The sequence below is a fragment of the Pseudoalteromonas sp. DSM 26666 genome (genome assembly GCF_900116475.1).
GTDB classification, from domain to species: domain Bacteria; phylum Pseudomonadota; class Gammaproteobacteria; order Enterobacterales; family Alteromonadaceae; genus Pseudoalteromonas; species Pseudoalteromonas tetraodonis.
This window is the reverse complement of sequence record NZ_FPAR01000005.1, coordinates 44,274-101,944: the sequence shown is the minus strand read 5'-3', so window position 1 is coordinate 101,944 and position 57,671 is coordinate 44,274. Positions and strand designations below refer to the sequence as shown.

The window sequence follows — 57,671 nt, the reverse complement described above, 5'->3', positions numbered from 1 at the left end:
TCGCTAATATCTTTTGCCTTAGCGTGTAACGATTTAGGGATTTCACCATGTTCAAAGCGATAGGTATCGTCTTTTGAATATTCAAAATCGGCGTTGTCGAGTATATCCCGCACCACTTTTAAATCTTTGTTAGCATCGTTAACGCTATCGCATAACTTAAAGTTTTGCCCAATACCTTTTTGACCCACTAACACTTTGGCCATTTTGCCACTGAATTTAGTAAGTTTGTCGAGCCAATCTATCGTGCCTTTTATTGTGGCGGCGGCAGATGAAAAGTCGCGAGTAATATGTGCAAGGTGGTGCGCTTCATCGATTACATAAATGGTGTTGTCGGGCTCGGGTAAAATTTTTCCGCCCCCTAAATCTAAATCGGCTAACAGTAACGAATGGTTTATAACCAATACGTCCATTTGCATTAACTGTTGGCGAGCCAGTTGAAACGGGCATGTTTGATGTGCTTTCATCTGACGTTGGCAGGCATGCTTATCACAAGCAATGAGCCCCCATACTCTATCAGGAATGGTATCGGCCCAGCTGTCTCTATCACCTTGCCACTTTTTATTGATATAGGCATCGTAAAGTTGCTTTAAGCACTTAGTTTCCATATCGCTTAATGGCGATGTAAGGGTAGGCATAAACTCCATTTGAGTTTGGCTATCGCTGTTTAGTGCATTATGAAGTTTGTGGGCACAAATATAACGTTGACGACCTTTGACTAAATCAAATTTAAAATCGAGTCCTGAGTGCTTTTTAAAAAACGGCAGTTCTTTAGCGATTAACTGCTCTTGCAAAGCCACAGTAGCCGTAGAAATAACCAGTTTCTTTTTTTGTGCTAATGCCAGAGGCAGAGCGCCTAGGCAGTAAGCTAATGACTTTCCGGTGCCTGTGCCTGCTTCAATAACACAAATACGTTGTTTTTTATGGTATTCACCGGCTAATGTTTTGGCGATTTCAGCAACTAAATAGTTTTGACTACTGCGAGGGCGGTAATCGGTTAGGTTATTTGCAACATGCTGGTGTACTTGTCTAATTGTTTTTTTAAGTGAGCTCGATAGCATGTGATGATTAACCTAAAATATGTATATAATTACAGTGTATATATTAAGTGGGATCGAACATTGACACAAGCAATCTATCAGGGCTTTATTTTATCAAGGCAACAATACAGCGCTAAAAATACGCAAGGTATTACTTTGTGTTATTGGCTAAGCTCTGATCATGGCCCACTTAAAGTTATTATTGAAAACCAGCAGGCAGTGTTTTTCATCCCATTGTCAGCGCAACATACTGCAAATACTTTACTCGCACAGGCAAATATAAAAGCGCAGTTTAATAAGGTTGAGTTGTGTCATTTTAGTGGCAACGAATGTGTTGCCTGTTACTTTAACGATATAAAAAGTTTATATACTGCACGCGCTCTTTTAGAGCAAGCAATGCCTATTTACGAAGCCGATGTACGCCACAGTGACCGCTTTTTAATGGAGCGCTTTATTAAAGGAGGTGTGTGGGTAACGGGTAACGCCACAACTAAAAATGGCTTTATTGAAATTAGTGACGCAAAGTTAAAAGCAAACAAAGATTACACGCCAACGCTTACGTCTGTTTCTTTGGATATAGAATGTAATGGCGATGGGGTGTTATTTAGTGTAGCACTTGTGGGAAATGGCTTAGATTGTGTATTGATGATAGGGGAGCCGCAGCAAAGTGATTCCACATTTGAAATAGACTGGTGCTATGACGAAATTAACCTGCTTACCAAGTTGCAGCAGTACATTATAAATAACGATCCTGATGTTATTATTGGTTGGAATGTTATTGATTTTGACTTTAGTTTATTGCAAGAACGCGCAGAGGCGTTAGGACTTACCCTTAACTTTGGCCGAGATAATCAACCTTTGTATATTAATAAAGGCCATTACACCCGATTAACGCTTCCTGGGCGGTGCGTCATTGATGGCATTGATACATTAAAAAATGCCACTTACCGATTTGACAGCTTTTCATTAGCCAATGTTGCAGAGCGTGTGCTTAACGAATCGAAATTAATAAAAACCGACAACCGACTAACTGAAATTGTTCGTCAATTTAACGAAGATAAGCTTTCTCTAGCGGCTTATAATCGTCAAGATTGTATTTTGGTTAATCAAATTTTCGAAAAATTAAAGCTATTTGAATTTGCCATTGTCAGAACCCAAATAACAGGGCTCGAACTTGAGCGCATGGGGGGCTCGGTTGCCGCATTTACAAACTTATATTTACCGTTATTGCATCGCAGTGGTTATGTTGCACCCAATTTAGGCGATCATGGGCTCTCATTTGAGAGCCCTGGTGGCTATGTGATGGAGTCGACTCCAGGGCTGTATAAAAACGTTTTGGTATTGGATTTTAAAAGCTTATACCCTTCAATTATGCGTACGTTTTGTATTGACCCGTTAGGTTTAATCGCAGGGTTAAACGCACCAGAGCATGCGGTTGAAGGATTTAATCAGGCGTTATTCTCAAGAACGCAGCACCATCTCCCCAAATTAATTGCACACCTCACCCAAACACGCCAAGAGGCAAAAGACACTAATCAACCTATGCTCTCACAAGCGATTAAAATTATTATGAATAGTTTATATGGCGTACTCGGCTCTAAAGGCTGTCGGTTTTACGACCCCCGTTTATCGAGTTCTATCACGTTACGTGGCCATGAAATAATGCAAACAACCCGTAAATGGATAGAAGCGCAAGGCTTTGAGGTGATATATGGTGATACCGACTCTACGTTTGTAAAACTTTGTGAAGATAAAAGCCCTGAGCAATGCAACGAAATTGGCTGCCAACTTGTTCATCATATTAATACCATGTGGCAAGCTGATTTAAAACAACGCTATGATTTACATAGTTATTTAGAAATTGAATTTGAAACTCATTACAGTCCGTTTTTTATGCCAACTATACGAGGTAAAAAAACAGGCTCTAAAAAGCGATACGTAGGGCAAGTAACCAAAAATAATGAAAAAAAACTGGTATTTAAAGGTATGGAAACGGTACGTAGTGACTGGACTGAATTTGCACAAGAGTTTCAAACACAATTATTTGAGACGTTATTTACTGACAACTTCGAAATACAGCAACTGCACAATATAATAAACAGCTACACGCAAAAATTATACAGCGGTGACTTTGACCACAAGCTCGTTTATAGAAAGCGTTTAGGGCAGCACCTGAGCGATTATATTAAAAATATCCCACCTCACGTTCAAGCAGTTAAAAAACACAAAGCGAGCCATCCTGAGTTTGAAATAAAACGCGGGCAAGTAATCGAATATGTTTACGCAATAACTGGCGCCGAACTTTATACCGGTAAAAACACCCTTAATTACCCACTGTACATTCAAAGACAGCTCGACCCTGTTGCGCAAATGATATTAAGCGCATTAAACACAGAATCTGAATCTACACAAGCCTCGTTGTTTTAGCTTAACTATGAGCTTAAAAAGTCTTTTATAGTTAATTATTCGCCTATCAACTTCAAAGGTGAATAAAAAATTTAAAGGTAAATTAACAATTGTGGCCTTGGTTACAATTTTATCTAAAAAGAATACAAAGCGTAATTTAAAAAATCATTTATTTAAACTCATAAAAATCAATTGGTTACCATGATGTTGTTTTTAATTCTCAAGTTTGTTTCTAAATCGTATCCATAAATTAATTTAAAAAACTAATAAAATACCGCCAAAAATGATAATGAAAAGTCATGCAAAGTGCTTTTAAAGTTAATTTAATGTTGACCACCTTGTGTTTGAAGTATTATCATCTGAAGCGTGATCACAAATTAATTAACAAGGTGTGATCAAAAAAATACAAAAACAAATAGTATTCTAGGGAGAATCAAATGTTAAATAACAAAGTTTCAAAAGCAGTTCGCTTAGCGATCGCTTTTGGTGCAGCTTCTACTGCTGCTTTCTCAGCAAGTTCATTTGCTGCAGAAGAAGGCGCAGAAAAAGTTGAACGTATTCAGGTTACAGGTTCACGCATCAAGCGTACTGATTTAGAAAGTGCTAGCCCGGTTTTAGTTCTTAGCCGTGATGATTTAAATGTTAGTGGTCAATTAAGCATCGGTGACATTCTTCAACAAATTCCAGCTGCGGGTGCTGCACTTAATACTGCCTTTAATAACGGTGGTACTGGCGCAACAAACATGGATTTACGTAACTTAGGCGCACAACGTCTTCTTGTATTAGTAAATGGTAAGCGCTGGGTTTCATCTTTAGGTTCTACAGTTGATTTAAACACAATCCCATCGTCAGCGATTGAACGTGTTGAAGTTGTTAAAGACGGCGCTTCTGCTATCTACGGTTCTGATGCTATTGCTGGTGTTGTAAATATCATCACTCGTAAAGATTTTGAAGGTGTTGAGGTTTCTGTATACGGTGGTGAAAACTTAAAGTACAACGATGGTCGCCAGTATTCTGCAGACATCACTGTTGGTACTACTTCAGACCGCGGTGGCTTAATGTTTAATGCTAGCCATGTAACTCAACAAGAAATTTGGGCAGGTGATCGCGATATTTCTTCTATGGGTAACAGCTCTACAACTGAAAAAGGCCGTTTACGTCTTACTTCAAGTGCAATCAGCCCTGATCTTCGTGATAGCTTACTTGCTCAAGGTTACACTGAAAACAACGCTGGTAAGTCAAACGCTGGTTTTGATTTAGTTCCTAATGGTGCAGGTTCAGCTGTAGGTTTAGATTCATTCCGTGACCGAGCTGGTGATGTTTACAACTACGCGCCTGAAAACTACCTTGCAACGCCACAAGAGCGTAACAGTTTTTATGTTCAAGCTTTTTATGACTTAAGTGATGACGTTCGTTTCGTATCAGATTTCATGATGACTAACCGTAAATCTTCACAGCTACTTGCAGCGATGCCATTAACAATTGGTGCATCTTTTGGTGCAGCAGCTAGCCGAGTAGACATCCACGAAAATAATATCTACAACCCATTTGGTGAAACACTGTATGGTGATGCTTCTCGCTCAGGTGTAGAAGGTTATATCCCATTTGCTGGTCAACGTCGTTTTGTAGAAGCTGGTAACCGTATTTACAGACAAAATGATACTACTTACCGTGCAATGGTTGGTTTAGAGGGCGGTATTGGTGATACATCTTGGGTTTGGGATGCTTCTTACATTTATGGTAAGAATAGCCAAGACGTTTTAACAACAGGTCTACTTAACCTTACTCGTATAAACCAAGCATTAGGTGACAACTGTAATGCATCTACTTCTTGTGTACCACTTAACCTATTTGGTGGTGCTGGCTCAATTACACAAGATATGGTTGATTTTGTAACATTTGACAGTGTTTCTCGTGAAGGTTTAGAACTTAAAGATTACACAGTAAACTTTGCTGGTGATGCATTTGAGTTACCTGCAGGTGTTGTAGGTATGGCCGTTGGCTTTGAACGTCGTGAAGAGTCAGGTTACGATACGCCTGATCCACTAACTCAAAGTGGTGAAACTTCAGGTAACCAACGTGATGCAACTTCAGGTGGTTTCCGCTTAGATGAAGCTTATGTAGAACTTTCAATTCCAGTATTTGATGGTTTAACTATTGCACCTGCAATTAGATTCTCTGACCACAGCGCATATGGTAGCAACTCTACAGCTAAAGTTGGTGTTGAATACCGTCCAATGGATGATTTACTTCTTCGTGGTACTTGGGCTGAAGGTTACCGAGCTCCTTCAATCTCTGACTTATATGCAGGTAATGCAGATGCATACCCTACATTAACAGACCCGTGTAACTCTGTAGAAGGTGTTGTTCCAAGCCTACCTGGTTGTGCTGGCGTACCAAATGGTTACACGCAAGCTAATACACAGATCCGTGAAACTCGCGTTTCTTCTCCAGATTTACAACCAGAAGAATCAGAATCTAAAACGTTTGGTATTGTTTATAACCCAAGCTATGTTGATGGTTTAGAATTCACAATCGATTACTACGATATCGAAGTTGAAAACTCAATTGGTCGTTACGGTTCTAATCGTATATTGAACGAATGTACTTCAGGAAGTAATGCATCTTCTTGTGATTACATTGACCGTGATGCTAACGGTAATATCGTTGATTTACGTAACTTCCTACAAAACTCAGGTACCTACAATGTTGAAGGTATAGATTTTTATACTGCATACAAGTTTGATACTGAGTACGGTAGCTTCAGAACATCTCTTGATTTGTCTTATGTAATGACTAACGAGTTCGATGGCGAAGATCAAGTAGGCGTACAGTATGGTGATGCTGGTTATCCTGAATATAAAGGCACATTTGCTCTAGATTGGTCTCAAGGTGACTTTGATGCGCATTGGCAAACACGTTATGTTGACCGTATGCAAAACTACTATGACATAGCTTACGGCGCAGAAAATTACCCAGGTATGGCTGATTACATTGGTTCTTACTTTGTACATGATGTATCTGTAGGTTATGCGCTAGACGCTTACAACACTAAAATTAGTGTAGGTATTGAGAACTTATTCGCGAAAGAACCTTCTCGTGAATACACTAACAATGACTTTGCAATCTCAACTAACAACTTCTCTGTTACAGAGTACGACGTTAATATGGATCGCTTTGTATATGTACGAGCTACAATTAAGTTCTAATAACTTAGAAACTTAAACTTTATTTAAAAGCCACTTTTTAGTGGCTTTTTTATTTTTGGAATATTTATGATTCAACTAAATAAAAATATTGATGTAGTTAATTTACATAGGGAATACTCTAAAAATAAGAGAATTATGGTTGATAGTGTTTTAGAGTTTGATGGTTTTTCTAAAATTACAGAAAAATTAAAACACAATATTCCTTATTTGAATGCATATTCTTTAAATGGCCAATACATTCAATCATCAGATGATGAATTAAAAAATATGTCTCCCAATAAAATGAGAGCGCTTCAGCAGACTATTTATGAAAATGCGAGTAAAGGGGTTGGCTTTTTTTATGGGCGATATGAAATAACTCAGAATGAAAAAGATGAGTTACTAAAGGAGCTATTTAATTATCTTAATGGCCAAGAAGTTTTAAAATTGATTAGTGATGTTACAGGTGTAAAGGGTTTAAAAAGTGCAAGTGTGCAATTAACACGCTATGTACCAGGAAATTTTTTGACACGACATAATGATGTACTCCCTACAAAGCAAAGAGCAATCGCTTTTGTTTTTGGTTTTACACCACAGTGGCACCCAGACTGGGGTGGTTTGTTACATTTTTATGAAATGGATGGAAAGCTGACAGAGACTTTTATGCCTAAAAGTAATGTTTTATCCCTTTTTGATGTGCAATTACCACATTCTGTTTCTTATGTAACTCCATTTGCTCGTGCTGCAAGATACTCAATTACTGGCTGGTTTAACTTAAAATAATATTATTTAAGCGGTGCTAAGTTAGTTTTATTAAGACTAATTAACATCTTTATTAATATGAGTAATAGGTAATCAGTAAAATTCTATTTAGACGAGGAGCCATGTAATTCTAAGAAATTGATAGATGAAAAAATTATTATTTGCTCTAAATAAAGCAAGTATTGTGATAATTAACTCATACAAAATAATTACTTAAGTCAAATTAAGTTATTTAGTATTTAAACCTTATAATTAGCCCAAGCTTTTGATATTAAATAATTAATTTTTTTAAAAGTATACTTTTAATTTAAATCGTTTATTTAACCTTTGAAAGAACTTGGTGATAATGTAAAAAAATAAAGTTAAAAATTGTGTTCTTGTAATTTATGTGTAAATGGGTTGTTGACCTTGTGCATAAATTAAGCTTAAGATGTTAAATAACAGACAGGTTTTAATGCTGATATTTGCCTGTTTAGTTAAATAAAAAATATAATAACACCTTAGGGAGAATTTAATGTTGAACAATAAAGTTTCAAAAGCTGTTCGTTTAGCGATAGCTTTTGGTGCAGCTTCTACAGCTGCTTTCTCAGCAAGTTCATTTGCTGCAGAAGAAAATGCTGAAAAAGTAGAACGCATTGAAGTAACAGGTTCACGTATATTACGTGAAGGCGCTATTTCACCATCGCCGGTAACCGTAATTACGGGCGAAGACTTAGTTAGCACTGGTGCTTTGAATATCGGTGAAGTACTAAACAAACTACCAGCCTTAGCAACTACCTATTCACTTGCAAACTCAGGCCGTTTTATCGGTACTGCTGGTATCAGTTTATTAGATTTACGTGGTATGGGCAGTGAACGTACATTAGTACTAGTTGACGGTAAACGTCATGTTTCTAGTGCCCCAGGAACATCTTCTGTTGATACGAATACCATTCCAAGCTCTTGGATTGAAAAAGTTGAGATTATTACTGGTGGTGCGTCTGCGGTATATGGTGCCGATGCGGTAACGGGTGTAGTTAACTTCATATTAAAGAAAGATATTACTGGTTTTAATGTATCTGCAACGAAAGGTTTTGCAGATAATAGTTCTTATCAAAATGAAAAATATACTTTTTCTTACGGTAAAGATTTTGCTGAAGGGCGTGGTAATGCTGCATTCTCTGTAGAATATAACACACAAAACTCATTGAATGCTTTAGACAACCCTTGGACTGCAACATCGTATGCATCCATGCCATATGACGTTGTGACAGGTCAATCTCGCCCAGAAGGTCAAATTGATAGCGAAGCTTATCCGGATAGAATAGTAGTCCCTAATGCTGGTTATTATTTAATTTCAAATCAAGGAACTGTTTGGAATCCAAATACAGGTGGTATTTTAGGTAAATTTAATGGTGATAGCTCATTAAACGATGTTTATACAGGTGCTATTGATGATGGCCAATTCTGTGGAAGCGCTGGTTGTGATTTCATTAACTTACGCCAATATTCAGAAATACAACCTAAGTTTGATCGCGTTAATTTTAACTTTAAAACGAATTATGACGTAACAGATGAATTAAACGCATATTTTCAAGCTAAATATTCTAAAACAGAAGGTGAAAATATAGGCCAACCTTTCTTCCGCTTCTTTAGTGGCGCAAATATGATACAGCGAGATAATGCATTTTTATCAGCTGACACTGCAGCATTGATGGATGAAGAAGGGCTGTCAATGATCGGTGTAAACAAAATGTACAACGATGTTGGTCGCCGTTTAGAAGAAAATACTCGTGAAACAACTCGGTTTGTAGCAGGTATCCAAGGCTATATTACTGATGACTGGTCTATGGATATCTCTTTAGTTCATGGTAAGTCAGAGATAGAACGTATTAATGGCGCAAATGTTATTTTGGCTAATTATGCTAACGCTATTGATGCTGTGTTTGATGACAGTGGCAATATCGTTTGTCGTAGTGAAACTGCTCGTGCAGATGGTTGTGTTGCAGCAAATATAATGGGTGACGGCGCAATTAGCCAAGAAGCAATTGACTATGTGACAACAACATCAATTGGTACATCAGAAATCAAGCAAACTGTATTCAATGCAACATTTAGTAATTCGGCAATTTATGAACTACCAGCGGGTATGGTTGGTTTTGCTGGTGGTGTTGAGTACCGTGATGAAACAAGTGTGACGATTGAAGATGCTTTTGCTAAAACAGGGGCTACATTCTTTAATGCACTTGGTGAAACGGATGGTGGTTATGATGTAACAGAAGCGTTTTTTGAACTATCAGTACCATTAATTGAAGATGTATTCTTAATCGATACTTTAGTGTTTGACACAGCTGTACGTTATGCTGATTATTCAACTATAGGTGATGCTACAAGCTGGAAATTAGGCTTAGATTGGACTATTACGCCTGAATTACGTGCTCGTTTTACAGTATCTGAAGCGATGCGTGCGCCAAACATTGATGAACTCTTTTCTGGACAAAGTCAGTCATTTGCCAATGTAGATGATAAATGTAAAGTATCTGAGCTTGATCAGTTGAGTGATGCAGGCCGAGCTATTCGTGCAGCTAACTGTGCAGCGCTTGGTGTACCTGCTGATTTTGACTCAAGTTATGATAGCGCAACGCTTGAGACTTTAGTTGGTGGTAATCCAGACCTACAGCCAGAAGAATCTAGATCAATTACGGCAGGTATTGTTTACCAGCCAGAATGGTTAGAAGGCTTTAGTGTAACAGCCGATTACTGGGAAATTGATATTGATGACACAATTAGTGGTATTGGGTTTCAAACTATCATAGACCGTTGTGTAGATTCACCAACTGGTATTGACAATCAATTCTGTGGTCTTATAACTCGTGATCCAAATACAAGTGAAATTACCTTATTAAAAGGTTTTGCACTTAATATCGCACGCAGTCTTAATTCTGGTGTAGATTTTGAGGTGGGTTATGATTTTGATGCTCTAGGTGGTAGTTTTGGTACTAGCTTTATTGGTACTTATTTGATTGAAGCAAAGGATTATCCTTTCTCAGCTGAGCCTGAAAATTACACAGACTATGAAGGTGTATTAGGTAATGAAACATGGCAGGGTAGTATTTCTGTTGATTATACTTATGAAAACCTGGTTGTAGATTTTAGCACACGCTTTATTAACGGTGTTGAGTTATACAATCCTACACAAATAGAAGCAAACCCTAACCCGTCAAATGAAATGCGTTACGGTTCATATTTTATAACTGATGCTTCAGTCGCTTATAACTTTGACAGTGGTGTTGGCTTTAAGTTAGGTGTTGATAACTTATTCAATCGTGGCTTACCAGGAAGTACGACTGGCACAGGTGCAGGCTCAGCGATTTACGATAATATTGGTCGATTTGCCTACCTACAAGCTACTTACAAATTTTAAAGCTATTACCTATTAATATAATATTTTTATACTAATAGAGTTTCTTAGAATTGCAGATAAGTTAAGTATGTAATTAAATACCCTTAATCATTTTGATTAAGGGTATTTTTTTATATTTATACATAATATAGTTCTCTAAATTTATAAACAGTTTGAATATTAGTTTATGAATATAAATTATTTAAACAAATGTGAAATAAAGCTGTCTTCCTAAAACATAACCATTAATTAGATTAAGAATTCTTACCTTTGATGACCTACACCCTTAGACCCTACCAGAGCGAGGCGGTTGAACGCACCGTTTTACACTTTAGAAAAACCAATGATCCTGCTGTCATTGTGCTGCCTACAGGTGCGGGTAAAAGTTTAGTGATAGCTGAGCTTGCGCGTATTGCTAAACAAAAAATATTGGTGTTGGCGCACGTAAAAGAATTAGTTGAGCAAAATGCTCAAAAGTATAAAAGCTTTGGTCTTGAGGCGAGTATATTTTCCGCAGGATTAAAAGAGAAGTCGTTAACCCATCAGGTCACTTTTGCGAGTGTGCAGTCGTTATCGCGTAATTTAGACAAACTTAATGAGCACTACTCACTACTTATTATTGATGAGTGTCACAGAGTAAATGGCGAAAAGAAAAGCCAATACGGTAAGGTTATTAATGCACTTAAATCTCACAACCCTGAATTAAAAGTATTAGGTTTAACCGCGACGCCTTACCGACTAGGGTTAGGCTGGATTTATCAGCATCATTACCATGGGTTTGTAAGAGGCAATAAAGAGAGTCCATTCAAACACTGTATTTTTGAATTACCTTTGCGCTATATGATTAAGCATAACTATTTAACGCCCCCTAAAGAGGTTGATGCTGCGATTAGCCATTATGACTTTTCATCTTTAACTAGCAATGCATTTGGGCAATATAGCAATGAGGATATGAATGCGCTGTTAAAAAAATCGACCCGTGCAACTCAAACAATTTTACAACAGGTTATACAATACAGTGAAAATCGTTACGGCGTGATGATTTTTGCAGCCACGGTTATGCATGCACAAGAGATAATGACTTATCTACCAGAGGATCACAGTGCGCTGATCACGGGGGATACGCCAAATAGCGAACGCGATAAAATAATTAAACAATTTAAAGCTAAAAAATTAAAGTATTTAGTGAATATATCGGTTCTTACTACCGGCTTTGATGCCCCCCATGTTGATTTTATTGCTATTTTACGGCCCACAGAGTCGGTAAGTTTATACCAGCAAATTGTCGGTAGAGGCTTGAGGTTGGCTGAGGGTAAAGATGATTGTTTAGTGATTGACTATGCGGGCAATGGCTTTGATTTATTCTACCCAGAGGTGGGAGATAAAAAAGGCGATAGCGATAATGAACCCGTGCAAGTGCTGTGTCCTGGGTGTGGCTTTGCCAATATATTTTGGGGCAAAACAGATGCTGATGGCAAAGTAATCGAGCACTTCGGCAGGCGTTGTAAAGGTTTGCTAGAAGATGATAACGGTTTAAGCGATCAATGCGATTATCGTTTTCGTTTTAAAGAGTGTGAGCAGTGCGGCGCACAAAATGATATTGCTGCTCGAAAATGCCATGATTGTGATGCTGTGATGGCCGACCCTGATGATAAGTTGCGCAATGCGTTAAACCTTAAAGATGCATTAGTCCTACGTTGTAGCGGCTTGAGTGTGGTAAAACTTAAAGAGCAATTGTTAAAAATTACTTATTTTGATGAAGACGGAGCCAGTTGTGATGAAATTTTTGATTTATCAAACAAAGGTGCTCGGTATTACTTTAATCAGCAGTTTGGTAAGCGTGTAAGTCTGGGCCAATCCCCCATTGAATTTACCAGTGCAGAGCAAGTTATAAAAGCGCAGTTTGATTTAATACCACCGGATTTTGTGATTGCGCGAAAAAGTAAAAAATATGGCTGGAAAGTAGCAGATAAACTTTTTGATTATAAAGGCAGCTTCAGAAAAGCAAACCAGCTAAGTCGATAGACTAAGCTGGATATCATTCATCATTTAAATTAGGGATTATGCCTCTTCTGCGTCTAATCCCCAACCATCACCATAGCCATTAAAGCTGTTAGCTATGCTTTCAATGTATTGTTCTGCTTGGCCTAACAGTGCATGTTCAGGCACCATTTGTACATGGGCAATTACTTCCCAAACGCCGGTATCTTTGCATTTTTCAACATCAGCAGTTTGCACTAATGCATCGTTTACAATCTCAGTTGCAAATTTTTCGGCATCAACCTGTTGTTCAAATAAAATGTAAAAATCAATTTGTTGCATTTTACTTAAATCTACACCAGCGGCGGAAATTTCAGCAAGTAGCTGGCCATTGTCATCATCAGGGAATTGCATTAAAAAACTCATTAATTTTATTTTGTACTCGTTATAGCTATTGTAACCAAAATAAACCGTTAACGCGTACTAAATTTTGACTGCATCTTTGAGTGTTAATTGCGATTAAGTTAATGTTAGGCTCATTGTGGCTATGGTAGTATATCTCTGTCTAGCGGTTTATTTTATGGATACCACAGTAAGGATATTTACTTGTTCAATCAGCTTTTAAAGTTTTTTTGTTTTTTTTGCTTATTAGTAAGCCTGTCTTCTATTGCCTCTGAAAATATAATTGAAGATTATGAAATTAAAGGGATCAGTGGCGACTTAGAAAATAACGTTGCACTTTATTTAAAACAACTTGTTGGTGAAAAACCAACCCGTACACTTCGTCGGTATGCAAAAACGCAAGTTGAGAACAGTATCAAAGCCTTAGGTTATTACAGTCCAGTAGTAAATATTGATTTTGATAAAGACGAGCGCGAACTTGTTGTAAATATAGAGCGAGGCCCAGCCACACGTATTGAGTCACTTAATATAACGGTTAATGGTGAAGCAAAACAGGATCCGTTCGTTCAAAAAACGATTGAAGATCTTAATTTAAAACAAGGTGATATTTTAAATCATGGGGTTTATAGCAGCGCGCATAAAAAAATAGAGTCAGTGTTGCTAGAGTATGGATATTTCGATGCAAAATGGCCTGTTAGAAAATTTGAAGTATCACTAAAAAAACACAGCGCAACCATTACTTTTACTATTGATAGCGGAGTTCGTTATCAATTTGGTGATATTTTAATTGCCAGAAATACTCCAGCCGAAAAATATATCCGCTCTTTGGCGCCATTTAAAATGGGTCAGTCGTACAAAGCATCCTATATTGCCGATTATAATCTTGATTTATCAAGTACCCCTTATTTTAAGAGCGTGCGTGTTTACGCCGATATTACAGCGAGAAAAAACAAGCAAGTTCCTATAAAAGTGGATGTGTTACATAAACCAGAAAATAGTTATGAAATTGGTGGTGGCTTTAGTACAGATTTAGGGCCGAAAGTACGTTTTAAATGGAGTAAACCATGGATCACCGATAACGGGCACTATCTTGAAAGCAATTTAAATGTTTCTCAAAAACAGCAAGATATTTCCATGGCTTACACCGTGCCGGTGAATGATCCGAACGATGATTTATGGCGCTTTTCTGTCGGTTATAAGTTGGAAGATGAATTAACCAATGAAACCTACAGTGAAATACTAACAGGTCAGTTACAGCGCCAGTGGTTAACTGAGCATAAATGGGTACGAACGGCTTTTTTAAGGCGTGAGCAAGAAACCTACCGCATAGGGGATGACGAAGAAAAAACAACTGAAATGTTAATGCCTGGGATAAGTTATGCGCGTAAACAATCAAAGGGTGGCACCACACCTTATTGGGGGGAGCAGTGGTCTATTTCAGCTGAGTTTGGACTCGATAGCGTACTCTCAAGTACCAATTTGGTTAGAGTTCAATTACAGCATGCTTGGTTACGTACTTACCTTGACCGCCATCTGATCTTTTTAAAAGCAAACGTGGGCGCAATGATTGTTAATGATATAAATAACGTGCCATTTTCTTTGCGATTTTATGCCGGTGGCGATCAAAGTGTCAGGGGTTTTGCTTATCAGTCGATTTCTCCGCAAAACGAGCAGGGTGAGCGTATTGGTGGTAAATATTTATTAGCGAGTACCGTTGAATACAACTACCAATTTGCTAAAAATTGGCGAGCTGCGCTGTTTGTTGATGGGGGGACCGCAACCAATGATTTTTCAGAACAATTTGAAGTAGGTGCAGGATTTGGTTTTCGTTATTTAACACCGGTTGGTCCGATAAGAGTTGATCACGCGTGGGGGCTCACAAAAGAAAGTAAAAGTACCCGTTTAAGTATTACCATAGGGCCTGAAATTTAATGTCAGTATTTAAAAAAGTAACGGCGATAGTTAGCGCCGTTTTAGCAACGCTGTTAGTTACACTGTTTTGCGTTTTGTTTACCGCCCCTGGTAATCAATTGCTTGCTTATACAGCGAATAAATTGGTTGATGGCTTAACAATTGAAATAAAAAATGGCCGATTTTTATACAATGACGCATTTAACTTACAGTTTGACCAAAATGGCGTAAGCGTTAATGCACAGCAACTAAAGATAGATTTATTTTGGTGGCAATGTGATGGTATTTGTATTGATAATTTAAGCGCTAAGTCGATTAAATTAACCTTGCCAAAAAGCGCTGAGAATAAAGACGATACGCCAACCGAAGCATTAAAAAAAATAACCTTACCCTTTAATATTGCATTAAAAAATCTAGCTATTGATGAATTTATTTTAAATCATTCAAGTGCAAATGTAACACTTAACACTCTGCAATTGTCGGCAAAGGCTGAAGGGTCTGATATTACAATTAAACGCTTAACCATTCCTCGTATTAATGTGGTATTAAAAGAGCAAACCGCAGCTCAACAAGCAGCGGCTAATCAACAAACAACAACGGCTATTAAGGAATTACCAGCTTTACCCAATATCGATTTTATCTCGCCACTTAACATCAATGTTGAGCAGTTCAATATCACCAACGTGACAATAAATCAGGGCGAGCAACACTATTCAATTGATGATATTGCCCTGCAAATGAGCGTAGAAGATGCCACTATTAAGGTACAGTCACTATCGGCAGGTTATCAGCAGTGGCAGTTAAATACTCAGCTTGATGCAACACTGGAAGGGGCTATGCCTATTAACGGCAACATTAGCTTAAAAGGGAATGAACACGGAGCTACTCTTGATATAAATGGTGATCTAGCCAAGCTTAACATTGCGCTTGATACCACAGGATTATTTCCTTTAAATTTGAGAGCAACAGCCAACCTCAAACAGAAAAACTATCCCTTTAGTGTTAATGGCAAAATTAATCAATGGCTTATTAATACACAAAATAATGAGCTAAAGGTTAAAAACATCAATTTAAGTGCCCAAGGTAATGCTAACGACTATCAATTAAGTTTAACGGGTAATACTCAGCTAGATGCTTATCCAAGTGTAGATTTAAATGCTCAGCTAAAAGGCACACTAACCAACGCGACGCTTGAAACGCTTGCTTTAAAAACTAACGATAGCGCTGCGAATATTCAAGCACAGCTTGATTGGCAACAGGGAATTAAAGCGGACTTTACCGGCGTTTTATCAAATTTAAAAGCGCAATACTTAACCGATGCCCTAACCAGTGATGTTTCAGGGACGTTTAAAGGCGTATTTAACGCTCAAGCCGATACCTGGCAGCTACAAATGAACAATACTAAGCTAGCTGGCTTTTTAAACAACGTTCCCTTAGAGTTTGCTGCAAACTTTAAGTTAGATAATCAATTAAAAGCGGATATCGATAGTTTTTATTTAAGTAGTGGTGCTAACAAGTTAACTTTGAATGGGCAGGTAGATGATACATGGCAAGTTGACGGTGATATCACGCTTAATAGTGATGAGCAGGCTAACCTTCCTTTTATTGCTAACGGTAAAGCGGACTTAAAAGTACGCGGCAACAGATTAACCCCTTCGGTTAACTTAGCCGTCATGCTAGAGCGTTTTATTTTTAATGAGATAAACATTAATAAACTTGCCATAAAATCTCAACTAGATACGGCTGCTGATTGGCAAACTGATCTCAGTGTTAATGTTGCATCTGCACTGGTCGCTGGGCAGCAAATTAATAATATAAACATAGCTGCCAGTGGTGATAAAACAGATCATCAACTTAGCGCGTCGATTGATGCCGAAAAAGGCGCGGTGGAACTTGAGCTTAATGGCAAAATGAAAAATGCCATTTGGAATGGTGAGCTAAGTGACATAACCCTTAGTGATAAAAAGCTGAGTTTTAATAATACTAAAAAAATATCCGTTATGGTGAATACACAAAACGGAGATTTTGATGTGAGCGCTCATTGTTGGCAATCAGCTCAAAGTAAGTTGTGTATAGATACCTTGTCGCAAACAAAAGCGCTAGGGCAGTTTAATGCAAAGCTTGCTAACCTCTCACTTGCAGAGCTTAAGCACTTATTACCAGATAATATTCGCACACGCGGAGACTTAACAGGTGATTTTGCTGCTAATTGGCAGTCAGGTGCACTTAAAACACTCAGAGCCAATGTAAATTCTAATGGATTAAATGCAGTGCTAACCTCAGAAGAGGATCGATTTAAACTCCCAATAGAAACACTCAGTATTCGTGCTTTTTCAGATTCGCAAGTTGGTAAAATTGAAGCTAACTTGGCATCCAGTGTGCTAGGTAAAATAGCTACCGATATAAATATTGACGACATTCAAAACACACAAACACTCTCTGGTAACGTTAATATAGATAAAATTTTACTCTCAGACATTCAGCCATTTTTAGATACGCTTGAGCAACTTAAAGGGGCAATCAGCGGACAGGTTACATTAGCAGGAACGCTCAAAGATCCTCAGTTAGATGGTGAGCTTAAGATAGCAGACATTAATTTAGAGGGAGAGCAATTACCTGTTGCACTTAAAGACTCTAATATACATATTTTATTTAATAAAACCACGGCAACAATTAAAGGTAACTTAAGTGATCCTCAAGGCGGGCAAGTTAAACTTACCGGTGATGTTGATTGGCAAGGTGAGCAACCCGCGGTTAATGTTGCAGTTGTTGGCAATGAGTTTTTTGTTAGAGCGCAGCAGGGTGTGATATTTAAAGTATCACCCGATCTAAAAATCGGCATAGCAGATAACGCGCTTAACCTTGTCGGTGAAGTGGTTGTGCCTTATGGACGTATAGAAATTGAAGAGCTACCCGAGGGCGCAGTGCAAGTAAGCGATGATGAAATAATTATTGATCAAAAAACACAAGCGGCTAAAAAAGTCCCTTTTGATTATGATGTAGACTTAAAAGTAACAGTAAAAAATGATGTAAAAGTCGAATCGTTTGGACTCAAGTCTAAAGTAACTGGTGATTTAGCGCTTAAAATGAGCCAAGGTACGCCAATTATTGCAACCGGAGAGCTTAATTTAATAGAAGGGACGTATTTAGCCTTCGGGCAAGACTTGATAATTAGAACAGGGCAAGTAGGTTTTAGTGGCGCAATCGACAAACCGTATCTCAACATTAAAGCGATTCGTAACCCAGATAATACCGCTGATGGTGTGATTGCCGGGGTGACTTTAACCGGCAGTGTTGAGCAACCTACGTTAAAAGTATTTTCTGAGCCTGCGATGGATCAAGCCCAAGCCTTAGCCTATTTACTCAATGGGCAACCATTAGGAGAGGGCGACAGCTCTACAGATGCTATGTTAACTCAATTATTACTTTCTCAAGGCGTGAGTCGCAGTGAGGGAGTGGTTTCTAAGGTGGGTGAAACCTTTGGTTTATCTGATGTAAGCTTAAGCTCTAAAGGCAGTGGTGAACAAACAAAAGTAGAGATATCGGGTTATATAGCCCCAAGCTTACAGGTTAAGTACAGTGTCGGGGTGTTCGACTCACTCAGTGAAGTGGCTGTGCGCTACCAGTTACTCTCTAAACTATACATAGAAATAACCAGTGGCTTATACCAAAACGTAGATATACTGTATAAGTTTGATTGGGACTAATAGATAACAATAAAAAAGGAAAGGTATGAAAAAGTGTGTAGTGACCCTTTTAGTGTCGGCCTTGTTAGGTGGGTGTGCCCAGCACAGTACTCAATCACCAGCCTCATCGGCTAAAGATGATGAATGGCGATGGGTCGAATCAGAGAATATTCTAAAGTTAACCCTGCCCACAGGCGCTGCATATATTGAGCTTAACCCCAAACTTGCGCCTAAACACACTGCGAATATTAAAAAACTGGCAAGACAAGGCTTTTATCAAGGTACTCACATTTACCGTTTTGTTGAAGGGTTTGTAGCTCAAGGTGGCGATAGTACGGGTAAAAAGTTAGCCAAAACTAAAGATAACACGGTGCCAGCGGAATTTTATTTAACCACCACTGAGCCACTTTTAATAACCGAGATGGGCAGTGATGGTTATGCACCGGTAACGGGGTTTTTAGGTGGCTTTGCGGTTGCACAAAACCAAGCGCATACACAAACGTGGCAAGTCCATTGTCATGGCATATTTGCAATGGCGCGCGATAACAATATAAACAGTGCCAGCAGTGAGTTTTTTGTCACCATAGGTCAAGGGCCGCGTTATTTAGACAAAAATATTACCGTGTTTGGTCGGGTGCTTAAAGGCATGGCACATTTTCATCAGCTAGCGCGAACGCCAACTGAAAATACCGAGTTTAACCCCATTACTGATCTACAAGTATTAGCGGATGTAGCAGACGATAGCAGCCAATTTAAAGTAATGAAAACAGACTCTGATTCATTCAAACAATTAATTATTGCTCGGGGTAACCGCAGCGAGGAATGGTTTGCGTACAGCCATAATTATATTGATGTGTGTGGCATGGCGGTGCCAACTAAGCAACTTAATGACTAAAAAAGGAGCCTCAGGCTCCTTTTTTGTTAAGGTAACGCGACACTTATTGACGGTTTATTTTTACCGAAAATGGGGTTTCGTTATAATGTGTTGAGCGATATGGGTTTATATCAAGCCCACCACGGCGCGTATAACGAGCGTATACTTCAAGTTCTTTAATATGGAGTTGAGTGGTTAAGTCGCTGTAAATACGTTCCACACATTGCTCATGAAACTCATTGTGAGTTCTAAATGAAATTAAATAGCGTAATAATGACTCACGACAAACTTGCTCACCGGTATAGCGAATAATAATACTCGCCCAATCCGGTTGTGAAGTAATTAAACAGTTAGACTTAAGCAAGTGGCTATGCAAAGTTTCGGTGACTATTTTATTGCTTTGTGATTTAAGTGAATGGGCATCAATATGGTAGTTATCTATCTCAATATCTAACTCATCAATACACTCACCTGGAAGCGGTGTGCAAGGAATACAATTGTAGTCATCAGCGCTGTATAAGGTTACCTTTACAGGGCTGTTTACCGCATTGGATAAGTCGTCAATTAAATGTTGTTTAACAATTTCAATACTCCCAAAACGGCTTTGATTAAAGCTGTTTAAATAAAGCTTAAACGACTTTGATTCAATAATATGACTACTTTGACATTCGAAAGTAAACAATGCCACCGCAACTTGAGGCTTACCTTTAGTATTTAACCAAGACAGTTCGTAACCTGTCCATATGTCTTGGCCTTTAAACGGCAGCGCAGTTTCATCAATACTTAATGAATCGCGATTAAGCTTGCGAGCAATAGGAAAAAGCAAGCTGGGCGTGTATTGATCGACATACTCAGTAGATTGACCAAGTACGCTGCCTTTAAGATCGGGAGAATTGCTGTAATCTGTCATGTTTGCTCTTAAATAGTTACAATGGATGCATTATATATAAATTAAATGAGTTTCACAGTATGTCTGTTGCAATGCAATTAGCTCAACTTCACGAAAAATTTAGCGAACAAACGATTACTAATACACAAAAGCGCCCATTAATCGTCCACGATGAGCAATGGCCAAGCCCATGTGAAATAGGTAGCGCAGATGAACATGGCATGATCCAATGGCAAGCGATAGTTAGAGAGCCTACAGGTTCATTAACCGATCTCGCTAACGCATTGGAGCTTGAGTTTCCAGAGGCGTTGAGTCAATTTTATGGTCATATATTTGCTGGCAGTGTTGTAGCCAATATTGACGGACATCAAGTGGAATTATTACAAGCATGGAATGAAGATGATTTTGACCTACTGCAACAAAATATCACTGGCCATGTTTTAATGAAACGTAAACTCAAACAAGCGCCAAGTGTATTTATTGGGTTAACCGACCAAGACGATTTGCTTGTTACCGTATTAGTAGAAACAGGTGAGGTGTGCCTAGAGTATGTAGGTAAAAAGCCACATCATGTACTTGCCAAAAACCTCAGTGAATTTATAGCATCGTTGACAGTATAAATATAAGGTAGTTTTAAGGTGTGATGTTTTTAGACATAGCACCTTAAGTGTGGGATTTATTGAAAATCCCACGAAATATTAGAGACTAAACCACACGGTTCACACCTAAAATCAAACAAGCCAAACCAAGGCTCGGGTAATTTCCATTCACCATGGCAACTCGGGCATTTACGCTCAAGTTCAGAGGCTTTATCAACCCCCCCTACACGGTATAAATAATAGTAAACAGGCTTTTTAGTTAAAAAACTAATCCGTTTAGTTATATCTTTACCACGGCGGTATAAATCACTTTGGGTGCTGGCTATTTCTTCAAGCGCTGGAAATTCACAGCGTGTTGCACCATTAATTTGAATTTGATCGCACGCTTGCCAATCTTCTTGCCATTTAATTAGTGTTTTATAGTCACCATTAGCAATCGCAGGAATATTAAATAGCGGCACGGGTAAAAAGTCATCGCCACAATACAGTGGGCTACATGTATGCACATAGGTGGTATATAAAATATAGCTTGATGGCTCTTTACAGCCATCGGCACCATTGGAGTGAATATCTTGGCCGATGACCTTTACTTTGGGAGCAAGCAAACCAGCGCCATGAAGCTTTTCAACACTGTGTTTAACAAACGCACTGTTATTAAGTGGGTGCATGGCGTCTTCGGTCGGGCACATTACACGAGTAATAAAATAGCCATCTTTTAAAACCGTTGGAAATTCCTCTCCAATGATTTGGCCATTAAAGCGTAATGCATTCACTAAGCGGTTTATTGCCTGCTCGGCTTGCTCTAGGGTTGTGTCTTGGTAGCAATCAAATGTTAAATCAACAACAAACATTTATAGTCTCAAATTATTTTTGCTCTAGCAAAGCAAGTAATCGATCAAGTTTTTGCTCAATTCTATCTAACTGAGTGTTTTTAGGATCTGAGTTACTTGCTTGCTCGGGTGTTTTCATTAAATTATAAATTGAATCGGGATTATTTTTATATTGACTCACTGCCGCAATAATAACCGGCATAGGAAGTGGTTTTACTAAACGGCTTTTAGTTAGTGCAACAGTGGGGACTTTGCCTTCATCAAGAAGGACTTTAATAGCTTCAAATACAGCAGCATTCATTCGATTTATAACTCTTTAATAAAGTAAGCTCGCAACATGGAAATTGCGAGCAGGTATGGTAACAATAAAGTGGCTCAGACACATTAAAATGTGCGATTTAATTATTTTGACGAAGGCGAGAGTCGAGTTCGTCAATTACCTCACTCCAATCGCCATCAACCGCCAGCGATTCAGCAATAAAGTGTTGTTGGGCTTCATCCCAAAAGGGAGCATCTTGCAATAATGTGGTATCCGAAATGGCATGCGATGCAATAAATGCATCTATTTCTGCTTCTGTATTAGGTAACCCTAATTGTGCGAACAATGTATTTATGTCGTGCTTAGTCGTATCCATAATCGTGCTCCTTAATGAATTAATACTTAATACTTATTAACTCTAGGGGGGAATGATATATCTAGCCAGTTTAACCCTTACTGAATTTACGCTTTATTTACTCAGTAGTAAGTCGCTAAAGCATGATCTGACTCAATGCAGTAGATGAGCGTACTAACTAAAATGTAAATTCGCTTATTTGTCCCACTTAGGTATATAGTTATATGAGCATTTGGTCATCGTTGTAGTTCAAAATTAATCCCAAACAAGTTACGCGGCGTAATGACAAAGGGTATAAAATAATAAAGGAAATAAAATGACAGCCACAGCAGAATCCACAGACACGTTTAGCGTGCAACATATTGCACCAGAAGATATCAGTACCGCTGCAAGCCTTATATATCAGGCCTACCAAAATGATCCTATTTTACAAACTCTGCTAGGGTATAACGAAAAAAGCCCTCTGGACTATGAAAAAAAACTCCGTGCGCTTATTCGCGAAGAGCTCAGTAGCTTTTGGCAAGAAAAACAGCCTTTAATTGGCCTTTACCGTAACGATAAGTTAAAAGCAGTTGCTTGTGTATTTGAGTCAAGTAGCCAACTTCAAGCAGAGCGTTATTGGCATTGGCGATTAAAGTTGATGTTAAGTGCCGGTTATTTGCAAACGAATCAATTAATTGAAAAAGAAAAAACTATTCGTGATGCACTAAAGCCGCAAGGCAATTACTACTTTTTAGCGTTTATCGCCGTTGACCCACATTTTCATGGTCAAGGGTTTGGCCGCCAATTACTTAAAGGCTTAGATGGTTTATTACATGACAATCCTGAGTCCTCTGGTATAGCGGTATTTGTGACTCGTGACGAACATACGCAATTTTTTAAATCACAAGGCTTTGAGCACTTTAAGCAGCTCACATTTAACCGAGTTAAAGGTGAATTACTTTTTAAAACTGCTCTATCTGTACAAGGCTAGGTCTTTAGAATTGTGATTATGTAAGCCTATGTTCCAAATAGGGCGCACTTACGTGAGATATATCTTACATTAACGTGCGCCTTGTCAGTTTAACTCCGTATTTTATCTTCTTAAAAACATCAAGCTATTGTTATTTATAGTTATTTTTATTTTTCAATTTTATGACCGTAATTTTTTTTGTTTTCCTCACTATCATACGAAGCCGTTTGCTTTAAACTTTATTTTGTCAAGACGACATAGCCCAATGATTGAGCTACTGCCACGGATAAGGAATCAGGCAACTAAGTAGTTACTAGCAGGAAGCACAAAGGACAAGTTAACACGGATGCAGGGATGAAACAGGAAGTACACGGAGTACTAAAATAGCTGGGAGCTATTTAAAGGACACCAAGGATGATGCGATAGGAAATTGCAGGAGCGTTAGTTTACGCAGGATAGCCAAGGCGGCAAGTGGATATTGCAGGATGCAATGCAGAGTAAACACGGTAGTTTGCTCGTTCAGAGGATGATAAACAGGGAATAGGTAAAGGATACCTTACAGGATGTTTGCAATTGGGGCGTAACTGAGGTTACGCCTTAGTTTTTTGTGCTAAGAAATTATATTCTATGTGGTGGCACAACCACACTTTTTAGTTTTTCATCTTCCATGATTAATACCCCTTGGTAGGCGTTTTCACCGTCACTTGAAAACTCAAAAATAAATTCGCTTTTCATGCCCGGTTTACCACTTTTTAAAATGCCAAATCGACGCTTGTTGCAAGCTACACTCATAAGTTGCACTTGCAATTGCTCGCTTTGGCGTTTGGCATGAACGTTCGCTGCTTCGGCTATTTTACGATTTAGCCAAAAAAAATAAATTACAGCACCAATAAGTATGAACGTCCATAAACTAGCCATTTAAGAGAATAACCTTCCAATTGCGCGAGCTAATGTCTCGCTTCTGTTTTCTTCACGTAATAAAGCTAATAAGTGAGGGCGAATAGTCTCAATTGCAACTAAATCTGCAAAAACGCTAGGAAATAATTCAGCTATTTTCTCATGATGCGCACAGTTATCCATAAACACATGTAAACGCTGTGGCTGTTCTAACTGTTTGAAGCAGCGACCAGCAATGGTCAACAAAATATCAGAATCTTGCCCTAAAGGTGAGTTAAGCGCGCAGTCAACAAGTTGTGCGCTAAGCCCTGCTGCTTGCCCTGATGATATTGCACGCAGCGCGGCAGAGGCCGCAACAACATCATTATTACTAAGGGCGGTTTGCCCATAACTTAACAATAACTCACTTAACGAGGGCGGTATTTCGATGTGTTCAAGCATTGCACTTAATGGCTGTAATACTTCAACTGGTAATTTAGGCCACGCTGCTTGTAAGTGCTTTAAGTTATCAGCACTATGAAGACGATAAGCAAAATCGGCAATGCCTTGTAACGCGACATTTTGCCAATTATCAAAGCCAATTTGGCCACTAAAGTAGAGTTGGGCGTGCTCGTAGTATTGAGACGCTGGTTGCTTTAGCAACACTTTAACTTGTGCATTGAACGCCGCTAATTTATTCGCGTTCGGAGTAAATACATAAGGGTTGTTATCGAGTGTGCCATCGGCTTGCTCGCCGGTAATTTCTGTTCCTAGTGCCTGAATAACCATATCTGCAAAGTGATCACGGCTCGCGCTTACTAACTTACTTTGCTCATCAAGTGGGAATTTTAAGAACCACACATAGGGTTCTTTACTGGCTTTGCTATCCCAAAACTGAATCGCTAACCATGCATGACCTGCTAATGGGTAAGGGTAAGGAATTTGCGCTTGTTCAACGGCTAAAAATTGTTGTTTATCAAGCTTGGTAATGTGCCTGCCAATATCAAAAGCACGCCATTGAGTGCCTGCACCATCTAAAAGCTGGCCTAACGTAGCTATATGTTCACTCATGGATTTCCAACTGTTTTTACTACAAAATTACCTTAATTATACGCCATAGCGACTGTTGTGGGAACAGGGTATAATTGCATAATACACAGACCAAAGGGTGATTATGTACCAGCAAACCCACATATATTTACAGCAATTAGCGGCGCTACTTAAAAAGCATCAACTGTGGCAGGTTGAGCCACTGAATCCCGATTTATTAGATTCTAGCGTACCGTTTTGTCACGATACACTGGCATTTGAACAATGGTTGCAGTTTGTATTTATTGAAAAGTTACAGCGGCTAATTGACAACAAGCAGCCGTTACCGCGCAATTTTGCAGTCGCCCCGATGGCGCAAATGACACTCACTGATAAATCAGGCAGCGAAGACATTATCGCTTTACTGACCCAATTAGATTCATATTTAGGAGAGCCTAATGAGTGAGCGCCCAGAGCCTATTGAATACGGCGAACTGTCGATTCTTTATCAAGATGAAAATTATGTAGCAATAGATAAACCCTCTGGGCTACTTGTTCATCGCTCATTTTTAGATAAACATGAAACTCAATTTGCAATGCAAATGCTGCGCGATCAAATAGGGCAACATGTGTTTCCTGTTCACCGTCTTGATAGGCCTACTTCGGGTGTATTACTGTTTGCATTAAGCTCAGAGGCGGCGCGTGATATGAATCAATTATTTATTGAGGACACAATAACAAAACGTTATTTAGCGTTGGTACGCGGGTTTGCGCCTGAATCTGTTTTTTTAGATAAACCGTTAAAAGAAGAGCTCGACAAAATAGCCGATAAGTTTGCTGATCAAGACAAAGCCGCGCAAGAAGCACAAACACAATTTAATTGTTTGCATCAAGCTGCGCTGCCTATCCCAATAGGAAAATACCCAACGGTTCGTTATTCTTTGGTAGAGTGTTTTCCTAAAACGGGTCGCAAACATCAAATACGCCGGCATTTAAAGCACTTGTCTTTACCTATTATTGGTGATGTAAATCATGGCGATAACCAGCATAATCAGTTTTTTAGGGAGCATTTTTCGCTTCGCCGTCTAATGTTGTTTGCATCAGAGCTTAGCTTTGTGCACCCTTATAATAATGAACCCATAACAATTAAAGCGCCGCTGGGTGATGCAATGTTAAACATTTGCAAACAGCTGGGGTGGCCAGAACAAGAAGAGGATTATTAAATGGCACATATTAGTATTTTTGTTGGCAGCGTGTATGGCGGTGCAGAGCGATTAAGTGAGCAAGTTAGCGACACGCTAGAGCAAGCTGGTCATCAGGTTAGTGTCTTCGAGCAGCCTACTTTAGATGATATAAAAAATGCTTCGCATATTTTAATTGTTACCTCGACCACTGGGCAAGGCGATATTCCTGATAATTTAGCGGATCTTTATCATCAATTAAATAGTACTTTTCCAATGCTAACAGACAAGCCTTTTGGTATTGTTGCCATGGGTGATAGAAGTTACGGTGATACGTTTTGTGGGGCAGGGCGCAGCTTTGATGAGCTACTACGTGATTTACAAGCTAAACCTGTTGGTAACCGACTAGAAATCGATGCCTGTGAAGACTTTGAGCCATGGCCGGTAACTGAGCCTTGGTTGCAAGCTTGGCTTGGTAAATTACCCTCATAAATGCGCAGACTCTAAATGAAAAAACATAAACTGAGTTTGGTTGTGCTTGCGGGTGGCTTAGGTAGTCGCTTTGGTGGCAATAAACAAATAGCAGAAATACCTGGGCTAAATTGCACGATTATGGAGTTAAGCATTACTGATGCGTATCGAGCCGGTGTGACACAGGTTGTACTGATCATCAATCAAGCCGTTCGCAGTGAGATAGAACACACTATTTTACCTCGCTTACCTAAAGCCCTTGACGTGGTATTAGTAGAGCAACATAACGCGCTTGTTCCTGATGCATACAAAGCACTATCACAGCAACGTATAAAACCATGGGGCACAGGGCATGCGTTACTGTGTGCCAAAGCATATATTAACAACCCTGCAATTGTTATTACCGCAGATGACTATTATGGTGCGTCTTCATTTTTATTGCTTAGTGAGCATTTTAAAAATAGCCCCGAATGGGCAATGGTGGGGTACCCGATTATCAACACCCTCTCTGAGCACGGTGGGGTTAATCGCGGAGTATGTAGTATTGCTGATGGAAGGCTTGTTGCAGTGACGGAATATTTAAATATTCAAAAAGAGTCTGCACATATTGTTGGAAATAATCCGCAGGGCTTGCGTGAAAAAATTAGCCGAGATGCGCTAGGATCTATGAGTTTTTGGGGGATCACGCCGTGCTTTTTTGATTATTTGCAACAAGGTTTTGAGACGTTTTTACAGCAATATAACGCTAATACTCAGCAAGAATATTACTTACCTGATCAAATCCAGCAAGCGATTAATGTAAAAGCACAGCCTGTATTTGTATACACTGCAAAAGAGCCTTGGTTTGGTGTTACCTATAAATCAGAACTGACAAGCATTGCGGCTACTTTGTGCGCATTGCGTCAAGCGTAAAGGTGTTAATACCAATTTTATTAAAAATATGATCAATCTAGCGTATTAAATAACCCGCTTCCTGCGTTAAAAATTATTTATATAGAACAACTATGTATCATAATTTTCGCCTTGCTATCGCGTTATTTCCTTGTCGCTGTAATCGTTCACTAATTTAATGCAATTGATATAAATTATTGTCGCCTTGGGCGAAAAGAGTGAAGTAGAAAATGAATTCAATTCCTATAGAAGTTTACTTATCTGAGAATTTTGGCCTTGACGATAAGCATGCGAGTATAAAACCCATTGGTAGTGGGCATATCAATACTACCATGTTATTGAGCACACCTAAGCGGTCATTGGTTGTACAAAAGCTCAATACGGTGGTATTCCCAAAACCACAGTTACTTGTTGATAATGCAAGATTAATAGAACGACACTTAAGCAAAAAGCAGCAAGTCGGTGAGTTCAACTTAGCAATTGTGCGGCATGTAGCAACAACTCAGCATGACTATTTAGTAAATAATAATAACGATACTTGGCGAGCCCTTGAGTTTATTGGTGGCAGTTACAGCGAAGATGTGGTTAATACTGTTAGCCAAGCGCAAACCGCGGCTAATGCATTTGGCCAATTTGCTGCAGCATTAGAGGATTTTGACGCTAACAAATTACATGCAGTTATCCCTAACTTTCATAATTTAGCCATGCGTGCAGAGGTTTTTAAGCAAGTTATTAACGGCGATCCTCATAAACGTGTAGCTCATTGTCAGGAGGAGGTTGATTTTTGCTTGTCGCAGTTCTCACTCATTGATGAGCTCAATGCATTAGCTGGAAAAGTCCCTATTCGCGTGTGTCATAACGATACTAAAATAAACAACATGCTATTTTGTTCAGATTCAAATGATGCAAAAGCGGTGATTGATTTAGACACCTGTATGCCAGGTTATTGGCTTAATGACTTTGGCGATATGGTTAGAACATTTTGCTCTGCAGAGCAAGAAGACTCAACAGCGCTTGAGAAAGTAGGTGTTCGTGAAGACATTTTTGCAGCAATTGTTAAAGGTTATATTGAACCATTAAAATCAGTATTAACGGCCGCGGAAAAACAAAGCTTTTGGTTAGGTGCTAAAGTGATGCCTTTTATGATTGGCTTACGCTTTTTAACCGACTATATAGACGGCGATAATTACTTTAGTGTTAAACATGAGAGACACAATTTAGATCGCGCAAAAAATCAATTTGCGTTGTACAGGGATATAGTAAGTAAGCAGCAGGTATTAAAGGCGATGTTAACTCAGATATAAGCCCAATTGGTTATATTGCTCAAAGTGTTAAAGCTAAGCTTTGAGCAATATAAAGCGAGGTTAAACGCTGAAAATACGTATAAACTTCCAACCCCTCAATCGTTATTAAGCATCGGCTAGTTTTACGCGGATTTTGCTTTTATCAACGGTTGTTTGATTAAGGGCTTTAATAGCGCCTTTAACTTCAATGTCGTTTGGCATTTCTACAAAAGCAAAACCTTTTGATTGGCCAGTTTCTTTATCGAGTACTAAGTTACAGGTGGTCACTTTACCGTGCGCTGTAAATAAAGTACGTAGCTCATGCTCAGTGGTAGCACGAGATAAGTTGCGAACTAATAGTTTCATAATGAACCTAATTAAGGGTATCAGCGGTAATTATCTCAAGTAACCCCGCTTTAGCCTAACTTTATTTTACATTTGCTGAAAATAACGCCCATAAACAAAAAAAGCTGCTCGTTGGCAGCTTTTTGTTAATCAGCAGGCTTATTTACCAGCCGGTTGTTCAGCAAGGCTTATTTTACTTCTTTACCCGCTGCTTGTTGATCTGCGTGATAGCTTGAGCGTACAAACGGGCCAGAAGCCGCGTGTGTAAAGCCAATTTCATCAGCATACTCTTTTAGTGCATCAAACTCAGCAGGCGGCACGTAGCGTTTTACTGGTAAGTGATGCTTAGAGGGTTGTAGGTATTGGCCTACGGTTAGCATATCAACGTTGTGCTCACGTAAATCACGCAGTACTTCTTCAATTTCGCTAATTTCTTCACCTAAACCAACCATTAACCCCGATTTAGTTTTAACCTCAGGGTGTGCTTCTTTAAAGCGACGTAATAATTCAAGTGACCACTTGTAATCAGCACCTGGACGCGCCAATTTGTACAAACGTGGTGCTGTTTCTAGGTTGTGGTTAAATACATCTGGCGGCGTTTCAATTAATATTTCCAACGCTCTGTCCATACGACCACGAAAATCAGGGACTAATATCTCAATGGTGATTTCTGGATTGTGCTTGCGAATTTCACGGATACAATCGGCAAAGTGCTGAGCGCCACCGTCACGTAAATCATCACGGTCTACCGAAGTGATCACTACGTAGCTTAGCTTCATGTCTTTAATGGTCAGTGCAAGCTTTTCAGGCTCTGCTGCATCGGGCTTTAATGGACGGCCATGTGCTACATCACAAAATGGGCAACGACGTGTACAAATAGCCCCTAAAATCATAAAGGTCGCCGTACCGTGGTTAAAACATTCTGATAAGTTAGGGCACGAGGCTTCTTCACATACCGAGTGAAGGCCATGCTTACGCATTGCTTGTTTTATGCCGTCAATCCGCTCGGTTGACTTAGGTAAGCGGATTTTAAGCCACTCTGGCTTACGGAGCATTTCGGTTTTTTCAGTTGGTAAAACTTTAACGGGGATCAACGCCATTTTTTCTGCGTCGCGTAGTTTTACACCTGGTTCCATTTTGACTGGTTTATTCATTCGTTTTCAAACCCTTCAGTATGCTTAACCTGTGTTGCATTAAGCTTTTTGATCATGTGTTTTACCAGCCCTTGACCTGCAGCTTCAAGGTTTTGAGGGCCATTTAATTCTTTAGTTTGCACCATATTCATGCCCGCATAACCACAAGGGTTAATGCGTAAAAATGGACTTAGGTCCATGTTAACATTTAATGCTAAACCATGAAATGAGCAGCCACGACGAACTCTTAGGCCTAAAGAGGCAATTTTGCTGTCGTTTACGTAAACACCGGGTGCATCGGCTTTTGCGTATGCATCAATACCGTACTCAGCAAGGGATTCAATAATACATTCCTCAAGCCATGTTACTAGCTCTCGTACGCCAATCTTTAAACGACGTAAGTTAAATAATACATACATCATTTGCTGACCTGGGCCGTGGTAAGTTACTTGTCCGCCACGGTCCACTTTAATCACTTCAATGTCACCTGGGGCGAGCAAGTGCTCATCTTTACCGGCTTGGCCTTGGGTAAATACACTTTCGTGCTCTACCAGCCAGATTTCATCTGGCGTATTTTCATCGCGGGTGTCGGTAAAGTCTTGCATTTTTTGCCAAATCGGCATGTAACGCTGACGACCCAGTTGGCGTACGATTAGGGTGTTTTCGCTCACAACAAATCTCAACTATGGATTAAAGCATATGGCGTACGTCATCGATGTTGCTGATCACGTTGTAAATTTCTTCAATGTGTTTGCCGCTTGTTACAGTAGCTACTAGCGTTACAGACTCGTAATTACCTTTACTGCTTGGTTTTACTTTTGGCGCATAATCACCTGGAGCAATAGGTTGTAATTTAGCTAAAATTTGATCAGTTAAGTTTACATTAGCTAGACCCATAATTTTAAATGTAAATGGGCAAGGGTACTCTAAGTACTCATCAAATTTAGTGTCTTTAACAGGTTCAACCACGACGGGAACTCCTCAAACAAAAAGTGTAGGCTTTGCTAAAACGCGAAGCTTAAAACTGACAGGCTAATGGCAATCTTGAAATGATGCTATTGTTGACCCAAGCCAATGATAGTCATTCAATACGATTGGTATATATGGGGCGCATTCTAGCACTTTTCAAGCAAAAAAAAACGCCTCACAGTGGAGGCGTTCATATTACTTTACTCGCAATTACATAATCTGTAAGCGTAAGTAGTCATATATTTTACTAAAGAAGCTACCTTCTTGTATTTCTTCAAGTGTAACTAGCGGATATTGTGCAATATCTTCGCCTTCAAGCTGTAAAAATAAAGTACCTACTTTTGTGCCTTTAGCTAAAGGTGCCTCAAGGGTATCGTCTAGCTCAAAGTTTGCTTTAAGGTTTTTATGCTGACCACGAGGAATAGTAATAGGTGTATCTTCTAAAATTCCTAAAGAAACATTCTCTTTATTGCCCATCCAAACACGTTGCTCAGCAAAGCTGTCGCCGGCTTTATACGGGGTAATTGTTTCAAAAAAGCGAAAACCGTAGTTTAGTAGTTTTTTACTTTCTACCTTACGCGCGCGCTCACTTGAGGTGCCCATTACAACGGCAATTAAACGCATGTCGTTTTTTGTTGCAGAGGTGACTAAGCTGTAACCGGCATCAGATGTGTGACCCGTTTTAATACCATCTACATCTAGGCTTTCATCCCACAACAACGAGTTGCGGTTATATTGCTTTATGCCATTGAAGGTAAAAGACTTTTGTTTATATAGCGCGTATTCATCAGGTACGTCTCTGATAAGTGCAGCCCCTAATGTTGCCATGTCGCGTGGCGTTGTATAATGCGCATCAGTATCAAGGCCATGACTATTAACAAAATGCGTATTAGTCATGCCTATTTTTTCGGCGTGAGCATTCATTAAATCTGCAAACGCGCTTTCGCTACCAGCAATATGCTCTGCCATAGCAACACATGCATCATTTCCTGATTGAATAATAATGCCATGGTTAAGATCATCGACACTAACTTGTTTACCGACTTCAATAAACATTTTTGATGATTCAGGGAAGTTTTTTGCCCACGCTTTTTCACTAACAGTAACCATATCGGTAGGCGCAATATTACCAGCATTAATTTCGGTACCAATTACATAACTGGTCATCATTTTAGTTAAGCTGGCCGGTGCTAGTTTAGTATCAGCCTCGCCTTGTGCAATGACTTTACCTGTGGTGAAGTCCACCAAAAAGTAACCTTTTGCATTAACTTGAGGAGGCGCTGGAATAATTTGGGCGGTGGCTGAAAATACGGCGGCAGAACAGACTAAGCCGCAAACACCAGTAAGAATTTTATGTTTAATAGATTTCATCATACTCATTAATGGTTAAAGTTAAAAATATGCGTATTCCCATTCTAAAGGGCTTACTGAGTGTAAAGCAAGAACGCGTTTTGAAATTGATTTTGTTTTAATGTTTCTAGTACTTGTTGCGCATGTTGGGCATCTTTTATTGGCCCTAAGTGCAATCTATAAATAGCGTCTTTTTCAACGATATTTGTCGGTAACTTATACTGTTCTCGCAGTGTACTTGCTAACGCTTCTATGTTGGCTAAGGTACTGCCCGCGGCAACTTGAACGTAGGTTTTTCGTGCATGGGTATCGGCTAGAGTAATGGCTTCTAGCTTAACCTCTGCTGTACCATACTTATGGTATCCAAGTTTGTATGCAGCGGCATAAGAAAGGTCAATAATTCTATTATCATGAAAGGGGCCACGGTCATTAACACGAACAATAATTGATTTGCCATTAGCCGTATTTGTTACCCGCACAAAACTAGGTAAAGGCAACGTTTTATGAGCTGCGGTCATAGCGAACATGTCGTAAATTTCGCCATTAGAGGTGTGATAACCATGAAATTTACGGCCATACCACGAAGCAATGCCCGTTTCTGAATAGCCGGTTTCATCGAGCATCGGGGTATAACGTTTGCCAAGCACTTCGTAGGGGCGCGTGGTACTCGCACTTTTAATAACTTGAGTAACAATGGCATCTTGCATTTCTAATTCGGTCGGTGCACGAAGCGGCGCCGCATCATGGCGCATGCTGTAACGACTATTTGAACTGCTGCATGCACTTAAAAAGAGGCTAACGAGAATAATAATTATAAGTTGTTTGTAAAGGCGCATTATTTTAAGAGCATCCTTTTATCTGTGGCAATCGACATAATAATGCCAAATGCAGCCATCAGGGTCACCATCGAGGTACCGCCATAACTAATTAATGGCAACGGTACACCTACAACAGGCAGTAAACCCGATACCATGCCAATATTTACAAAAATATAAACAAAAAATGTGAGCGTGAGTGAGCCGGCTAATAGTTTACCAAACGCATCTTGTGCGTTAACCGCAATATACAGTCCACGGCCAATAATAAATAAATATAAACTAAGTAAAACACACACACCAAATAAGCCAAACTCTTCACTCAGTACTGAAAAAATAAAGTCAGTATGTCGTTCAGGTAAAAATTCTAGCTGCGATTGCGTGCCTTGCAGCCAGCCTTTTCCTTCGATACCGCCTGAACCAATGGCAATTTTTGATTGAATAATATGATAGCCAGAACCCAGCGGATCGCTCTCAGGATCTAAAAAGGTCAGTACCCTTTGCTTTTGATAATCGTGCATACCGTAGTGCCAAAATGGCCATGCTGCCAAAGCAACAACCGAGCTTAAAAAGCCGATTAAACGCCAACTCAAGCCTGATAAAAACAACACAAATACACCGGAACTGGCGATTAAAATTGAGGTACCCAAATCAGGTTGCTCTTTAATTAGTAGGGTAGGCAGCATAACAATGGCAAAGCCAATGACTAAATGTAACGGACGCGGCGGCAAATGGTGGCGGCCAATATACCAAGCAACCATCATCGGAACCGCTAGTTTCATTAGCTCTGAGGGTTGAAAGCGAGTAATGCCTAAATCTAACCAGCGTTGAGCTCCCTTAGAACTTACACCAAATAGCAGTACCCCAACCAGCATGAGTAATCCTAGGCAATACATGGGAATAACTAAGCGTTTTAAAGTCGCTGGTGGAATTTGAGCAAGTACAAACATACCTATAATGGCGCCAGCCATTCGCGTAATATGGCGAACCATCATGGCAGAGTCTTGCCCTGAGGCGCTGTATACAATAGTGATACTACCGGCCATCATCAACAATAACGCAATAAAAAGTGGCAAATCAATATGCAGTCGCAGCCAAATAGAGCGCTTATCATGTAAAGCTGTCATGGTGCTTTGTCCCCTGAAGATTGGATTGGGTTAGCTGCAAAATAGTAATCCATTAATTGGCGCGCAATGGGCGCACCTACTGAGCTTCCCCCACCGGTATTTTCTACCACAATAGAGACAACAATTTGTGGGTTATTAAACGGTGCAAAACCTATATAAATGGCGTTGTCGCGTTGGCGCTCTTTGAGTGCATCGGCGTCGTAACGCTCGCCCTGAGCAATACTCACCACTTGGGCAGTACCGGTTTTACCTGCAGGGTCATAAGTAGCCCCTTTAAATGCACGATGGGCAGTTCCGGTAGTTTTTTTAACGGTGTTATGCATGGCATCAATCGCGATGCGCCAGTTATCTTCGTTATTGAGTACAACCGGCGGTTTTTCTTCATTATTGAGCTGAGTAATTTGATCTTCTTTTTTAGCAACTTGCACTAAATGAGGAGGGTGATTTATCCCTCTGTTAACTAAAATATTAGTGGCATTCGCTATTTGAATGGGGGTGGCAGTCCAATAACCTTGGCCAATTCCTACAGAAATAGTATCTCCAGGCCACCAAGACTCTTTAAAACGGGCTTCTTTCCACTCTTTTGAGGGTAAAATAGCGGTTGTTTCTTCATGAATATCAATACCGGATAATTCACCAAAGCCAAAGCGAGCCATAAAGTTACTTATTTTTGTGATCCCCATTCGATAGGCTGCGTCATAAAAGTAGGTATCGCATGACTCTTCTATTGCTTTATAAACATCCACATGGCCATGGCCCCAACGTCGCCAATCACGCCATCTATGCTCTACGTTGGGAATTTGAAAAAAGCCCGGATCCCACATGCTGGTGGTTTCTTGCACTATATTTTCTTCTAATGCCAAAATAGCCATGTGTGGTTTAACAGTCGATGCTGGTGCGTAGCGACCTTGAGTCGTGCGATTGATCAGTGGACGATCAGGGTTGAGTAAGGCTTTGTAGTCTTTACTGCTAATACCGTGCACAAATAAATTGGGATCATAACTTGGGTTTGAATACAGCGCTAAAACGCCGCCATCTTTTGCATCCATTACCACAATAGCGCCGCGCATATCTTTAAGTGCATGTTGGGCTATTTGTTGTAAACCAATGTCGAGAGTAAGTACTAAGTCGTCACCCGCTTGCGGTGGATCCATACTTAAAGTGCGGATAATTCGGCCGCGGTTATTAACTTCAACTCGTTGTGAGCCAACTTGGCCATGTAATAACGGCTCGTAGTATTTTTCGATACCCAGTTTACCAATATCATGCGTGGCTCGGTAGTTTGTGGCTTCATCTTGTTGTTCAAGCTTGTTTAATTCTTTTCTATTGAGCTTTGCGACATAGCCTAATGCATGGGTTAAAGTATCGCCAAAGGGGTAATATCTCGCTAGGCGTGCCTCAATACTAAAGCCTGGGAACTTATGTTGGTTTACTGAAAACATCGCTACTTCGTTTTCATTTAAACGGGCTTTGAGGACTTGACTTTTAAAACGTCGAGTATGTTTTATATCATCAAGAAAATCAGCTTGTTGCTGCTCGGTTATTTCAATGATTTTGCTGATAGACTTCAAAGAGGCGGTTAAATCATCAACTTCTTCGGGGATCACCTCAAGGTTATAAACGGGCTTATTTTCGGCTAGTAAAACACCATTGCGGTCGTAAATTAAACCGCGATTGGGGGCTATAGGTATAACTTTTATACGGTTATCATTAGAACGAGTTTGATAATCTTGATGATCATCAACCTGGATTTTATACAAGTTAGACAGCAATATTGCTACAAGGACTAATATAAAAATAAAACCCACGAATGCACGCCGAGCAAATAAATTAGCTTCTGCGGAGTGGTCGCGAATGGTGGGTCTTCGTTTTAGCATAGCAAGAAACTACTCGCGATGATAAGGATGGTTGTTATTTAAGCTCCAGCCTCTGTAGAGGCTTTCAGCAACAATAATGCGTACTAAAGGGTGTGGGAGCGTTAAATTTGATAACGACCATTTTTGCTCAGAGGCAGCAATACACTCTGGGGCTAAGCCTTCAGGTCCGCCAATTAATAAACTGACATCGCGACCATCTAGTTGCCACTTTTCCATGTTTTTCGCTAGTTGATGAGTATCCAGTGCTTTACCGGTTACTTCTAGTGTGACAATACGATTGCCTTTAGGTATGGCGGCTAAGGTTTTTTCACCTTCAATGTGCAAAATACGCTTTATATCGGCATTTTTTCCACGTTTACCAGCAGGGATCTCAATGAGTTCCAATGCCATATCTTTGGGAAAGCGGCGTTGATACTCTGCAAAACCTGTCTCTACCCATGCTGGCATTTTTGTACCAACAGCAATCATTTGTATTTTCACGACGTTACTTCCAAGCGTTGTCTAAAATAGGGAGCAATTAGCCCCAAAGCTTTTCTAGATCGTAATAGCTACGTGCTTGATCTTGCATAACGTGAACAATCACATCACCTAAATCAACGAGTGCCCATTCACCATCGCTTTGGCCTTCATACCCTAATGGCTCTTCACCAGCGTGGCGAGCTTCTTTTGCTAAGTTATCAGCAATTGACAATACATGACGTCTTGATGTGCCTGAACATACAATCATGTAATCGGTTACGTCTGAGCTGCCAGTTACGTCAAGTTGAATCACATCACGTGCTTTCATATCGTCAATTTTGTCTAGTGCAAAAGCGAGTAGTTGTTTCGAATCCAAGGTTTTGTCTCAATTTAAAATTTAATAGCGGTTATTTTAACACGCTGAGGGGTTTATACCAATCACTCTTGATAAAGCTGATGCTGCTTAATATAGTGACTCACGGCGTCGGGTAATAGTTCACTCTTTTTAGTACTTTTTTTAAGGGCTTGACGGATCTCGCTGGATGCGGCATCCAGCTGTTCCCCCTCTAAAAAGTAAAGGTGTCCGGCATTTGTTTTTTGCAGCAAGGCAATATCAGTGGTAACAGCGTTATGTTGATAGCATTTAAGTTCACCCTGTGTATCACAAATTTGGCCAGGGCGTTGATACACCACCAGATGACAAAGGCGAGTTATTGTTTGCCATTGATACCATTTATCGAAATTGTTGAATGAGTCCATGCCAATTAAAAATAAAATAGGGGTATCGGGGTTTTCTGCTCTTAGCTCTTGCAAACTTAATAAAGAATACGACGGGCCGTTGCGTTGCAGTTCTCGTAAATCAAGCTTGAACTGCGCATAAGGTGTAATTGCGGCTTTAAGCATTGCTATACGATGCTCGGTGCTGATCCCCGGTGCTGCTTTGTGCGCAGGTATTGCACAGGGCATAAAATAGAGTGAGTGTAATTTAAAGGTCGCAACGCATTGCTGCGCCATATTAAGGTGTCCCAAATGAACGGGATCAAAAGTACCACCAAAAATTGCAATCATGTATTTCCCTTTACTGACGGTTACTATGGCAGGGAAGTGGAATATCGAGCGGTTGGCAGAACTTAATGCAAATATGCGCCAATGCTTGGTAAGGGGCAATCAATGCACCTTGCTTGTAACTTGCATCAAACAATGCCAGTTCACTGCTAATATTCTCTAGGGTATGAATGTTTAGCCTGTTAATGGCTGTTTGTACTGGCGCTTGTTGATTTTTCCAAATAGCTTTTTGTTTAAATAAGGTTGCTAATGACTCACCTTGCAATAATCCCTGCTGCACACTCAATAATGTATTAAGGTCTTTATTGATAGCCCATAAGATACTCACAACCTCAGTGTTATCACTGGCAAGTTTGTTAAGTACTTTTATAGCCTGAGCGGTGTGGCCGTTTAAAAGCGCATCACTTAAATCAAAAATATCAAACTTAGCTTGGTTTAGTAGTCCTTGCATCACCAGCTGTTGCGTGATCAGAGCGTCACCGTGTATTAATGCTAGTTTTTCAAGCTCTTTGTAACACGCAAGTAAGTTGCCTTCAGTGGCATTAATCAAACTGAGTTTGGCCTCGTTTTGAATATTTAGTGACAAACGTTGGCACTGCTCATCAAGCCAACGCTTTAAGTGATTTCCGCTAAGTGGGTAACAGGGTACAAATAACCCATGCTTATCAAGTGCTTTAAACCACGCGCCGCGCTGAACATCTTGACTGGCCTTAGCGCCTTTTACGATTAAGATCGTATCAGGGTTTTCAAGCTCTACTATTTTTTTAAAGGTGTTTGCGCCGGGTGTCCCCGGTTTTTGCTGGTTTAAATCAAGCTCAATAATAGTGCGCGCGCTAAACAACGACATACTTTGGTATTGCGCGATTATTTCTTGCCAATCAAAGCCCTGAGCTAAAGTGAATTTAATTACTTCATCAAATCCTTGTGCCTTTGCCGTGTCGCGAATGAGCTGTACACATTGCGCTTCTTGAAAAGGCTCTTCGCCAAAAACCAAATAAAAAGGTTTTAAGCCTTTTTTTAATTCACTCGATAGCTGATTTGCATAACAACGCATTATAGTTGCGACAACTCTCTAACAATACGACGACTCGCTTGTTGGCGAATTTCGCTAATTAGCAGCTCAAGCTCTTTTGCTTTTGCTAGTGCGTTATCTGGATCGTCTTGGTAGTTACGGTATAACTCAAAGCGTTTTTCGATGGCTTTTTGTTTCGGGCGTTTTACTACATAACTTACGCTGTATGCCAGTTCGTACTCAGCTACTTGTCCATTTTGGAACAACGATAAGGTTTGACGCTCTAATTGTTCTTTAAATAAATAAAGCTGCGCTGATTGTTTACTTGCAGGCACTAAAGTGACATCGCTCATAGCCAGTTCGCTTTGCAAATAGCTAAATAAAGCAGATTTTTGATCATCCCCCACCAGAGTTAGCTGTTTTAAATCATCGGGTAGGCTTGATGCTTTTTTAAGATGAAAGCCACAGCTCGATAACAAAAAACAGACTAGCACTAAGGCTAGTCCGTTTTTAATGGCGTTTAAAGCAGCCATATTAGTTAGCTACCACGTTAAGTAATTTACCAGGTACATAAATGACTTTGCGTATCGTTGCACCATCAGTAAATTTAGTCACGTTAGACTCTGCAAATGCCAAAGCTTCTACTTGCTCTTGCGTAGCATCAGCAGCCACTGTTAGTTTTGCACGCAGCTTACCGTTTACTTGTACGATGATTAGTTTTTCATCTTCAACAAGAGCAGATTCGTCAACTTTTGGCCATGCCGCATCTAAAATATCACCTTCTTTACCTAGGTCTTGCCATAATTGATGCGATAAATGCGGTGTAATAGGTGCCAGCATAATTATTAATGCTTCCAGTGCCTCGTTAGCAATGGCAACATCTTGTGTGTCACTTAATGGCGCTTTTAATAGCTTGTTAGAAAGCTCCATAATTGCGGCAATAGCGGTGTTAAAGGTTTGACGACGTTCTACATCATCGCTCACTTTTGCGATTGCTTTGTGTAGCTCACGACGTAGTACTTTTTGCGGGTTAGTAAGCGCCGATTTATCAAGTGCTTGGTAACCTACTGTTTTAACATCTACCGCATATTTCCACACACGCTTTAAGAAACGATGTGCGCCTTCAACGCCTGAATCTGACCATTCAAGTGTTTGCTCTGGTGGTGCTGTAAACATCATAAATAAACGCACTGTATCTGCACCGTATTGGGCAATAACTTCTTGTGGGTCTATACCGTTGTTTTTCGACTTAGACATTTTGCTCATGCCAGATGAGAACACCGGTTCACCATCTTTTTTATGCCATGCTTTAGTTACGCGACCTTTGTCGTCGGTTTCGGTGTTTACATCACTTGGCGAAATCCAAATGTCGCCACCTTTTTCATCTTTACGATAAAATGTTTCAGCAAGTACCATACCTTGACAAAGTAAGCGGTCGAATGGTTCATCTGAATTAACTAAACCAAAGTCACGTAATAATTTGTGGAAGAAGCGCGAATATAATAAGTGCAATATAGCGTGCTCAATACCACCAATGTATTGGTTTACTGGTAACCAGTAGTTAGCTGCTGCAGGGTCTAACATGCCTTCGTCATGGCGTGGGCTACAGTAGCGAGCGTAATACCACGATGATTCCATAAAGGTGTCAAAAGTATCTGTTTCGTGAGTAGCGGGTACACCGTTTACAGTTGTTTTAGCCCAATTCGGATCGGCTTTAATTGGCGATGTAACACCATTCATTACCACATCTTCTGGTAAACGCACAGGGAGCATATCTTCAGTGGCAGCAAGCTCGTTACCGTTTTCATCGCTCAACATTGGGATTGGAGAGCCCCAGTAACGTTGGCGACTTACGCCCCAATCGCGAAGACGGAAGTTTACTTTACGCTCACCTACACCTAATGCTTCTAGTTTGTCGGCAACAGCGTTAAAGGCGTTTTCAAAATCAAGGCCATCAAATTCACCGGAGTTAACCAGTACGCCTTTTTCGGTGAATGCTTCTTTGCTAAGGTTTACCTCAAGCTCTGAACCTTCAGCAGGGGCAATAACTTGTTTAATATCGAGGCCGTAAGCGGTGGCAAATTCAAAGTCACGTTGGTCGTGCGCTGGTACTGCCATTACCGCGCCTGAGCCGTAATGCATCAATACAAAGTTTGCAACCCAAATAGGCACTTGCTCGCCCGTTAATGGATGCGTGGCGTAAAAGCCCGTTGCAATGCCTTTTTTCTCCATGGTTGCCATATCCGCTTCGGCAACTTTAGTGTTTTTACACTCTTCAACAAACATCGCAATCGCGTCGTTGTTTTTAGCCGCTTCTTGCGCGATTGGGTGGCCACCGGCAACGGCTAGGTATGTCACGCCCATAAACGTATCTGGACGAGTGGTGTATACACTAAACTTTTCGTTATTGTCGGTACGCGTAAACTCGATATCTAACCCTTCAGAGCGACCAATCCAGTTGCGCTGCATGGTTTTAACTTGCTCAGGCCAATCTTCTAGTTTGTCTAAGTCGTCTAATAGCTCTTGAGCATAGTCGGTAATTTTTATAAACCACTGTGGAATTTCTTTTTGTTCTACTACCGCACCTGAACGCCAACCACGACCATCAATTACTTGTTCGTTAGCTAATACTGTTTGATCCACAGGATCCCAGTTAACCGTTGACATTTTTTTGTACACTAAGCCTTTTTCGTAAAGCTTAGTGAAGAACCATTGTTCCCATTTATAATATTCTGGGTGGCATGTCGCAATTTCGCGATCCCAGTCGTAGCCAAACCCTAATTGCTTAAGCTGGTTACGCATGTAATCAATATTTTCGTAAGTCCACTTTGCAGGGGCTGTTTTATTTTTAATAGCCGCGTTTTCTGCAGGTAAACCAAACGCGTCCCAACCCATAGGTTGCATTACGTTTTTGCCTTGCAAGCGCTGAAAGCGAGAAACCACGTCACCAATGGTGTAGTTACGCACATGACCCATATGCAGTCGACCACTTGGGTAAGGAAACATTGAGAGGCAGTAGTACTTTTCTTTGCTCTCGTCTTCTGTGACTTTAAATACTTGGTTTTCTTCCCAGTAGCGTTGGACTTTTGACTCTATGTCTTGTGGGTTATATTGCTCTTGCATTTACGTTTCCAAACTTCTTGCATACTAATAAAAAATTGTCGATAGGATACCCCAAATAAAGCGTTATTCACAGCGCCAAAGCGGCGCTTTTTACAAATTTGCCGCTAAATTAGTTTTCAGTGCAGGTTAACCTATACTTATCTATGTTAGGAGTCAGTTTTAACTTAGCGTTTGTTAATCTTTTTAGTTGAGTTTACACGCAAGTATTTGAGGTTTAAGCTAGGGTCTGTTGATCTTTGTGGATTACAATTTGTTCAAACTAGGGGCGATTTAATCGCGACGCGAGGTTTGTAACCTAGTGGGCTAAGTAAAAACCGAGCAACAAAGAGTAAATCACCCCTAGGCAGAACCCTTCGGGCAGCGCCTGTTTGGCATTGATGCTGCGTTATCGCCTATTTATGGGGAATAACCACACCACATAGGCTCTGCCTTGCCTAAATACCAAACAGACTGCTGCAAATTTAACCTTAAAAGGTCAACAGACCCTAAACAAAGCCTGTATGGTGTTGTTTTTATCAACAGCTAATAGCGCCGTATAAATATCAGTCCCCTCACAATTTTGAAGGAGTAAAAAATGGCAGATTACAGAGCATGGCTAAGCGATTTAACCGATTGGTTAAAAGATGTAAAAGAGCATGAAGTTAAAGCAGCAGTAAAGCGATTTATTGAATCCGAGCAGGCACTTAAAGATTTAGGTGAAGAAAAATATTATCTTTATCGAAATTACCTAATGCGTGACATTTCTCATCTACAAGAAAATAACAACTACTATAATTCGCTTGCATGGCAGGAGCTTAAAGAGTCATTGTGGTTTGAGCTTTCTCATATTGAAGACAAAACACAACTTGAATGGCAGTCATTAAGTGAAGATTTTAAGCATAATGGTGTTTATCACGCAGGTGAATGGATAGCCATGGGCACATTAGTATGTAAGAATTGCAACCATAGTTACGATGTTTATCATGCAACGCAAATTATTCCGTGTACACAGTGTGATAGCATCTATTTTAGCCGCCAGGCTTTACAACCTTAAATATGAATATTGAGTGGCTTATATAGCCACTCAATACGTCCAAAACCTAGCGAATATGCTGGTAAAAAAAGAAGTTAGAATGACGAAAAAATTGCTGCCACTACCCGTATCAAATCTTGCACCGAGTATTTCATCGAGCCATGTAAACACTTGCATGAGTAATCCATACCCTGAGCAACTTACCTTTATAGGCCAACAACGTGCGCAAAGTGCATTGGACTTTTCTTTAGGAATGGACCTACCCGGTTATAATGTTTATGTAATGGGAGAGGCGGCACACGGGCGTTTTACTTTAGTAAAAGACAAATTAAAACAACACGCTAAAGAGCGCACAACACCGCATGAATGGTTATATGTTAATAACTACGACGATCACCGTGAGCCTATTGCGTTATTTATGCATGCAGGGCAAAGCAAACAATTAGCCGATGATATTGACTCATTTATTGATGAAGTACTCGACACTTTTCCTGCTGCATTTGATAACCCAGCCTATCAGCGCAAGAAAAAATCGATAGACCGTGAATTTAACGATGCTTACGACGGCGCAATTACCGCAGTAGAAATAGCAGCACTTGAACAAAGTGTGGCACTAATTGAAGAAAAAGGCGTAGTCGGCTTTGCACCGCTGATTGATGGTAAGCAACTTACCGATAATGAGTTTTCTGATCTTGAAGATGACTTACGCGAGATGTTTTTTGAGCGTATAGAAAAACTAGAAGATGCCCTCATTGAGGCGCTTATTGAGTTACCGCGCTGGAAACGCGAGTCGAAAGAAAAGCTCCGCAACCTTAAAAAGTCTACTGCTGAGCAAGCCACTAAACCGTTATTAAAAGATTTAGAACATAAATATGCCAGCCATATTGGTGTACTGCGTTATTTAAAAGATATACGTGTAGAAATTATTGATGCCGTCCTTGAATGGCTCGACGATGAAGGCGAAAGCGAAGAAAACAAAGAAGACTTTGATCGTAAAGGCATGCTTACCGACTTTTTTGCGCCTAATATTTTGGTCGAATATAAAGAAGGCGATGCGGCACCGGTTGTTTACGAGCCGAACCCCACTTTTGGTAATATTTTTGGCAAAATTGAATACGCAACATCGCAAGGGTCGTTAATTACCAGCTATCGATCAATTCAACCAGGTGCATTGCACCGCGCGAATGGCGGCTATTTAATTATGGATGCTGAAAAAGTAATGGCTCAACCCCAAGTGTGGGATGGGCTAAAGCTGTCGCTAAAAACGCATCAAATAAAAAATGATTTACCTTATCAAGACAGTGTAGTTGGCAGTAGCTTTACGCTTCGCCCGCAGTTAATACCGCTTGATGTGAAAATTATTTTACTCGGCTCACGTGAACTCTATTACACCATCGGTGAATACGACGAAGAATTTGCCGAGTTATTTAGAGTACTTGCCGATTTTGATTATTACTTACCAAGCAGCGATAAGCTGCAGTATCAGTTTATTACTAAAGTCAGTGATTACTGCGAGCAAACATTAAAGTGCACGTTAAACGAATCAGCAATGGTGCGATTGCTTAAGTTTAGTTATCGCCAAGCTGAGCACCATAATAAACTCTCAGCCCGTTTTGCTGATGTACTAGAGCTTGTGGCTGAGGCTAGTTTTTACGCTAAGCAAGATAAGCTGACGGTGATTGATGCTCGCCATATTGACGAAGCGATTGAAGGCAAACAATACCGTACAGGGCAAATTAGTGAAAATATGCTCAGCGATATAAAAGAAGGCCACACCTTAATTGCGACCGACGGGCAAGCCGTAGGTAAAGTAAACGGTTTAACGGTACTGCACATTGGTGATACTTCGTTTGGTACACCTGCACGCATTACCGCCACTGTTTATGCGGGTGCTGATGGCGTTATTGATGTGGAACGCGAAGCTGAGCTGGGTAAAGCAATTCACTCAAAAGGGGTAATGTTGCTTACCGGTTATTTAGGTAACAAATACGCGCAACACTTTAGCTTAACACTCAGTGCGAATATTGCCATTGAACAAAGCTATGGCTATATAGATGGTGATAGCGCCTCTCTTGCTGAACTTTGTGCGCTAATTTCGGCGATCACCAGTTTACCAATAAGCCAATCTATTGCACTAACCGGCTCTATTAATCAGCATGGTGATGTGCAAGCAATCGGTGGCGTAAATGAAAAAATAGAAGGCTTCTTTAAGCTATGTAAAATGCGTGGTTTAACGGGCGAGCAAGGCGTTATTATTCCAAAATCAAACCAAGTTAACTTAGTACTTGATGATGAAATACTGAATGCGGTTGAACTGGGTAAATTTAATATTTTCGCCGTTGAAACAGTTGACCAAGCGCTAAACTTACTAATGGATATTGACGCGGGTGACATGATTGATGAGCAGTACCCAGAAGATTCAGTGAATGGCATTGCATTAGCACGATTAAAAGATATTGCTGATATTGTTAATGGCGATAACAGCGACGACAAAGACGACTCAGAAGATGAAAAAGGGGAGTTATGATCAATATTATTTTACTGATTGTTATCGCTATTTTTTGCGTTTTGATTTTTAAAAACAGTAAAAAAGCCAAGCAGCAAGCAATCGCTAATGCGCAAATTGAAAGTGATTACTTAATTGCCAATGCAAAAACTGAAGGCGTACATGAAACGCCTTCTGGCTTGCAATATAAAATAATCCATAAAGGACAGAGCGAAAATACACCTAGTCTAACGAGTATGGTGAAAGTGCATTATCACGGCACTTTAATTGATGGCACTGTATTTGACAGCTCAGTAGAGCGTAAAATCCCCATTAGCTTTGGCTTGCACCAAGTTATAAAAGGCTGGACTGAGGGTCTGCAACTGATGAGCCCGGGCGATAAATTTCAGTTTTATATACCGCACCAGCTTGCCTATGGTGAAAAGCGGGTAGGGAGTATACCTCCTGCGTCATTGCTTATTTTTGAGGTGGAATTACTGGCTATTGAGTCGTAATTTTAAGGTAAAAAATACTTTAAGCCCTGCTTTAATCAAGTAGGGCTTTTTTATTTGCTCTTATCAGTCAATCCTACTCAAGAATTTAAAATATCAGTCGATACCTAAAATAGTGACAAATTCATTTTAGGGATAAAATAATGAAGATTTCAACCGCCTCAATTCAATATCAAGCATCTAATTATAACAATCAGCCTTTAATAGAATCAGAACAGCAACACATTGATGATAAATCAGAGGAAGAGCCTGACTATGTTTTATCAGAGTTTTTAGATGCTAAGGTTCAAAAATACAGCGAAGATAACGCAACATTTGCTGAGCAATATCAAAATTTAGAAAAGGCATATAAATATTTCACCCAGCAAGTGGTTGCATTGCAAGAACAAGTAAATAAGCTTAAGCAGAGTACGGTACAACGCAGTTTAACCATAGATAATAGCCAATATGGGCCAGCTGAAGGCGATAGTCGCTTAACTATGGATGCTGAGCATATGGGAGCTAAAAAGTATAAAACCGAGCAACAACAAGAAGAGATAAATAGATTGGAGCTGCAACTTAGTGAGGTAAAGTCACAGCAGGCAGCAATAAAACAACAAATTATTGAGCTAGTAATCAACGAAATGAAAAGGCGAGGCGACGACTTTACTATTTAACCAAAGTCTAACTGTATTAGTTCAGGTTATTTAACCTTGTAATGTACGCAGAAAAGTTAGTTTTTAAACTCAATTTTTTCTACCTCAAGCCTAAATTCTCCCGCTTGTTTACCTGCAATCATAAACCCAAGCTGCTTTATATCTTTAAAGTTAATTGTAGGTTGTTGTTCAAGTAAGCGGCCGCGATAAGTAAGCTGAAAATCCTCAGGTAAAAACTCAATATTAAGCCACTCACTTTTCGTGGTACTAAACGACCGGGTATAAGCCGCACTATCCATGTACTCATTGGTTCTTAAACGTAATTGATAGGTTTGACCATCGCCCTTAATACGTAGCATAATTTTAGTGATGTCTTGGCTTTGTACATCCAATAGCGTTCGAATAGAAGCAAACCCGCCATTGTTTGCAAGCGATACATTGCCTGTAAACACTAAATTGTCGTTTTCATACAAAACCTGACTATTAGAAATGCCACCCATCACCGAGTCATTCACTACATACCAGCGAGCATTGGCGTTTGCCTCGGTTGTGGCAAACAGTAAGTGAAAAACGAAAAGTGATGAGAGTTGTTTGGTTGTCATAAGCTCTTCCTCGTAGCTTTTATATTTAATACGATACGATAGATTAATTGTTCACTCTTTTAAGAATTAATCTATTACTAGCGGCTATTTTCAATGTGAACTCTCGTTATCCATTTTATTCGCTTGAGCAAAAATTAAAAAGCGCGTAATTTAATCGCGTTACCTATTTTAATAACAAGTATAATAATGAAAGCACAAGAATTAGAACAATTAGCGTTATCTAAAGCCGAAACTCGAGAAGTGATCACGCCATATGCCTTTGAGGTTGATAATGCTTTACTTGGCTTGCCTTTGGCTTCGCCGACTCGGCGCGCATTAGCTATGATTATTGATGTTGCATTAATATTCATAGCTGCAAAGCTCAGTGCAACTATTATTGCATTCGTTGCTGCGATGGCTTTTTACAAAGGAACGGCGCAGCAATACCTTCCTAAAATGTCGAGTGTGTGGCGAAGAATATTAAAAATAGTAGCAGCAAGTATTTTATTTGTAAGCGCTCTTGCTGTGCTTTCAATTGGCATAGATTACTTAGAAGGCGATGACCCTGTTCAAGGCTTAACTGTTAAAGGCTTAAAAATACAGGATGACATTCAGCTTACCTCCATAGAAAAAAAGCAGGTAAATGCCTACTTAGTGCAAACAGCCGACGAAAGCTGTGAGCAACTTTGCCAACAAAATGCGCTTGATAATTTGATAGGGCAAGTACCCAAATTAGCCGAAATGGACGACTTACAAAACCCACAACTTGCAAAAGCATTTTTACAATTATTAGTGTTTGGTGAAAATAATGAATTAAAGCTTGCGCAGTTAATAGAAGATAAACCCGCACAAACAACCACGCACAGTATTTTGCAGTGGGGTAAAGGTATTATTCAAGATTTAGGTTTGGGTTTTGGCTGGGCGGCTGTGTACTTCACACTGTTTTCTTTATTATGGCGCGGTCAAACCCCTGGTAAAAAGCTCTGTAACACCCGAGTGGTTGCATTAAGTGGTGAACCGCTGGGTTTACTTGATTGTTTTGGCCGCTACGGTGGTTACGGCGCAGGTTTTGCCACCGGCTTGTTAGGCTTTTTACAAGTGTACTGGGACCCAAACAGACAAGCTATTCAAGATAAAATATCAGCCACGGTGGTTATTAAAGGGAGTATTAACCAAGTTGTAAATGTGCAAACGGTAGAAGAGACTGTTAAAAGTTAATTTTGCTCTTATTACAAGGATGGTTATGAAAGCTTTATTAATTGTATTTATTAATCTGTATTTTATTACGGTTTCGTATGCGTCAGAAAATATTGTGTTCGCAAAAACGCATCAGCTTACTTCTGTTATTTTAGGTGAGCAACGCAGCTTTAGCGTTTATTTACCGCCAAGCTATAATGAAAACCCTAATAAAGTATATCCAGTTATTTACTTGCTCGATGGTGACCAAACACATCTAAAAGCCGTAGCTGGGCTAGTAGAGGCACTTAGTACGGACCGGCTAGAGCAGCAAATACAGCAAGCAATTATAGTAGCCATTCCTAATAGTAAAAATGCGATAAGAGAGCGTGACTTTACCCCAACCAATGTTGATTGGACATTTAACGGTAAACTCCTAGAAAGATTTGAAAATATCGGCAACGCCTTAAACTACAGCGCCTTTTTTGAAAAAGAACTTATTCCACTCATTAATAAAAATTACCGGACATCAACTAAACGCGTATTAATTGGCGAGTCTTTCGGTGGCTTATTTGCCAGCTATGTATTGCTTACCAACCATGCGCTATTTACAGATTACTTAATTATTGATGCAACCTATCTGTGGGATAATAACTACCTCAATCGTTATTTTAATGATAACCAATTTATAAATAAGCAGCTTAACGGCAATGTGTATTTTACCTTTGCAAATAATGTCGAAGCGTTTGGCGAAATTGGTAAAACAAATTACCAATGGGGTTTAGCGTTTGCTAAAAAGTTAAAAGCGCACCCGAGCGATAATTTAGTTATAAATCAACGTTATTTTGAAGATGAAACCCATGGCACAGTCGCCGCACTTAGTTGGTATTATGGGATTAAAGAATTATTAAGTAACTAGAAACCTAGTTTTATAAGAATAAAAATATTTAGATTATTTTTAAGGAAAGGCTATGAACGATGACAGCTATGATTGGGTTTTAGCTCCTCATATGATTGAAACATCATATCTATATTTGAAGGCATCAGAGCTTATGTGGAGTCATTCAATTAGTATTTCGATAGCTAATGCAGCATTAGCTTTGGAGATATTACTTAAAAGCTTTAACTGCAAAGTAGTAAGCAATGATGGATTAATAAACGAAAAATATCAATTTAACGCTAAGGTTCTTAATAAAAAAGAAAATGCACATGATTTGGTGTATCTATTTAATGCGTTACCAACTTCAATTAAGCATAAATTTTCAAGCGACCTTTCATTGATACTGATTGAAAGATATCGACATACCTTTATTGAAAGTCGCTATATTTATGAGAAAAATGCAATTACTGGGGGAACAACTGCATTAATGGACATGACAAGTCGTCTTTTAAAGAAAACAATCTCAATTTATCTTGAAAGAGGGTGTACTGATCAATGGATAAAAAATTACCCTGATGTTTAAATCTTACTAAATTATTGGGGTTGTATTTATATACTGATAGCTGACAACCGACAGCTATCAATTCCATTCATTTTCTAAACCTAACCCCAAATCCAATCATACCCAACAACACCATTACTCCCCACACAACCATATTGCCGTATTGGCTATACACGCTATCCCCTTGTATGAGCTTTATATTGGCTTTGAGAGTAGTAGCTTCAAACTGTGGCATAGTTTGGCGTGTTTGGCTTATGGGGTCATATACACCGCTTATGCCGTTGTTGGTAACACGTACCAATGGGCGCTGTAGTTCAAGGGCGCGCATGCGGGCAATTTGCATATGCTGGTGGGGGCCGATTGAATCACCAAACCAGGCATCGTTGCTTACGGTAAATAGTAAATCAGAGTCGCTTTTGTAGTTACCCCGCACTAAATCGGCAAAGACTATTTCATAGCAAATAGCGGGCAGTAGATTAAAGCCATTCGCGCGTAAGTTATTTTGCACTTTATCACCGCGAGAGAACGATGACATAGGCAAATCAAATAACGGAGCTATGGGGCGTAGTATGTCTTCAAAGGGAACAAACTCACCAATCGGCAGTAATTGATGTTTTTGATAGCGGTTACTGTCTAAGTAACGATAGTGACCGTGTTCATCATTTTGCTCTTTGTTACCGACCACAATTAGCGTATTGAAAATGGTTTTAGTGTCGCGTTGGTAATCGACAATACCGGTTACTAATGCAGTTTTATTGAATGAGGCGGCACTGTCTAAGCCTGCTAAATACGAATCGGCAAGCGCTTCTATCTCAGGCACTGCAGCTTCAGGCCACACGATTAAATCAGCATCCCAGTGACGGCGCGTCATATCCTGATACTTACTCATGGTGGTCCAAAACTCACTGGGGTCAAAGCGCAAGTGTTGTTTTATATTACCTTGTACAAGCAGCACAGAAAGGTCTTTATTGGAGTAATGGGGTGCCTTTGTAAAATGTGCACCTGCAAAAGCTAAAACAACCACAGCAGCGGTAATAGCAGGCACTTTATATTGTTTTTGGGTTAAGCAGTACAATGCAAAACCAATGGCAATACATAATAGCGTGAGTCCAAATTCACCAAAAAAAGGAGCAAGGGCATTAAGTGGACTGTCGGTTTGTGTATAGCCAAAGCTTAACCAAGGAAAACCGGTTAATAGGTTGGCTCGCAAATACTCACTAATCGCAAAACAAGGGAGTAGTAGCGCTGCAAAACTTATAGAGCCGTTTGAAAAACGAGTGGTTGCCCACAGCGCCAACGCAGGAAATAATGCAAGGTAGCTGCACAGTAATACCATTAACGAAATGGAAGCGATAAGTGGCATACCACCAAAGGTGGCAATAGATACATGCACCCAGCTAATGCCTGCACCAAACCAGCCTAGACCAAATATAAAGCCATATTTAGCCGCCGTTTTAGCGTGGTTTTTTCCGGTGAGGTTTGCAGGGATACAATAAAATAATGCGGCCAAGCTAAAAAATACAATTGGCCAAATACCAAAAGGCGCGTAGCTAAAAGTCAAAACAAGGCCCGCAACCAGTGCGAGCCATGCTTTTTTATCTTTTGCTAGTAGGGTGAGGCTAGTTAGCAGTTTCTTCACTGTCGTTATCATCAGCCTTAGGAATGGTGACTTGCAGTTGTAATATACGACGGTTATCAGAATTAGTTACTTTAAACTGAAATCCGTCTATATCAATGGTTTCGCCACGACTCGGCATATGGCCAAAGGCATGTAATACGGTACCACCAATAGTATCGGCGTCTTGCGAACTATAGCCTGATTTAAAATGCTCGTTAAAGTCATCTACAGGCGTTAGTGCCTGCACAACGTAAACATGTTTAGCTAGTTGACGAATATCTTGTTGTTCTTCTTCTTCATCGTGCTCATCTTCGATTTCGCCAACAATGATCTCAAGAATATCTTCAATGGTGACCAAACCAGATACGCCGCCGTATTCATCAATCACAATCGCCATATGGTAGCGTTGCTGACGAAACTCGTTAAGCAGGGTATCAACCCGTTTACTTTCAGGCACCACCATAGCTGGACGTAAATAGTCACGTAGCGATGGTAAATGCTCATCTTTGTTTAAAATGAGAGGTAATAAGTCTTTTGCGAGTAAAATCCCTTCTACATGGTCTTTATCTTCACACACAACCGGAAAACGAGAGTGGGTAGAGTCAACCATCATAGGTATATGCTCTTCAAGCGGGCTATCAATTTCCAAAGTGACCATTTGTGAGCGCGGTATCATAATATCTCGCACTTTAAGCTCAGACACACCAAGCACACCTTCAATCATTTCTTTGGTTTCAGGATCGATTACATCCCGCTCTTGGGCATCGGCAATCACCTCAACCAGCTCTTCTCTATTCTGGGGTTCCCCTTGCAACATGTGGGTTATACGGCCCAGCCAAGTCCTGCCAGAAGAACCCTGGCTAGATTGCGAGTTATCGTCGCTCATTACGTCTAATTGCTCCGTTTATTTAAATATCGTCCCGGTATGGGTCTGCTATGTTTAGTTCAGCAAGTAATTGCTTTTCTATACTTTCCATCTCTAACGCATCTTCACTCTTTATATGGTCAAATCCAAGTAAATGCAAGCATCCATGAATAACCATATGGGCAAAGTGGTCATGAAATGACTTTTCTTGCTCTTGCGCCTCAGCCAAAACGATGGCTGGACAAATAATTAAGTCACCCACAAGTGGGATATCAATACCCGGTGGCGCTTCAAATTCAAACGATAATACGTTGGTAGGCTTATTTTTACCACGGTAGTCATTATTGAGCTGTTGCGACTGTGCTTCATCGCTAATGACAATGGTCAGCTCAGATTCATCGCGGTATTGGCTAAGTACTTTATCGGCCCACATTGCAAACTGCTCAAGGCTGGGTAAGTTGTCAAACTCACACGCTATTTGTAAATCAAGTTCTGTTTTCACGGTATTACTCTTTAGTCGCAGGTTGCTCATGAGCGGCAAGCGCTTCTTTAGCTTGTTGTTTCTCTAATCGCTTAAGGCGCTCACGTTCATCGTTGCGCTCATAGGCTTCAACAATACGTGCTACCACAGGGTGGCGTACTACATCATGCGATTTGAAAAAGTTAAAGCTAATTTCATCAACGCCATCTAACACTTCAATAGCATGACGAAGGCCAGAGCGCGCTCCCCGAGGTAAATCAACTTGGGTTATGTCACCGGTGATCACCGCTTTAGAATTAAAGCCAATACGGGTTAAGAACATTTTCATTTGCTCTGTGGTGGTATTTTGGCTTTCATCTAAAATAATAAACGCATCATTAAGTGTGCGTCCGCGCATATAAGCCAGTGGCGCAATTTCGATGATGTTTTTTTCAATCAGCTTTTCAACACGCTCAAAGCCAAGCATTTCAAATAAGGCATCGTAAAGTGGGCGTAAGTAAGGGTCTATTTTTTGGCTTAAATCACCGGGTAAAAAGCCAAGTTTTTCACCCGCTTCAACCGCAGGGCGAGTGAGCAATATACGACGTATTTCTTGGCGCTCTAGTGCATCAACTGCCGCCGCAACGGCAAGATAGGTTTTACCTGTACCCGCAGGGCCAATACCAAAGGTAATGTCGTGGTGCAAAATATTAGCAACATACAAGCCTTGGTTATCGTTACGCGGTTTAATAACGCCACGACGGGTTTTAATCATCATTTCTTTGCCGTAGGCGCTACTTGAGGTGTCTTGCTCAAGCGCTTTAGACTCAGTGATGGCTAAATGGACGTTGTCAGGTTCAATTTCGCCAATTTCCCCACGTACAGGCTGAGTATCAATATAAAGGTTTTTTAAGATCTCTACCGCGCCAGCGCTACTGTGTAGTTTACCGGTTACTTTAAAAAAGTTATCACGATGAATAATTTCAACACCTAGACGGCGTTCAATTTGTTTGATGTTTTCGTCAAACGGGCCACATAATGAAGAAAGGCGTTTGTTGTCGGCAGGTTCTAAATAAATCTCTAATGTTTTTAACTGATTACTCAAAATTACTTCCTATTACAGTGCGCCAGCGTTAACTGGCGCAATGAATTTTTGCAACTAAGGTACGAAAGTAGCAACGCCAATTTCGTTAGCTGTCTCGGTTTTTTGCTCACTCGCTGCTTTGGTTAAAATAGCAGAAGGGGCAATTTCGCGGCGTAAGTTCATTTCTGATTCTGTACGAATTAAATCGCCACGTAAAGAGTTTGGTAGTGCCTCGGTAATACGTACATCAACAAACTGACCGATCACTGTGTGTGGGCCAACAAAGTTAACTACACGGTTGTTTTCAGTTCGGCCACGTAATTCCATTGGGTTCTTCTTAGAAGGACCTTCAACTAAAATACGTTGTTCGGTATCAAACATTTGGCGGCTAATTTGCTGTGCCATTTGTGTAATACGGTTTTGTAATAAGTACAGGCGCTCTTTTTTCTCTTGCTCGGTTACGTCATCTGGCAAATCGGCCGCTGGCGTACCTGGGCGTGCACTGTAAATAAAGCTAAAGCTCATATCAAAACCAATATCGTTGATAAGGTTCATGGTCGCTTCAAAATCGGCCTTGCTTTCACCTGGGAAACCTATGATGAAATCTGACGACATACTTAAGTTAGGGCGAATTTTACGTAGCTTACGAATAGTTGATTTGTACTCAAGTGCAGTATGGCCGCGTTTCATTAAGTTTAAAACACGATCTGAGCCACTTTGTACTGGAAGGTGTAAGTGATCAACCAGCTCAGGCACATCGGCATACGCATCAATTATGTCAGGCGTAAACTCAACGGGGTGTGAAGTGGTGTAACGAATACGGTCAATCCCGTCAATTGCGGCTACTAAACGGATAAGGTCTGAGAAATAGCAAATTTCACCATCGTGTGTATCACCACGGTACGCATTTACGTTTTGACCTAGTAAGTTAACTTCACGTACGCCTTGCTCGGCTAACTGTGCAACCTCTAATAGCACGTCATCAACAGGGCGACTTACTTCTTCACCACGCGTGTAAGGTACAACACAAAAAGTACAGTATTTAGAACATCCTTCCATAATTGATACAAACGCAGAAGGACCCTCTGCTTTTGGCTCAGGAAGACGGTCAAATTTTTCAATCTCTGGGAATGAAATATCAACCACTGATGACCCTTTGTTACCTTGCACTTGTTTGATCATTTCAGGTAAACGATGCAATGTTTGTGGGCCAAAAATAACATCGACAAACGGCGCGCGTTGACGAATTGAATCGCCTTCTTGCGATGCTACACAGCCGCCAACACCAATAATTAGGTCTGGTTTGTCATCTTTTAATAACTTCCAACGACCTAATTGGTGGAATACTTTTTCTTGCGCTTTTTCACGAATTGAACAGGTGTTAAGTAATATAACATCAGCATCAGCAGCTTCTTCAGTTAGCTGATAGCCGTTGGTCGCATCTAGAAGATCAGCCATTTTCTGAGAGTCGTATTCGTTCATCTGACAACCCCAGGTTTTAATATGCAGCTTTTTGCTCATTGAAATATAGCCTCGTGTTCAATTCGATAGTGGCACAAACATGTGCTAGAAACAGGTATAAGTGGCGCAATTATTAAATTTTGCTCGACTTAAAGGACGCGTATTTTAGCTGGATACACGCTCAAAACCAAGTATAGATTTCATGTTTGTGATCTGAAATCAATATAGTATGGGTTTAATAAGAGAATTAAGCGAAGCGCTCACACAGAGCAAACTAATTACGATACAATCAAAGTAGAGTTAAGTCAGAAGTAAAATGATGAAAAACATGGCTAAAAATAATGTAATTGTAGTAGGCGGCGGCATGGTTGGTGCCGCTATGGCTATTAAATTAGCGCAACAAGGTAAAGCCGTACGTGTTATTGAAAAACACCCAATAGATGCATCACTAGTGCTTAGTAGTGATGCAGTTGATATACGTGTATCAGCTATTAACCGCTTTTCGGAAAAACTGCTTGATCAGCTTGGTGCTATGCCATTGCTGCGCGAAAATAGACTCGCTCCCTATGAGCAATTAGAAGCTTTTGAGCGTGGTAACGATCATTTATTATTTGATTGCCATGCCATCAATACCACGCATTTAGGTCATTTAATCGAGAATAAGTTAATTCAAGCAAGCTTATGGCAGCAATTTGGGCAGCATAATATTGAAATGATTAATCCTTCATCGGCTTTAACTGCAATAGAGCAAAACCCTGATAGCATTACCTTGCACTATAACGAACAAAGCTATACTGCTGATTTAGTCATTGCAGCCGATGGTGGGCAATCACAATTACGTAGCAAAGCCAATATTGGTATAACTGGGTGGCAATATCAGCAGCATTGTATGGGCGTGCTAATAAAGCTCGATGCACCACAACAAGTTAAAACATGGCAGCAGTTTACACCTACAGGGCCTGTTGCGTTTTTACCTATGCAAGCACCTTATGCAAATTTAATTTGGTATGACGATGCAAATACCCTCAAAGCATTTAAAGCCCTACAACCTAGCGCATTAAAAGCTCATATTATTGAAAAGTTTCCCAAGCTCGCTGGTGATTTTGAAGTACAAAGCCATGCTATATTTCCTCTAGCAAGGCAGCATGCTAATAATTATTCACAAGGGCGACTCGTTTTAGTGGGTGATGCGGCGCACACCATTAATCCTCTGGCAGGACAGGGCGTTAATTTAGGCTTTCAAGATGTGGCTGCCTTAGCTGAAGTGTTGCGTACAGCTGATGATGTAGGTTGCCCGCTAATGCTTAAAGAGTACGAACGTAGTCGTCGTAACGCTAATTTATTAATGATGAGTATGATGGATGCTTGCTACTTTGGTTTCTCAAACCAAATAGCCCCATTAAAATGGGCGCGCAGCACATTTTTAAAGTTAGCTAATAATACAGGGCCGGTAAAAAACTGGGTATTAAAATACGCAATAAGTGGTGAGCTTAGTTAGTTGATGAAAAGGCTCAAATTTGGGTCTTTTTTTTATATCTGAAAAAATGTGGTATTGGATTATAAAAGTAAAAATATTAGTGATTTTGAAGCTAATGTGGGGGCAATCAAAAAAGTGTGCAAATTGGCTGGGATACCAGGATTTGAACCTGGGAATGCCAGGATCAAAACCTGGTGCCTTACCGCTTGGCGATATCCCAACTCTAAATTTGGATGAGTTTTAGTTCTAATTAAGAACATGGTGCGGAAGGAGAGACTTGAACTCTCACATCCTAAGATACTGGAACCTAAATCCAGCGCGTCTACCAATTCCGCCACTCCCGCA

Annotated in this window: 51 protein-coding genes and 2 tRNA genes (1 of these 53 only partly in view); 23 read left to right on the top strand and 30 right to left on the bottom strand. The window is 40.1% G+C overall.

Annotated elements, in window-relative coordinates:
* Window positions 1–1,058, bottom strand: the 5' portion of a protein-coding gene (gene dinG, locus BM380_RS10655) for an ATP-dependent DNA helicase DinG (protein ID WP_033103784.1). Its footprint begins 1,018 nt before the window's first position; 1,058 of the gene's 2,076 nt are visible here — the first part of the coding sequence; it begins with the start codon at window positions 1,056–1,058; the stop codon falls past the left edge of the window.
* Window positions 1,059–1,118: 60 nt separating this feature from the next.
* On the opposite strand from dinG, the gene BM380_RS10650 reads away from it, so the two are divergent.
* From BM380_RS10650 to BM380_RS10630, 5 genes are all read left to right on the top strand, one after another.
* On the top strand, window positions 1,119–3,464 hold the full coding sequence (locus BM380_RS10650; protein ID WP_090494493.1) for a DNA polymerase II: 2,346 nt from the start codon (window positions 1,119–1,121) through the stop codon (window positions 3,462–3,464).
* 416 nt (window positions 3,465–3,880) lie between these two features.
* On the top strand, window positions 3,881–6,652 hold the full coding sequence (locus BM380_RS10645; protein WP_058154991.1) for a TonB-dependent receptor plug domain-containing protein: 2,772 nt from the start codon (window positions 3,881–3,883) through the stop codon (window positions 6,650–6,652).
* A gap of 66 nt (window positions 6,653–6,718) precedes the next feature.
* Window positions 6,719–7,414, top strand: a complete 696-nt coding sequence (locus BM380_RS10640; protein ID WP_036953878.1) for a 2OG-Fe(II) oxygenase — start codon at window positions 6,719–6,721, stop codon at window positions 7,412–7,414.
* Window positions 7,415–7,907: 493 nt separating this feature from the next.
* A complete protein-coding gene (locus BM380_RS10635) occupies window positions 7,908–10,796 on the top strand; it encodes a TonB-dependent receptor domain-containing protein (protein WP_090494311.1) in 2,889 nt (962 codons plus the stop codon).
* A 252-nt stretch (window positions 10,797–11,048) separates the two neighbouring features.
* On the top strand, window positions 11,049–12,800 hold the full coding sequence (locus tag BM380_RS10630) for a DNA repair helicase RadD (protein WP_090494309.1): 1,752 nt from the start codon (window positions 11,049–11,051) through the stop codon (window positions 12,798–12,800).
* A gap of 36 nt (window positions 12,801–12,836) precedes the next feature.
* Here the strand turns inward: BM380_RS10630 and BM380_RS10625 are convergent, their stop codons facing one another.
* Window positions 12,837–13,169 (bottom strand): ribonuclease E inhibitor RraB, encoded by a 333-nt coding sequence (locus BM380_RS10625; RefSeq protein ID WP_008109396.1) that lies wholly within the window; start codon window positions 13,167–13,169, stop codon window positions 12,837–12,839.
* A gap of 192 nt (window positions 13,170–13,361) precedes the next feature.
* On the opposite strand from BM380_RS10625, the gene BM380_RS10620 reads away from it, so the two are divergent.
* Genes BM380_RS10620 through BM380_RS10610 form a run of 3 tightly spaced genes read left to right on the top strand, consistent with a single transcriptional unit; the run spans window position 13,362 to window position 19,649 of the window.
* Window positions 13,362–15,089, top strand: a complete 1,728-nt coding sequence (locus tag BM380_RS10620; protein ID WP_090494306.1) for an autotransporter assembly complex protein TamA — start codon at window positions 13,362–13,364, stop codon at window positions 15,087–15,089.
* A complete protein-coding gene (locus tag BM380_RS10615; RefSeq protein WP_090494304.1) occupies window positions 15,089–18,775 on the top strand; it encodes an autotransporter assembly complex protein TamB in 3,687 nt (1,228 codons plus the stop codon). Before BM380_RS10620 ends, BM380_RS10615 begins: the two co-directional genes overlap by 1 nt.
* 25 nt (window positions 18,776–18,800) lie before the next feature.
* Complete coding sequence (locus BM380_RS10610) at window positions 18,801–19,649, top strand: peptidylprolyl isomerase (protein ID WP_090494301.1); 849 nt, start codon at window positions 18,801–18,803, stop codon at window positions 19,647–19,649.
* Between the two features lie 43 nt (window positions 19,650–19,692).
* On the opposite strand, the gene queF is transcribed toward BM380_RS10610, so the two are convergent.
* Window positions 19,693–20,538 carry an NADPH-dependent 7-cyano-7-deazaguanine reductase QueF gene (gene queF, locus BM380_RS10605; RefSeq protein WP_028834075.1) on the bottom strand — a complete coding sequence of 282 codons (846 nt, stop codon included), beginning with the start codon at window positions 20,536–20,538 and terminating at the stop codon, window positions 19,693–19,695.
* A 59-nt stretch (window positions 20,539–20,597) separates the two neighbouring features.
* Here queF and syd point away from each other — a divergent pair, with 59 nt between their 5' ends.
* Entirely contained in the window at window positions 20,598–21,137 is a 540-nt protein-coding gene (gene syd / locus BM380_RS10600; protein ID WP_090494298.1) for a SecY-interacting protein, read from the top strand.
* Window positions 21,138–21,193: 56 nt separating this feature from the next.
* Here syd and BM380_RS10595 read toward each other — a convergent pair whose 3' ends face one another.
* From BM380_RS10595 to BM380_RS10585, 3 genes are all read right to left on the bottom strand, one after another.
* Entirely contained in the window at window positions 21,194–21,967 is a 774-nt protein-coding gene (locus BM380_RS10595; protein WP_064662909.1) for a Zn-ribbon-containing protein, read from the bottom strand.
* A 13-nt stretch (window positions 21,968–21,980) separates the two neighbouring features.
* Window positions 21,981–22,247, bottom strand: coding sequence for a hypothetical protein (locus BM380_RS10590; protein ID WP_024601586.1), 267 nt, complete (start codon window positions 22,245–22,247; stop codon window positions 21,981–21,983).
* Window positions 22,248–22,344: 97 nt separating this feature from the next.
* Window positions 22,345–22,581 carry a DUF2789 domain-containing protein gene (locus BM380_RS10585; protein ID WP_013465367.1) on the bottom strand — a complete coding sequence of 79 codons (237 nt, stop codon included), beginning with the start codon at window positions 22,579–22,581 and terminating at the stop codon, window positions 22,345–22,347.
* Window positions 22,582–22,876: 295 nt separating this feature from the next.
* Here BM380_RS10585 and BM380_RS10580 point away from each other — a divergent pair, with 295 nt between their 5' ends.
* A complete protein-coding gene (locus tag BM380_RS10580) occupies window positions 22,877–23,533 on the top strand; it encodes a GNAT family N-acetyltransferase (RefSeq protein WP_028834078.1) in 657 nt (218 codons plus the stop codon).
* A gap of 597 nt (window positions 23,534–24,130) precedes the next feature.
* On the opposite strand, the gene BM380_RS10575 is transcribed toward BM380_RS10580, so the two are convergent.
* The gene (locus BM380_RS10575; RefSeq protein WP_013465365.1) at window positions 24,131–24,430 is read right to left on the bottom strand and encodes a DUF3301 domain-containing protein; all 300 of its coding nucleotides are present in this window, start codon (window positions 24,428–24,430) and stop codon (window positions 24,131–24,133) included.
* Window positions 24,431–25,459, bottom strand: a complete 1,029-nt coding sequence (locus BM380_RS10570) for a DUF3549 family protein (RefSeq protein WP_090494296.1) — start codon at window positions 25,457–25,459, stop codon at window positions 24,431–24,433.
* A 103-nt stretch (window positions 25,460–25,562) separates the two neighbouring features.
* Between BM380_RS10570 and BM380_RS10565 the strand changes: the two genes are divergently transcribed.
* The 5 genes from BM380_RS10565 (at window position 25,563) to BM380_RS10545 (ending at window position 29,264) form a co-directional block, all read left to right on the top strand.
* A complete protein-coding gene (locus BM380_RS10565) occupies window positions 25,563–25,883 on the top strand; it encodes a YqcC family protein (protein WP_013465363.1) in 321 nt (106 codons plus the stop codon).
* Window positions 25,876–26,640: a tRNA pseudouridine(65) synthase TruC gene (gene truC / locus BM380_RS10560; protein WP_090494294.1), complete on the top strand. Its 765-nt coding sequence runs from the start codon at window positions 25,876–25,878 to the stop codon at window positions 26,638–26,640. The genes BM380_RS10565 and truC overlap by 8 nt, the downstream gene beginning before the upstream one ends.
* The gene (locus tag BM380_RS10555) at window positions 26,641–27,090 is read left to right on the top strand and encodes a flavodoxin (RefSeq protein WP_013465361.1); all 450 of its coding nucleotides are present in this window, start codon (window positions 26,641–26,643) and stop codon (window positions 27,088–27,090) included. It abuts the gene before it with no gap.
* A gap of 15 nt (window positions 27,091–27,105) precedes the next feature.
* Window positions 27,106–27,981 carry a nucleotidyltransferase family protein gene (locus BM380_RS10550; protein ID WP_090494292.1) on the top strand — a complete coding sequence of 292 codons (876 nt, stop codon included), beginning with the start codon at window positions 27,106–27,108 and terminating at the stop codon, window positions 27,979–27,981.
* A 209-nt stretch (window positions 27,982–28,190) separates the two neighbouring features.
* Window positions 28,191–29,264: a phosphotransferase enzyme family protein gene (locus tag BM380_RS10545; protein ID WP_090494290.1), complete on the top strand. Its 1,074-nt coding sequence runs from the start codon at window positions 28,191–28,193 to the stop codon at window positions 29,262–29,264.
* Between the two features lie 105 nt (window positions 29,265–29,369).
* Here BM380_RS10545 and BM380_RS10540 read toward each other — a convergent pair whose 3' ends face one another.
* From BM380_RS10540 to leuS, 14 genes are all read right to left on the bottom strand, one after another.
* The gene (locus tag BM380_RS10540; protein WP_008109433.1) at window positions 29,370–29,609 is read right to left on the bottom strand and encodes an RNA recognition motif domain-containing protein; all 240 of its coding nucleotides are present in this window, start codon (window positions 29,607–29,609) and stop codon (window positions 29,370–29,372) included.
* Between the two features lie 167 nt (window positions 29,610–29,776).
* A complete protein-coding gene (gene lipA, locus BM380_RS10535; protein WP_013465357.1) occupies window positions 29,777–30,742 on the bottom strand; it encodes a lipoyl synthase in 966 nt (321 codons plus the stop codon).
* Window positions 30,739–31,392, bottom strand: coding sequence for a lipoyl(octanoyl) transferase LipB (lipB, locus tag BM380_RS10530; RefSeq protein ID WP_016898951.1), 654 nt, complete (start codon window positions 31,390–31,392; stop codon window positions 30,739–30,741). The genes lipA and lipB overlap by 4 nt, the downstream gene beginning before the upstream one ends.
* 19 nt (window positions 31,393–31,411) lie before the next feature.
* Window positions 31,412–31,690 carry a DUF493 family protein YbeD gene (ybeD, locus tag BM380_RS10525; protein WP_016898950.1) on the bottom strand — a complete coding sequence of 93 codons (279 nt, stop codon included), beginning with the start codon at window positions 31,688–31,690 and terminating at the stop codon, window positions 31,412–31,414.
* Between the two features lie 210 nt (window positions 31,691–31,900).
* On the bottom strand, window positions 31,901–33,061 hold the full coding sequence (locus BM380_RS10520; RefSeq protein ID WP_029609897.1) for a serine hydrolase: 1,161 nt from the start codon (window positions 33,059–33,061) through the stop codon (window positions 31,901–31,903).
* Between the two features lie 53 nt (window positions 33,062–33,114).
* Window positions 33,115–33,876 (bottom strand): septal ring lytic transglycosylase RlpA family protein, encoded by a 762-nt coding sequence (locus BM380_RS10515; RefSeq protein WP_028834084.1) that lies wholly within the window; start codon window positions 33,874–33,876, stop codon window positions 33,115–33,117.
* Entirely contained in the window at window positions 33,876–34,982 is a 1,107-nt protein-coding gene (gene rodA / locus BM380_RS10510; RefSeq protein WP_013465351.1) for a rod shape-determining protein RodA, read from the bottom strand. Before rodA ends, BM380_RS10515 begins: the two co-directional genes overlap by 1 nt.
* Entirely contained in the window at window positions 34,979–36,859 is a 1,881-nt protein-coding gene (mrdA, locus tag BM380_RS10505) for a penicillin-binding protein 2 (protein WP_028834085.1), read from the bottom strand. Before mrdA ends, rodA begins: the two co-directional genes overlap by 4 nt.
* A gap of 9 nt (window positions 36,860–36,868) precedes the next feature.
* Window positions 36,869–37,339 carry a 23S rRNA (pseudouridine(1915)-N(3))-methyltransferase RlmH gene (rlmH, locus tag BM380_RS10500; protein WP_002958522.1) on the bottom strand — a complete coding sequence of 157 codons (471 nt, stop codon included), beginning with the start codon at window positions 37,337–37,339 and terminating at the stop codon, window positions 36,869–36,871.
* A gap of 37 nt (window positions 37,340–37,376) precedes the next feature.
* A complete protein-coding gene (gene rsfS / locus BM380_RS10495) occupies window positions 37,377–37,694 on the bottom strand; it encodes a ribosome silencing factor (protein ID WP_013465348.1) in 318 nt (105 codons plus the stop codon).
* A gap of 62 nt (window positions 37,695–37,756) precedes the next feature.
* Window positions 37,757–38,386 (bottom strand): nicotinate-nucleotide adenylyltransferase, encoded by a 630-nt coding sequence (gene nadD / locus BM380_RS10490; protein WP_090494288.1) that lies wholly within the window; start codon window positions 38,384–38,386, stop codon window positions 37,757–37,759.
* A gap of 10 nt (window positions 38,387–38,396) precedes the next feature.
* Entirely contained in the window at window positions 38,397–39,437 is a 1,041-nt protein-coding gene (gene holA, locus BM380_RS10485; protein WP_090494286.1) for a DNA polymerase III subunit delta, read from the bottom strand.
* Window positions 39,437–39,928, bottom strand: a complete 492-nt coding sequence (gene lptE / locus BM380_RS10480) for an LPS-assembly lipoprotein LptE (protein WP_016898943.1) — start codon at window positions 39,926–39,928, stop codon at window positions 39,437–39,439. The genes holA and lptE overlap by 1 nt, the downstream gene beginning before the upstream one ends.
* A 1-nt stretch (window position 39,929) precedes the next feature.
* Complete coding sequence (leuS, locus tag BM380_RS10475; RefSeq protein WP_024601592.1) at window positions 39,930–42,518, bottom strand: leucine--tRNA ligase; 2,589 nt, start codon at window positions 42,516–42,518, stop codon at window positions 39,930–39,932.
* Between the two features lie 574 nt (window positions 42,519–43,092).
* Between leuS and BM380_RS10470 the strand changes: the two genes are divergently transcribed.
* The 4 genes from BM380_RS10470 (at window position 43,093) to BM380_RS10455 (ending at window position 47,183) form a co-directional block, all read left to right on the top strand.
* A complete protein-coding gene (locus BM380_RS10470; protein ID WP_090494284.1) occupies window positions 43,093–43,551 on the top strand; it encodes a zinc ribbon-containing protein in 459 nt (152 codons plus the stop codon).
* Window positions 43,552–43,606: 55 nt separating this feature from the next.
* The gene (locus BM380_RS10465; protein ID WP_050947019.1) at window positions 43,607–46,057 is read left to right on the top strand and encodes a Lon protease family protein; all 2,451 of its coding nucleotides are present in this window, start codon (window positions 43,607–43,609) and stop codon (window positions 46,055–46,057) included.
* Complete coding sequence (locus BM380_RS10460; RefSeq protein ID WP_090494282.1) at window positions 46,054–46,530, top strand: BamJ family beta-barrel-assembly machinery protein; 477 nt, start codon at window positions 46,054–46,056, stop codon at window positions 46,528–46,530. The genes BM380_RS10465 and BM380_RS10460 overlap by 4 nt, the downstream gene beginning before the upstream one ends.
* A 140-nt stretch (window positions 46,531–46,670) precedes the next feature.
* Window positions 46,671–47,183 carry a hypothetical protein gene (locus BM380_RS10455; protein WP_064662913.1) on the top strand — a complete coding sequence of 171 codons (513 nt, stop codon included), beginning with the start codon at window positions 46,671–46,673 and terminating at the stop codon, window positions 47,181–47,183.
* Window positions 47,184–47,239: 56 nt separating this feature from the next.
* On the opposite strand, the gene BM380_RS10450 is transcribed toward BM380_RS10455, so the two are convergent.
* The gene (locus BM380_RS10450) at window positions 47,240–47,764 is read right to left on the bottom strand and encodes a CIA30 family protein (RefSeq protein WP_090494281.1); all 525 of its coding nucleotides are present in this window, start codon (window positions 47,762–47,764) and stop codon (window positions 47,240–47,242) included.
* 186 nt (window positions 47,765–47,950) lie between these two features.
* On the opposite strand from BM380_RS10450, the gene BM380_RS10445 reads away from it, so the two are divergent.
* From BM380_RS10445 to BM380_RS10435, 3 genes are read left to right on the top strand one after another with little or no spacing between them, the layout of a single operon-like run.
* Window positions 47,951–48,961 carry an RDD family protein gene (locus BM380_RS10445; RefSeq protein WP_090494279.1) on the top strand — a complete coding sequence of 337 codons (1,011 nt, stop codon included), beginning with the start codon at window positions 47,951–47,953 and terminating at the stop codon, window positions 48,959–48,961.
* A 25-nt stretch (window positions 48,962–48,986) separates the two neighbouring features.
* On the top strand, window positions 48,987–49,838 hold the full coding sequence (locus tag BM380_RS10440; RefSeq protein ID WP_033103802.1) for an alpha/beta hydrolase: 852 nt from the start codon (window positions 48,987–48,989) through the stop codon (window positions 49,836–49,838).
* A 52-nt stretch (window positions 49,839–49,890) separates the two neighbouring features.
* Window positions 49,891–50,382, top strand: a complete 492-nt coding sequence (locus BM380_RS10435; RefSeq protein ID WP_024601599.1) for a hypothetical protein — start codon at window positions 49,891–49,893, stop codon at window positions 50,380–50,382.
* A gap of 67 nt (window positions 50,383–50,449) precedes the next feature.
* Here the strand turns inward: BM380_RS10435 and lnt are convergent, their stop codons facing one another.
* The 5 genes from lnt to miaB are packed head-to-tail and all read right to left on the bottom strand — an operon-like array spanning window position 50,450 to window position 55,909.
* Window positions 50,450–52,000, bottom strand: coding sequence for an apolipoprotein N-acyltransferase (gene lnt, locus BM380_RS10430; RefSeq protein WP_175527459.1), 1,551 nt, complete (start codon window positions 51,998–52,000; stop codon window positions 50,450–50,452).
* Window positions 51,981–52,865, bottom strand: a complete 885-nt coding sequence (gene corC, locus BM380_RS10425; protein WP_013465334.1) for a CNNM family magnesium/cobalt transport protein CorC — start codon at window positions 52,863–52,865, stop codon at window positions 51,981–51,983. Before corC ends, lnt begins: the two co-directional genes overlap by 20 nt.
* Before the next feature lie 22 nt (window positions 52,866–52,887).
* The gene (gene ybeY, locus BM380_RS10420; RefSeq protein ID WP_008115159.1) at window positions 52,888–53,346 is read right to left on the bottom strand and encodes an rRNA maturation RNase YbeY; all 459 of its coding nucleotides are present in this window, start codon (window positions 53,344–53,346) and stop codon (window positions 52,888–52,890) included.
* A gap of 4 nt (window positions 53,347–53,350) precedes the next feature.
* Window positions 53,351–54,409 carry a PhoH family protein gene (locus BM380_RS10415; protein WP_008115160.1) on the bottom strand — a complete coding sequence of 353 codons (1,059 nt, stop codon included), beginning with the start codon at window positions 54,407–54,409 and terminating at the stop codon, window positions 53,351–53,353.
* 54 nt (window positions 54,410–54,463) lie between these two features.
* Window positions 54,464–55,909 carry a tRNA (N6-isopentenyl adenosine(37)-C2)-methylthiotransferase MiaB gene (gene miaB / locus BM380_RS10410; RefSeq protein WP_008467975.1) on the bottom strand — a complete coding sequence of 482 codons (1,446 nt, stop codon included), beginning with the start codon at window positions 55,907–55,909 and terminating at the stop codon, window positions 54,464–54,466.
* A gap of 256 nt (window positions 55,910–56,165) precedes the next feature.
* On the opposite strand from miaB, the gene BM380_RS10405 reads away from it, so the two are divergent.
* Window positions 56,166–57,347, top strand: a complete 1,182-nt coding sequence (locus BM380_RS10405; RefSeq protein WP_028834097.1) for an FAD-dependent monooxygenase — start codon at window positions 56,166–56,168, stop codon at window positions 57,345–57,347.
* 124 nt (window positions 57,348–57,471) lie between these two features.
* Here the strand turns inward: BM380_RS10405 and BM380_RS10400 are convergent.
* Both BM380_RS10400 and BM380_RS10395 read right to left on the bottom strand, forming a co-directional pair.
* Window positions 57,472–57,546 (bottom strand) — tRNA-Gln (locus BM380_RS10400).
* A gap of 39 nt (window positions 57,547–57,585) precedes the next feature.
* Window positions 57,586–57,670, bottom strand: a tRNA-Leu gene (locus BM380_RS10395).
* Between the last annotated feature and the right edge of the window lies 1 nt (window position 57,671).

What these genes read in the sequence shown, in the direction of transcription:
- BM380_RS10645 (WP_058154991.1), top strand. Translation starts at nt 3,881, where the DNA reads ATGTTAAATAACAAAGTTTCAAAAGCAGTTCGCTTAGCGATCGCTTTT.
- BM380_RS10640 (WP_036953878.1), top strand. Translation starts at nt 6,719, where the DNA reads ATGATTCAACTAAATAAAAATATTGATGTAGTTAATTTACATAGGGAA.
- BM380_RS10635 (WP_090494311.1), top strand. Translation starts at nt 7,908, where the DNA reads ATGTTGAACAATAAAGTTTCAAAAGCTGTTCGTTTAGCGATAGCTTTT.
- BM380_RS10630 (WP_090494309.1), top strand. Translation starts at nt 11,049, where the DNA reads ATGACCTACACCCTTAGACCCTACCAGAGCGAGGCGGTTGAACGCACC.
- BM380_RS10625 (WP_008109396.1), bottom strand. Translation starts at nt 13,169, where the DNA reads ATGCAATTCCCTGATGATGACAATGGCCAGCTACTTGCTGAAATTTCC.
- BM380_RS10615 (WP_090494304.1), top strand. Translation starts at nt 15,089, where the DNA reads ATGTCAGTATTTAAAAAAGTAACGGCGATAGTTAGCGCCGTTTTAGCA.
- BM380_RS10610 (WP_090494301.1), top strand. Translation starts at nt 18,801, where the DNA reads ATGAAAAAGTGTGTAGTGACCCTTTTAGTGTCGGCCTTGTTAGGTGGG.
- queF (WP_028834075.1), bottom strand. Translation starts at nt 20,538, where the DNA reads ATGACAGATTACAGCAATTCTCCCGATCTTAAAGGCAGCGTACTTGGT.
- syd (WP_090494298.1), top strand. Translation starts at nt 20,598, where the DNA reads ATGTCTGTTGCAATGCAATTAGCTCAACTTCACGAAAAATTTAGCGAA.
- BM380_RS10595 (WP_064662909.1), bottom strand. Translation starts at nt 21,967, where the DNA reads ATGTTTGTTGTTGATTTAACATTTGATTGCTACCAAGACACAACCCTA.
- BM380_RS10590 (WP_024601586.1), bottom strand. Translation starts at nt 22,247, where the DNA reads ATGAATGCTGCTGTATTTGAAGCTATTAAAGTCCTTCTTGATGAAGGC.
- BM380_RS10585 (WP_013465367.1), bottom strand. Translation starts at nt 22,581, where the DNA reads ATGGATACGACTAAGCACGACATAAATACATTGTTCGCACAATTAGGG.
- BM380_RS10580 (WP_028834078.1), top strand. Translation starts at nt 22,877, where the DNA reads ATGACAGCCACAGCAGAATCCACAGACACGTTTAGCGTGCAACATATT.
- BM380_RS10575 (WP_013465365.1), bottom strand. Translation starts at nt 24,430, where the DNA reads ATGGCTAGTTTATGGACGTTCATACTTATTGGTGCTGTAATTTATTTT.
- BM380_RS10570 (WP_090494296.1), bottom strand. Translation starts at nt 25,459, where the DNA reads ATGAGTGAACATATAGCTACGTTAGGCCAGCTTTTAGATGGTGCAGGC.
- BM380_RS10565 (WP_013465363.1), top strand. Translation starts at nt 25,563, where the DNA reads ATGTACCAGCAAACCCACATATATTTACAGCAATTAGCGGCGCTACTT.
- truC (WP_090494294.1), top strand. Translation starts at nt 25,876, where the DNA reads ATGAGTGAGCGCCCAGAGCCTATTGAATACGGCGAACTGTCGATTCTT.
- BM380_RS10555 (WP_013465361.1), top strand. Translation starts at nt 26,641, where the DNA reads ATGGCACATATTAGTATTTTTGTTGGCAGCGTGTATGGCGGTGCAGAG.
- BM380_RS10550 (WP_090494292.1), top strand. Translation starts at nt 27,106, where the DNA reads ATGAAAAAACATAAACTGAGTTTGGTTGTGCTTGCGGGTGGCTTAGGT.
- BM380_RS10545 (WP_090494290.1), top strand. Translation starts at nt 28,191, where the DNA reads ATGAATTCAATTCCTATAGAAGTTTACTTATCTGAGAATTTTGGCCTT.
- BM380_RS10540 (WP_008109433.1), bottom strand. Translation starts at nt 29,609, where the DNA reads ATGAAACTATTAGTTCGCAACTTATCTCGTGCTACCACTGAGCATGAG.
- lipA (WP_013465357.1), bottom strand. Translation starts at nt 30,742, where the DNA reads ATGAATAAACCAGTCAAAATGGAACCAGGTGTAAAACTACGCGACGCA.
- BM380_RS10520 (WP_029609897.1), bottom strand. Translation starts at nt 33,061, where the DNA reads ATGAAATCTATTAAACATAAAATTCTTACTGGTGTTTGCGGCTTAGTC.
- BM380_RS10515 (WP_028834084.1), bottom strand. Translation starts at nt 33,876, where the DNA reads ATGCGCCTTTACAAACAACTTATAATTATTATTCTCGTTAGCCTCTTT.
- rodA (WP_013465351.1), bottom strand. Translation starts at nt 34,982, where the DNA reads ATGACAGCTTTACATGATAAGCGCTCTATTTGGCTGCGACTGCATATT.
- mrdA (WP_028834085.1), bottom strand. Translation starts at nt 36,859, where the DNA reads ATGCTAAAACGAAGACCCACCATTCGCGACCACTCCGCAGAAGCTAAT.
- nadD (WP_090494288.1), bottom strand. Translation starts at nt 38,386, where the DNA reads ATGATTGCAATTTTTGGTGGTACTTTTGATCCCGTTCATTTGGGACAC.
- holA (WP_090494286.1), bottom strand. Translation starts at nt 39,437, where the DNA reads ATGCGTTGTTATGCAAATCAGCTATCGAGTGAATTAAAAAAAGGCTTA.
- lptE (WP_016898943.1), bottom strand. Translation starts at nt 39,928, where the DNA reads ATGGCTGCTTTAAACGCCATTAAAAACGGACTAGCCTTAGTGCTAGTC.
- leuS (WP_024601592.1), bottom strand. Translation starts at nt 42,518, where the DNA reads ATGCAAGAGCAATATAACCCACAAGACATAGAGTCAAAAGTCCAACGC.
- BM380_RS10470 (WP_090494284.1), top strand. Translation starts at nt 43,093, where the DNA reads ATGGCAGATTACAGAGCATGGCTAAGCGATTTAACCGATTGGTTAAAA.
- BM380_RS10465 (WP_050947019.1), top strand. Translation starts at nt 43,607, where the DNA reads ATGCTGGTAAAAAAAGAAGTTAGAATGACGAAAAAATTGCTGCCACTA.
- BM380_RS10460 (WP_090494282.1), top strand. Translation starts at nt 46,054, where the DNA reads ATGATCAATATTATTTTACTGATTGTTATCGCTATTTTTTGCGTTTTG.
- BM380_RS10455 (WP_064662913.1), top strand. Translation starts at nt 46,671, where the DNA reads ATGAAGATTTCAACCGCCTCAATTCAATATCAAGCATCTAATTATAAC.
- BM380_RS10450 (WP_090494281.1), bottom strand. Translation starts at nt 47,764, where the DNA reads ATGACAACCAAACAACTCTCATCACTTTTCGTTTTTCACTTACTGTTT.
- BM380_RS10445 (WP_090494279.1), top strand. Translation starts at nt 47,951, where the DNA reads ATGAAAGCACAAGAATTAGAACAATTAGCGTTATCTAAAGCCGAAACT.
- BM380_RS10440 (WP_033103802.1), top strand. Translation starts at nt 48,987, where the DNA reads ATGAAAGCTTTATTAATTGTATTTATTAATCTGTATTTTATTACGGTT.
- BM380_RS10435 (WP_024601599.1), top strand. Translation starts at nt 49,891, where the DNA reads ATGAACGATGACAGCTATGATTGGGTTTTAGCTCCTCATATGATTGAA.
- corC (WP_013465334.1), bottom strand. Translation starts at nt 52,865, where the DNA reads ATGAGCGACGATAACTCGCAATCTAGCCAGGGTTCTTCTGGCAGGACT.
- miaB (WP_008467975.1), bottom strand. Translation starts at nt 55,909, where the DNA reads ATGAGCAAAAAGCTGCATATTAAAACCTGGGGTTGTCAGATGAACGAA.
- BM380_RS10405 (WP_028834097.1), top strand. Translation starts at nt 56,166, where the DNA reads ATGATGAAAAACATGGCTAAAAATAATGTAATTGTAGTAGGCGGCGGC.